The organism is Rhodococcus sp. no. 34 (assembly GCF_054589475.1).
In genome coordinates this window covers 642,349-699,660 of sequence record NZ_BAAILK010000046.1, presented here as the reverse complement: position 1 = coordinate 699,660, position 57,312 = coordinate 642,349, and the positions used below count along the sequence as shown (strand labels likewise).

Annotated in this window: 58 protein-coding genes (1 of these 58 only partly in view); 42 read left to right on the top strand and 16 right to left on the bottom strand. The window is 63.4% G+C overall.

Translation table 11 applies throughout. From position 1 onward, the window contains the following. The 4 genes from ACYP01_RS24480 to ACYP01_RS24465 all read right to left on the bottom strand — a co-directional run. Positions 1 to 590, bottom strand: the 5' portion of a protein-coding gene (locus ACYP01_RS24480) for an iron-siderophore ABC transporter substrate-binding protein (protein ID WP_223304443.1). Its footprint begins 487 nt before the window's first position; 590 of the gene's 1,077 nt are visible here — the first part of the coding sequence; it begins with the start codon at positions 588 to 590; its stop codon lies beyond the left edge, outside the window. A gap of 142 nt (positions 591 to 732) precedes the next feature. Further along, a complete protein-coding gene (locus ACYP01_RS24475; protein WP_007734963.1) occupies positions 733 to 1,569 on the bottom strand; it encodes a helix-turn-helix transcriptional regulator in 837 nt (278 codons plus the stop codon). Between the two features lie 55 nt (positions 1,570 to 1,624). Then, complete coding sequence (locus ACYP01_RS24470; RefSeq protein WP_003942819.1) at positions 1,625 to 1,951, bottom strand: DMT family transporter; 327 nt, start codon at positions 1,949 to 1,951, stop codon at positions 1,625 to 1,627. Beyond that, positions 1,948 to 2,298, bottom strand: a complete 351-nt coding sequence (locus ACYP01_RS24465) for a DMT family transporter (RefSeq protein ID WP_003942817.1) — start codon at positions 2,296 to 2,298, stop codon at positions 1,948 to 1,950. The genes ACYP01_RS24470 and ACYP01_RS24465 overlap by 4 nt, the downstream gene beginning before the upstream one ends. 53 nt (positions 2,299 to 2,351) lie before the next feature. Here ACYP01_RS24465 and ACYP01_RS24460 point away from each other — a divergent pair, with 53 nt between their 5' ends. The 5 genes from ACYP01_RS24460 (at position 2,352) to ACYP01_RS24440 (ending at position 7,042) form a co-directional block, all read left to right on the top strand. Next, a complete protein-coding gene (locus ACYP01_RS24460; protein ID WP_459682879.1) occupies positions 2,352 to 3,071 on the top strand; it encodes a transglutaminase domain-containing protein in 720 nt (239 codons plus the stop codon). Positions 3,072 to 3,100: 29 nt separating this feature from the next. Beyond that, entirely contained in the window at positions 3,101 to 3,958 is an 858-nt protein-coding gene (gene map / locus ACYP01_RS24455; protein WP_007734970.1) for a type I methionyl aminopeptidase, read from the top strand. An 8-nt stretch (positions 3,959 to 3,966) separates the two neighbouring features. Further along, positions 3,967 to 5,478, top strand: a complete 1,512-nt coding sequence (locus ACYP01_RS24450) for a cobyric acid synthase (RefSeq protein WP_064688757.1) — start codon at positions 3,967 to 3,969, stop codon at positions 5,476 to 5,478. An 84-nt stretch (positions 5,479 to 5,562) separates the two neighbouring features. Further along, positions 5,563 to 6,132, top strand: a complete 570-nt coding sequence (locus ACYP01_RS24445; RefSeq protein ID WP_064688758.1) for an RNA polymerase sigma factor — start codon at positions 5,563 to 5,565, stop codon at positions 6,130 to 6,132. A 76-nt stretch (positions 6,133 to 6,208) separates the two neighbouring features. Continuing rightward, on the top strand, positions 6,209 to 7,042 hold the full coding sequence (locus ACYP01_RS24440; RefSeq protein WP_311094735.1) for a GAF and ANTAR domain-containing protein: 834 nt from the start codon (positions 6,209 to 6,211) through the stop codon (positions 7,040 to 7,042). On the opposite strand, the gene ACYP01_RS24435 is transcribed toward ACYP01_RS24440, so the two are convergent. Continuing rightward, positions 7,039 to 7,464, bottom strand: a complete 426-nt coding sequence (locus ACYP01_RS24435; RefSeq protein ID WP_459682875.1) for a DUF6069 family protein — start codon at positions 7,462 to 7,464, stop codon at positions 7,039 to 7,041. The genes ACYP01_RS24440 and ACYP01_RS24435 overlap by 4 nt on opposite strands. 85 nt (positions 7,465 to 7,549) lie before the next feature. Further along, complete coding sequence (locus tag ACYP01_RS24430; RefSeq protein WP_235808388.1) at positions 7,550 to 8,419, bottom strand: PhzF family phenazine biosynthesis protein; 870 nt, start codon at positions 8,417 to 8,419, stop codon at positions 7,550 to 7,552. A 121-nt stretch (positions 8,420 to 8,540) separates the two neighbouring features. On the opposite strand from ACYP01_RS24430, the gene ACYP01_RS24425 reads away from it, so the two are divergent. Together ACYP01_RS24425 and ACYP01_RS24420 are read left to right on the top strand one after the other, a co-directional pair. Next, positions 8,541 to 9,002 carry a PPOX class F420-dependent oxidoreductase gene (locus ACYP01_RS24425; RefSeq protein ID WP_042925813.1) on the top strand — a complete coding sequence of 154 codons (462 nt, stop codon included), beginning with the start codon at positions 8,541 to 8,543 and terminating at the stop codon, positions 9,000 to 9,002. Positions 9,003 to 9,209: 207 nt separating this feature from the next. After that, positions 9,210 to 9,755 (top strand): alpha/beta fold hydrolase, encoded by a 546-nt coding sequence (locus ACYP01_RS24420; RefSeq protein WP_003942671.1) that lies wholly within the window; start codon positions 9,210 to 9,212, stop codon positions 9,753 to 9,755. Positions 9,756 to 9,832: 77 nt separating this feature from the next. Here the strand turns inward: ACYP01_RS24420 and mtr are convergent, their stop codons facing one another. Then, on the bottom strand, positions 9,833 to 11,209 hold the full coding sequence (gene mtr / locus ACYP01_RS24415) for a mycothione reductase (protein WP_459682872.1): 1,377 nt from the start codon (positions 11,207 to 11,209) through the stop codon (positions 9,833 to 9,835). Continuing rightward, positions 11,206 to 12,255, bottom strand: coding sequence for an alpha/beta hydrolase (locus ACYP01_RS24410; protein ID WP_404649512.1), 1,050 nt, complete (start codon positions 12,253 to 12,255; stop codon positions 11,206 to 11,208). Before ACYP01_RS24410 ends, mtr begins: the two co-directional genes overlap by 4 nt. Positions 12,256 to 12,401: 146 nt before the next feature. On the opposite strand from ACYP01_RS24410, the gene mqo reads away from it, so the two are divergent. The 10 genes from mqo to ACYP01_RS24360 all read left to right on the top strand — a co-directional run bounded on the left by mqo (position 12,402) and on the right by ACYP01_RS24360 (position 23,801). After that, the gene (mqo, locus tag ACYP01_RS24405; protein ID WP_003942820.1) at positions 12,402 to 13,940 is read left to right on the top strand and encodes a malate dehydrogenase (quinone); all 1,539 of its coding nucleotides are present in this window, start codon (positions 12,402 to 12,404) and stop codon (positions 13,938 to 13,940) included. 11 nt (positions 13,941 to 13,951) lie between these two features. Next, positions 13,952 to 14,428 carry a GNAT family N-acetyltransferase gene (locus tag ACYP01_RS24400; protein ID WP_003942808.1) on the top strand — a complete coding sequence of 159 codons (477 nt, stop codon included), beginning with the start codon at positions 13,952 to 13,954 and terminating at the stop codon, positions 14,426 to 14,428. 224 nt (positions 14,429 to 14,652) lie between these two features. Continuing rightward, positions 14,653 to 16,614, top strand: a complete 1,962-nt coding sequence (locus ACYP01_RS24395) for a magnesium chelatase subunit D family protein (RefSeq protein ID WP_256520624.1) — start codon at positions 14,653 to 14,655, stop codon at positions 16,612 to 16,614. Between the two features lie 21 nt (positions 16,615 to 16,635). Then, entirely contained in the window at positions 16,636 to 17,250 is a 615-nt protein-coding gene (gene cobO, locus ACYP01_RS24390) for a cob(I)yrinic acid a,c-diamide adenosyltransferase (protein ID WP_003942784.1), read from the top strand. Further along, positions 17,244 to 18,620, top strand: coding sequence for a cobyrinate a,c-diamide synthase (locus ACYP01_RS24385; protein ID WP_064444481.1), 1,377 nt, complete (start codon positions 17,244 to 17,246; stop codon positions 18,618 to 18,620). Before cobO ends, ACYP01_RS24385 begins: the two co-directional genes overlap by 7 nt. 13 nt (positions 18,621 to 18,633) lie before the next feature. Further along, positions 18,634 to 19,017 (top strand): cobalamin biosynthesis protein, encoded by a 384-nt coding sequence (locus ACYP01_RS24380; RefSeq protein WP_285181674.1) that lies wholly within the window; start codon positions 18,634 to 18,636, stop codon positions 19,015 to 19,017. Beyond that, a complete protein-coding gene (gene cobA, locus ACYP01_RS24375; RefSeq protein ID WP_007735001.1) occupies positions 19,014 to 20,240 on the top strand; it encodes a uroporphyrinogen-III C-methyltransferase in 1,227 nt (408 codons plus the stop codon). Before ACYP01_RS24380 ends, cobA begins: the two co-directional genes overlap by 4 nt. Before the next feature lie 11 nt (positions 20,241 to 20,251). Then, positions 20,252 to 21,748 carry an MFS transporter gene (locus ACYP01_RS24370; protein WP_020907421.1) on the top strand — a complete coding sequence of 499 codons (1,497 nt, stop codon included), beginning with the start codon at positions 20,252 to 20,254 and terminating at the stop codon, positions 21,746 to 21,748. A gap of 80 nt (positions 21,749 to 21,828) precedes the next feature. After that, entirely contained in the window at positions 21,829 to 22,257 is a 429-nt protein-coding gene (locus ACYP01_RS24365; RefSeq protein ID WP_003942785.1) for a CBS domain-containing protein, read from the top strand. 35 nt (positions 22,258 to 22,292) lie between these two features. Continuing rightward, the gene (locus ACYP01_RS24360; protein WP_378503864.1) at positions 22,293 to 23,801 is read left to right on the top strand and encodes a protein adenylyltransferase SelO; all 1,509 of its coding nucleotides are present in this window, start codon (positions 22,293 to 22,295) and stop codon (positions 23,799 to 23,801) included. Positions 23,802 to 23,813: 12 nt separating this feature from the next. On the opposite strand, the gene yaaA is transcribed toward ACYP01_RS24360, so the two are convergent. Beyond that, positions 23,814 to 24,557 carry a peroxide stress protein YaaA gene (gene yaaA, locus ACYP01_RS24355; protein ID WP_007735009.1) on the bottom strand — a complete coding sequence of 248 codons (744 nt, stop codon included), beginning with the start codon at positions 24,555 to 24,557 and terminating at the stop codon, positions 23,814 to 23,816. Between the two features lie 55 nt (positions 24,558 to 24,612). Here yaaA and ACYP01_RS24350 point away from each other — a divergent pair, with 55 nt between their 5' ends. From ACYP01_RS24350 to ACYP01_RS24330, 5 genes are all read left to right on the top strand, one after another. After that, entirely contained in the window at positions 24,613 to 26,358 is a 1,746-nt protein-coding gene (locus ACYP01_RS24350) for a proline--tRNA ligase (protein WP_054188575.1), read from the top strand. Positions 26,359 to 26,437: 79 nt separating this feature from the next. Next, complete coding sequence (locus ACYP01_RS24345) at positions 26,438 to 27,109, top strand: O-methyltransferase (RefSeq protein ID WP_003942706.1); 672 nt, start codon at positions 26,438 to 26,440, stop codon at positions 27,107 to 27,109. 22 nt (positions 27,110 to 27,131) lie between these two features. Then, positions 27,132 to 27,791 carry a rhomboid-like protein gene (locus tag ACYP01_RS24340; RefSeq protein WP_116056838.1) on the top strand — a complete coding sequence of 220 codons (660 nt, stop codon included), beginning with the start codon at positions 27,132 to 27,134 and terminating at the stop codon, positions 27,789 to 27,791. A 58-nt stretch (positions 27,792 to 27,849) separates the two neighbouring features. Continuing rightward, positions 27,850 to 29,580 (top strand): acyl-CoA dehydrogenase family protein, encoded by a 1,731-nt coding sequence (locus ACYP01_RS24335; RefSeq protein ID WP_054826340.1) that lies wholly within the window; start codon positions 27,850 to 27,852, stop codon positions 29,578 to 29,580. Further along, on the top strand, positions 29,577 to 30,356 hold the full coding sequence (locus ACYP01_RS24330; RefSeq protein ID WP_459682864.1) for a nuclear transport factor 2 family protein: 780 nt from the start codon (positions 29,577 to 29,579) through the stop codon (positions 30,354 to 30,356). The genes ACYP01_RS24335 and ACYP01_RS24330 overlap by 4 nt, the downstream gene beginning before the upstream one ends. Positions 30,357 to 30,431: 75 nt before the next feature. Here the strand turns inward: ACYP01_RS24330 and ACYP01_RS24325 are convergent, their stop codons facing one another. Beyond that, positions 30,432 to 30,857: a pyridoxamine 5'-phosphate oxidase family protein gene (locus ACYP01_RS24325; RefSeq protein ID WP_003942732.1), complete on the bottom strand. Its 426-nt coding sequence runs from the start codon at positions 30,855 to 30,857 to the stop codon at positions 30,432 to 30,434. Between the two features lie 159 nt (positions 30,858 to 31,016). Between ACYP01_RS24325 and ACYP01_RS24320 the strand changes: the two genes are divergently transcribed. Both ACYP01_RS24320 and ACYP01_RS24315 read left to right on the top strand, forming a co-directional pair. Then, complete coding sequence (locus ACYP01_RS24320) at positions 31,017 to 32,312, top strand: MFS transporter (protein WP_054826339.1); 1,296 nt, start codon at positions 31,017 to 31,019, stop codon at positions 32,310 to 32,312. Positions 32,313 to 32,403: 91 nt separating this feature from the next. Further along, the gene (locus tag ACYP01_RS24315) at positions 32,404 to 33,360 is read left to right on the top strand and encodes a DMT family transporter (protein ID WP_030535619.1); all 957 of its coding nucleotides are present in this window, start codon (positions 32,404 to 32,406) and stop codon (positions 33,358 to 33,360) included. Here the strand turns inward: ACYP01_RS24315 and ACYP01_RS24310 are convergent. The 3 genes from ACYP01_RS24310 to ACYP01_RS24300 all read right to left on the bottom strand — a co-directional run bounded on the left by ACYP01_RS24310 (position 33,322) and on the right by ACYP01_RS24300 (position 35,378). Continuing rightward, positions 33,322 to 34,155 (bottom strand): SDR family NAD(P)-dependent oxidoreductase, encoded by an 834-nt coding sequence (locus tag ACYP01_RS24310; protein WP_003942723.1) that lies wholly within the window; start codon positions 34,153 to 34,155, stop codon positions 33,322 to 33,324. The two genes, ACYP01_RS24315 and ACYP01_RS24310, sit on opposite strands and share 39 nt — an antisense overlap. After that, on the bottom strand, positions 34,152 to 34,649 hold the full coding sequence (locus tag ACYP01_RS24305) for a nuclear transport factor 2 family protein (RefSeq protein WP_019748058.1): 498 nt from the start codon (positions 34,647 to 34,649) through the stop codon (positions 34,152 to 34,154). The genes ACYP01_RS24310 and ACYP01_RS24305 overlap by 4 nt, the downstream gene beginning before the upstream one ends. Before the next feature lie 93 nt (positions 34,650 to 34,742). Then, positions 34,743 to 35,378 carry a TetR/AcrR family transcriptional regulator gene (locus ACYP01_RS24300; RefSeq protein WP_003942694.1) on the bottom strand — a complete coding sequence of 212 codons (636 nt, stop codon included), beginning with the start codon at positions 35,376 to 35,378 and terminating at the stop codon, positions 34,743 to 34,745. Positions 35,379 to 35,461: 83 nt separating this feature from the next. On the opposite strand from ACYP01_RS24300, the gene ACYP01_RS24295 reads away from it, so the two are divergent. Further along, complete coding sequence (locus ACYP01_RS24295) at positions 35,462 to 36,886, top strand: MFS transporter (RefSeq protein WP_459682859.1); 1,425 nt, start codon at positions 35,462 to 35,464, stop codon at positions 36,884 to 36,886. 53 nt (positions 36,887 to 36,939) lie between these two features. On the opposite strand, the gene ACYP01_RS24290 is transcribed toward ACYP01_RS24295, so the two are convergent. Then, positions 36,940 to 37,395 carry a ferritin-like domain-containing protein gene (locus ACYP01_RS24290; RefSeq protein ID WP_333836228.1) on the bottom strand — a complete coding sequence of 152 codons (456 nt, stop codon included), beginning with the start codon at positions 37,393 to 37,395 and terminating at the stop codon, positions 36,940 to 36,942. Further along, positions 37,392 to 37,844 (bottom strand): hypothetical protein, encoded by a 453-nt coding sequence (locus ACYP01_RS24285; RefSeq protein ID WP_007735037.1) that lies wholly within the window; start codon positions 37,842 to 37,844, stop codon positions 37,392 to 37,394. Before ACYP01_RS24285 ends, ACYP01_RS24290 begins: the two co-directional genes overlap by 4 nt. A 271-nt stretch (positions 37,845 to 38,115) precedes the next feature. Here ACYP01_RS24285 and rimP point away from each other — a divergent pair, with 271 nt between their 5' ends. From rimP to ACYP01_RS24225, 12 genes are all read left to right on the top strand, one after another. Beyond that, on the top strand, positions 38,116 to 38,736 hold the full coding sequence (gene rimP / locus ACYP01_RS24280) for a ribosome maturation factor RimP (RefSeq protein WP_054188571.1): 621 nt from the start codon (positions 38,116 to 38,118) through the stop codon (positions 38,734 to 38,736). Further along, positions 38,733 to 39,764, top strand: coding sequence for a transcription termination factor NusA (nusA, locus tag ACYP01_RS24275; protein WP_404649506.1), 1,032 nt, complete (start codon positions 38,733 to 38,735; stop codon positions 39,762 to 39,764). Before rimP ends, nusA begins: the two co-directional genes overlap by 4 nt. 44 nt (positions 39,765 to 39,808) lie before the next feature. Next, on the top strand, positions 39,809 to 40,159 hold the full coding sequence (locus ACYP01_RS24270) for a YlxR family protein (RefSeq protein WP_019748063.1): 351 nt from the start codon (positions 39,809 to 39,811) through the stop codon (positions 40,157 to 40,159). 108 nt (positions 40,160 to 40,267) lie between these two features. Further along, the gene (gene infB, locus ACYP01_RS24265) at positions 40,268 to 43,213 is read left to right on the top strand and encodes a translation initiation factor IF-2 (RefSeq protein WP_030535614.1); all 2,946 of its coding nucleotides are present in this window, start codon (positions 40,268 to 40,270) and stop codon (positions 43,211 to 43,213) included. Between the two features lie 113 nt (positions 43,214 to 43,326). Continuing rightward, the gene (locus ACYP01_RS24260) at positions 43,327 to 43,617 is read left to right on the top strand and encodes a DUF503 domain-containing protein (RefSeq protein WP_003942205.1); all 291 of its coding nucleotides are present in this window, start codon (positions 43,327 to 43,329) and stop codon (positions 43,615 to 43,617) included. 310 nt (positions 43,618 to 43,927) lie between these two features. Continuing rightward, complete coding sequence (gene rbfA, locus ACYP01_RS24255) at positions 43,928 to 44,407, top strand: 30S ribosome-binding factor RbfA (protein ID WP_003942248.1); 480 nt, start codon at positions 43,928 to 43,930, stop codon at positions 44,405 to 44,407. A 12-nt stretch (positions 44,408 to 44,419) separates the two neighbouring features. Continuing rightward, on the top strand, positions 44,420 to 45,412 hold the full coding sequence (locus tag ACYP01_RS24250) for a DHH family phosphoesterase (RefSeq protein WP_459682854.1): 993 nt from the start codon (positions 44,420 to 44,422) through the stop codon (positions 45,410 to 45,412). A gap of 10 nt (positions 45,413 to 45,422) precedes the next feature. Beyond that, positions 45,423 to 46,826: an MATE family efflux transporter gene (locus ACYP01_RS24245; protein WP_459682852.1), complete on the top strand. Its 1,404-nt coding sequence runs from the start codon at positions 45,423 to 45,425 to the stop codon at positions 46,824 to 46,826. Then, complete coding sequence (locus ACYP01_RS24240) at positions 46,811 to 47,734, top strand: metallophosphoesterase family protein (RefSeq protein WP_459682850.1); 924 nt, start codon at positions 46,811 to 46,813, stop codon at positions 47,732 to 47,734. Before ACYP01_RS24245 ends, ACYP01_RS24240 begins: the two co-directional genes overlap by 16 nt. 13 nt (positions 47,735 to 47,747) lie before the next feature. Next, positions 47,748 to 48,407, top strand: coding sequence for a 4'-phosphopantetheinyl transferase family protein (locus ACYP01_RS24235; RefSeq protein ID WP_003942126.1), 660 nt, complete (start codon positions 47,748 to 47,750; stop codon positions 48,405 to 48,407). A 24-nt stretch (positions 48,408 to 48,431) separates the two neighbouring features. Next, positions 48,432 to 49,352: a tRNA pseudouridine(55) synthase TruB gene (gene truB / locus ACYP01_RS24230; RefSeq protein ID WP_459682847.1), complete on the top strand. Its 921-nt coding sequence runs from the start codon at positions 48,432 to 48,434 to the stop codon at positions 49,350 to 49,352. Then, positions 49,349 to 49,825, top strand: a complete 477-nt coding sequence (locus ACYP01_RS24225) for a GNAT family N-acetyltransferase (RefSeq protein WP_311094742.1) — start codon at positions 49,349 to 49,351, stop codon at positions 49,823 to 49,825. The genes truB and ACYP01_RS24225 overlap by 4 nt, the downstream gene beginning before the upstream one ends. 9 nt (positions 49,826 to 49,834) lie before the next feature. On the opposite strand, the gene ACYP01_RS24220 is transcribed toward ACYP01_RS24225, so the two are convergent. After that, positions 49,835 to 50,581, bottom strand: a complete 747-nt coding sequence (locus ACYP01_RS24220; protein ID WP_283303847.1) for a metal-dependent transcriptional regulator — start codon at positions 50,579 to 50,581, stop codon at positions 49,835 to 49,837. Between the two features lie 117 nt (positions 50,582 to 50,698). Between ACYP01_RS24220 and ACYP01_RS24215 the strand changes: the two genes are divergently transcribed. The 5 genes from ACYP01_RS24215 to ACYP01_RS24195 all read left to right on the top strand — a co-directional run. Next, complete coding sequence (locus ACYP01_RS24215) at positions 50,699 to 51,679, top strand: bifunctional riboflavin kinase/FAD synthetase (RefSeq protein ID WP_003942148.1); 981 nt, start codon at positions 50,699 to 50,701, stop codon at positions 51,677 to 51,679. A gap of 158 nt (positions 51,680 to 51,837) precedes the next feature. Then, positions 51,838 to 52,107, top strand: a complete 270-nt coding sequence (gene rpsO / locus ACYP01_RS24210) for a 30S ribosomal protein S15 (RefSeq protein WP_007735061.1) — start codon at positions 51,838 to 51,840, stop codon at positions 52,105 to 52,107. Between the two features lie 452 nt (positions 52,108 to 52,559). Next, positions 52,560 to 54,830, top strand: a complete 2,271-nt coding sequence (locus ACYP01_RS24205) for a polyribonucleotide nucleotidyltransferase (protein ID WP_003942275.1) — start codon at positions 52,560 to 52,562, stop codon at positions 54,828 to 54,830. Between the two features lie 127 nt (positions 54,831 to 54,957). Beyond that, positions 54,958 to 56,316, top strand: coding sequence for a M16 family metallopeptidase (locus tag ACYP01_RS24200; RefSeq protein ID WP_003942169.1), 1,359 nt, complete (start codon positions 54,958 to 54,960; stop codon positions 56,314 to 56,316). Positions 56,317 to 56,344: 28 nt separating this feature from the next. Then, on the top strand, positions 56,345 to 57,312 hold a 968-nt coding region (locus ACYP01_RS24195), incomplete at its 3' end, for an alcohol dehydrogenase catalytic domain-containing protein (RefSeq protein ID WP_459682842.1).

The window sequence follows — 57,312 nt, the reverse complement described above, 5'->3', positions numbered from 1 at the left end:
GCGGGACGCCCGAGTGCCTTGCCGACATCGGTGGCGAGGTTTTGCCACGAGCTGGGCTGATACGGCTTGGTGTCGTACGGGAGGGTCGGGGCGATCGAGCTCAGGCGCTGGTAATCCTGCTCGGAGAAGCCCGAGTACGGGGCAAGAATCAAATCAGGCGCGGCATTGAGAATCTGCTCGAACAGTAGCTCGCCGCTGTCGGAGTAGTACGGCGCAGGCGTGGGCAGCGTCTGGCCCGACTTTTCGAGTTCGGCGCGGGTCCACGGCAGGAACCCGTCGGCGTCGCCGGCCCAAGAGTCCTTCTGCATCGCGATCGGAGTGACACCCAGGGCGATGACCGTGTCTGCCGCTGCGGAATCGAGGGTGAGGATCCGTGTCGGCTCCTTGTCGATGGTGGTCCCGCCGAAAGCGTGCTTGATCGTCACGGGATAGGCGCCGTCCTCGACGGCGGATGCCGATGAATTGTTTTCCTGGGCGTCCGATGACGACTGTGTGCAGGCGGTCAGAGGCAGTGCCGCCGCCAGCATGAGCGCAACAACGATTCGTCGCCTCCGCTGGGGACGAATTCTCTGACGGGCAGATCTGAACACGCGAAACTCCTCGGGATTGATCAGGGAAGTGCTTGCACGACTCAGCGCAGTACGCGCATGAGAGCAGGCTTACCTAAGTGAATGTAGGGCGCGTGCGTGTAGCGAAGGGGCCAGCCGATGTCGACAACAGGTCAGGCTCGAGTCAGTTGACAGCGGCGAGCGCATTGCCGGGGGTGTAGCCGACCGTCTTGCGAAAAGCGGCGATGAAGGAACTCGACGTCCCGTAACCGACACGGCGGCTGACGGCGTTCACACTCATTCCGGTCCCGAGCATGCCGAGGGCCGTGCTCATACGAACCAGAGTGCGCCACTGCGCAAAGCTCAAGGCGAGTTCCGCGGCAAAAATCCGGGTGACCGTACGTCGGCTGAGATTGAGAACGTGAGCCCACTGATCGAGTGATCGATCGTCGGCGGGATCCGACAGCACTTTGTCGACGAGCATCCGTAGCCGCGGATCTCGGGGGATCGGTACGTCGAAGTGAGGTGCTGATGCCGGCGTGAGGAGATCGACACAAACCTGCTGTGCCCGAAGGCGTTGTTCTGCAGGCATTCCGGTGTGGGCGAGGTGTATCAGCAGTGCCCGGGCTGCCTCACTCAGTGTCACGATGCACGGTTCGTTCCAGGCGGGGGTCCACAGCTCGGGGGTGAAGAGCGTGGCGCGGAATGCGACGTGGGGATTTGCCTGACCTTCGTGGAGGACCCCGCGGGGGATCCACAGGCCGACGCCGGGCGTGACGGTCCAGAGTTGATTGTCGATGATCATGTTGACGACACCGCGGTCGGACCAGATCAGTTCGTGCTCGATGTGAGCGTGCTCTGGCCACCGGGTGATGTGGTCGGTCTCGACGATGTACGTCGTGAGTTGGAACGGCGCCGGGACGGCGCGCGCCATCGGAGTGTGGCGGTCGGATTCCCGTAAGTGGGAATCGTCGTCCAGCTGTGGACCGTCGTCGATTTCACGAAGGGCAGGGATCAGCACCGTGGACTACCTCCAGAGCAAAGTTAGGTAAACCTTACACTGATGTGGGCAGCGATCAGTGACTCGCACCGAGTTCGATGAGAAGCACGCCTGCCGCGATGAGGCCGATCCCGACCATCATGAGCCTGGTCAGCGGTTCGCGAAAGAGAATACGGGATGCGATTGCCGTCAACGCCACTCCGCATGCGGTCCAGATTCCGTATGCGACGCCGATGGTGAGGCCCGCGTCGAGCGCGAGGGTCAGGAAGGCGAAAGCGGCGAGATACCCCACGGTGACAACCGCGAGCCATCGTTTGTCGCTGCCGTCCTGCGACGCCATCCGTAGTGACAATGTCGCGGTGACCTCGGAAATAATTGCAGCGATCAGAAATACGAAGGTCATGCCGGGTCCGCCGGCCCGCTGTCGGCGGCAGCCTGAGAGCCGAGTTCGACGCACAGCACTCCGCCGATGACCAGTGCAATCCCGACGCCCATGGTGGCCGTCAGAGGATCTCCGAAAAGGGCCGTTGCGAATACTGCGGTCAGGACAACTCCGGTTGCGCCCCAGATTCCGTATGCAACACCGAGTCCCATGCCCTCCCGCAGGACGAACGACAAGGCGGTGAATGCTGCGAGATATCCGCCGACGACCACGATGTACCAAGCCGGGTGATCGAGGGCGGCGCGCAACGACAGCGTCGCAGACACCTCGGTAAGGATCGCGGTGATCAACAACAGCCATTTCTTCACGGTTGGGATTCTGTCAGGCTCCACGGATTCCGGTCGCGCACTACGGTTGAGACATGACGTGCGTACTGCTCGGTGGAATCCGCAAAGGTGACATCCGCCACGACGCGTCGGTTGGCGATGTGGCCGCAACTCCGATCCTCGACTGGGGCCACGACGACGTGGCCCGCCTCTACGAGGACATTGCAGAAGGTGCGATCCAGTCGGCGCAGGAGTTCCTGGTGTCGGCGCATCGCAGCGTCGCTGCAAATATTCGGCCGGTGTACGGCCTCGACGACCGGCAACCCGTCTCGGTGACATTGAGTCGAGGGCGCGGATCCTGCAGTCAGAGACTGGCTGTCGTCGAAGCGTTGGCTCGCCGCCGAGGAATCGCCACCCGAGTACGCGGTCTCGTACTACGCGGGGAATTCTGGTACCCGAGATTTCGGCGTCTACATGCGGTGATTCCGAAGTCAGTGCTGCTGGCGTGGCCGGAATTTCTGGTCGACGGACGCTGGCAGGACATCTCCGAGATCGTTTCACCTGCGGTGGTCTCAGCGCTCGAACCGTTCACGAACACCGGCGAGGAGACACTGTTCGACGCGATCGGACGCGCTCCGATCAGTTGGGGCAAGTCTGTTTCGTGTGATTGCTTGGACTTCTCCGAATTCGTCGACCGCGATCTGGGCACCTTCGAATCTCGCGACGTGCTCTTCGAGGAATTCGGACAGACGATGTCGACCCCCGTCAGAATTCTCGTCGACCCGGTTTTCCGGAACTGGAGTGCATCCGGCTGACGCGCGACGCGAGGTCTAGGCTGTTCTGCATGTCTGTGCGTACCCCATTGGTCCCTGGAACCGTCTCTCCCGTCCTCGCTGTGCCCTCGAAGATCGAGCGGCCCGAGTACGCGTGGAAGCCGACCGCCAAAGAGGGCAACGAGCCCTGGGTTCAGACGCCGGAAACGATCGAGGCGATGCGCATCGCCAGCAAGATCGCTGCAGGCGCGCTGCAGGAAGCCGGCAAGGCTGTCGCTCCCGGTGTCACGACCGACGAACTCGACCGCATCGCACACGAGTTCATGCTCGACCACGGTGCATACCCGTCGACGTTGGGCTACAAGAGCTTTCCCAAGTCGTGCTGCACGTCTCTCAACGAGGTGATCTGCCACGGAATCCCCGACTCGACTGTGATCCAGGACGGCGACATCGTCAATATCGACGTCACCGCGTACATCAACGGGGTACACGGCGACACCAATGCGACATTCCTCGCCGGTGACGTGTCCGAAGAGAACCGCTTGCTCGTCGAGCGCACACACGAGGCAACGATGCGGGCCATCAAAGCCGTCAAGCCCGGCCGCGCGCTCAACGTGATCGGACGTGTCATCGAGTCCTACGCCCATCGGTTCGGGTACGGCGTCGTCCGGGACTTCACCGGACACGGAATCGGCGAGACCTTCCACAACGGCCTCGTGATCCTGCACTACGACGAGCCCGCGGTCGAGACGATCATCGAACCGGGCATGGTCTTCACGATCGAACCGATGATCAACCTCGGTGGTATCGACTACGAGATCTGGGAGGACGGTTGGACCGTCGTCACCAAGGACCGTAAGTGGACGGCGCAGTTCGAGCACACCTTGGTGGTCACCGAGACCGGTGCAGAGATTCTCACCCTGCCTTGAGTTCGGAGATGCGCGGCGCTCTGCTGGTAGCAGGCACTACTTCCGACGCAGGCAAGAGCGTTCTGGTGGCCGGATTGTGTCGCATGTTGGCGCGTCGAGGCGTCCGAGTGGCGCCGTTCAAGGCGCAGAACATGTCGAACAACTCCGTGGTCACGCTGGACGGCGGAGAGATCGGCCGTGCGCAGGCACTTCAGGCGCGTGCATGCGGTCTGGAGCCGAGTGTTCGATTCAATCCGGTGCTGCTCAAGCCTGGAAGTGACCGCACGTCGCAATTGGTCGTTCGGGGCAAGGCGATGACCACAGTGGGTGCTCGCGACTACATGCAGCATCGGCAGTGGCTTCGTGCCGTCGTGGCCGAAGATCTCGAATCGCTTCGATCCGAGTTCGACGTCGTGATCTGTGAAGGCGCCGGTTCACCGGCCGAAATCAACTTGCGCGCAACGGATCTTGCCAACATGGGATTGGCTGAGGCTGCGCGGATTCCGGTCGTCGTCGTCGGTGACATCGATCGCGGCGGCGTCCTGGCCCATCTGTTCGGGACCGTTGCTGTGCTCTCGCCGAGCGACCAGGCATTGATCGCGGGATTTGTGATCAACAAATTCCGCGGTGACGTTGCACTGTTGGAACCCGGACTGGAACAACTGCGCAGCCTCACCGGTCGACCCACTCTCGGAGTGATCCCGTTTGCCGACGATCTTTGGCTCGACGCCGAGGATTCGCTTGGCGTCACCGGCAATGCCCCGGTAGGGCGCCCGGGCCCACCCGTCGGTTCGGCCTGGCTCACCGTTGCTGCGGTTCGGCTCCCGCGCATCTCCAACTCCACGGACGTCGAGGCACTGGCATGTGAACCGGGCGTGGCAGTTTCGTGGGTGACCGATCCGTCGCGGATTCGCGACGCGGACCTCGTGGTGATCCCCGGTAGTAAGTCCACCGTGAGTGACCTCGAGTGGTTGCGAAGTACCGGCCTGGCCGACGAGATCGTCGCGCGAGCAGGTCGCGGGCAAGCAGTCCTGGGAATCTGCGGCGGTTACCAGATGCTGGGTAATTCCATCGTCGACGACGTCGAATCAGGATCAGGGACCACCGCGGGACTGGGTCTGCTGGACCTCGATGTCGAGTTCGCTCCGGACAAGGTGCTGGCGCAGATGACCGGTACGGCAGACGGTATCTCGGTGTCCGGGTACGAGATTCATCACGGACGCGTCGTGCGCAACGGGGACCTCCCATTGCTGGCGGACTCGAGCGGTATGCCGGAAGGCAGTGTGCGAGGGCCTGTTCGAGGGACACACTGGCACGGTCTCCTGGAAAGTGACGACTTTCGGCGCAGCCTGCTGCGTGAGCTCGCGGTTCCCGGTTTTGTTGCTGCACCCGACACCGCGGTTGCCGCGGTGCGAGAACAACAACTCGACCTTCTCGCTGATCTCGTCGAGCAGCACCTCGATCAGGATCTACTCGAGAAACTGATCAACGGTGGGGCGCCTATCGGGCTTCCCGTCATTGCCTCCGCACTCGAAGCCTGAGAGCGCTCCCGCGGGCGTCGACGTGGACGCGGTAGAATAGCCAGGCCTCACTCCCGCGACGGCTCCCTAGTAGGAGTGTGCGCGGTGACAGATCAATTCGACGGCTTGCTGACCGACTTCAGTGACGAGGTGCTGGTCGACTCGGCAATGCTCGGCGATCACGCGGCCTTCGACGTCATCGTCCGCCGATACGGCCCGCACTTGTATCGATTTGCCCGTCGACTGCTCGCGAGCGAGAGTGACGTCGACGACATCGTCCAGGAAACCTGCGTCGCTGCGTGGCGCCAACTTCCGGGGTTTCAGCGGCGCTCGAGCACCAAGACCTGGTTGTTCGCGATCTGTTCTCGCAAGATCTCGGATTTCTATCGAAAAGTCGGCTCCTGCGCCGCCGATCTGGACGAACTCCGGGAAGAAGCTGATCCCCGTTTGCGTGATCCGAGCGAAGAAGTCTGCGGCACAGCATTTCTCGACGCTCTTGAAGCCGAACTCGATCGTCTACCGCTGCGTCAGCGCGCCGCCTGGGTCTTGCGGGAAGTGGAGGGCATGACGTATCCACAGATCGCAGTTGTCCTGGAACTGAGTCCGGACGCGGTTCGTGGCCAACACACTCGGGCGAGGCGGAATCTGGGTCTCGCGCTCGACCGATGGCGATGACGACTCGGCGGTTTGCCGGGTTCTGTCACCGAACTCACTCTCCTGACGGCCCGGGTAGCTGGAAGAATGCTTCGTCGTGGATACCGCTTTCGACCCCAGAGGCTTCGACCCGAGAACCGAGGATTCGGTGCCGTCGGTAATGCCGGACGATGCGACGGCAACGGGTGCTGACGTCGCCGTCGAGGCTGCGGAAACTCGGCTGACTGCAAGCGCGGTCCGGGAGTTGCTGGCAGCGCTCGGAGGAAGTATCGGCGACGAGGACGAACTCGTGGTTTTGCTCCAGCGCGCCGTCGAAATCGCGAACGACGCCATCGACGGCGCCGACAGCATCGGCGTCACCATCGATCTTGCCGGGCAGACCTACACCGCCGTTCACACCGATTCGCGGACCCTGCGCGTCGACATCGAGCAATACGACGCCGGCGACGGACCATGTCTGCATGCGGCTCGAACCGGTGAAACCGTAGTCGTTGATTCCGAGACCAGCGCAGAACGCTGGCCGCGGTTCGCGGCGGCCGCGAAGGACGAAGGGATCAAGTCCTTTCTCGCGGCGCCGCTCTTCACGCCGGATCAGCGACTCGGTTCGTTCAACCTGTACGGACGTGCCCCAGCGGCCTTCGACAGCGTCGACGCGGAAGTCATGGAGATTCTCACGACCACAGTCTCACGCGCGATCGGAGACTTCTCCCGTTTCAAATCTGCCAAGGCCGTAGCTGACGCCCTGCAACGCGCGCTCGAGACTCGGGCGCCGATCGAACAGGCCAAAGGCATGCTGATGGCCATCCATCGGATCGACGCCGACACCGCATTTCACATGCTGCGCAGGCAGTCTCAGACCACGAACACCAAGTTGCGTGACGTGGCAGCCGAGATCGTCGAGACGTATTCCGCGCCGCCTACCGCGGTCTAGTTCGACGGAGACCGACGTACGGCCTCTAGCGCGACGACCACGCTCGCGGCGACAACCACGTGCATCAGCGCGAGCGTGACCGTGCTGGCGGCGTCGAAGTCCGCGGCGATCGTCAGGGCGATGGTGCCGAGCGCAAACACTGCACCCAAGACTTGAGCGATGCGGATGATCGGCTCCCACTTCAGTGAGATCAACATTGCGAGCGACAAACCGACCAGCAACGGCACTACCGTAAGTGTGATGACCCCGCCGGGAGCTACGCTCGCCACCTTTCCCTGATCTGTCATCTCGAACGATCCGCCCGATGCCAGGCCGATCAACCACAGGATCAGGTTGGCGACGAGGGCCATGACCGTGGCCCCGAGTACGGCGCGCGGCTTGGTGAGGTGGAGGTTGTGTGCGGTTGAAGCGATTGCAGACATGATGTTCTCCCGGCTCGATGCGATGGTCTTGTGACGTCGCTCTGGTGAATAGACCCGCCGGCCGGGAGAAACTCATCGCTGGTGGTTACCGGGGGTCGTCTGTCGGCACGGCGGTGCCGGTGACCGCGATACCGCCGTCGACCGGGATCTCGACCGCGAGAACGCTGGGTCGCCCGACGTGTCGGCCCTGGTGGATGGTGATCCGCCGCGGAGTGGCCGCGGGTTCGAGTTTGCGCAGGTAACCGCCGGTCGACGCCGCTGCGGACCCGGTCGCGGGATCCTCGACGATGTTTCCCACCGGAAACAGATTTCGAGCTTCGAAGGTGTTGTCGTCGAGGGGATGCAGGATCGTCACCGTGCCCGCCCACCCCTGCGCGTCCATCAGAGTTCGCATTGCGGATGGATCGAAGGTGAACTCGTCGAAGGCTGCCTGATCACGAAGTACGACAATCGGGTGCGTGTTGCCGGCGTACGAGAGCATTGCGGGATACCGCGCGTCGAGCGCAGACGAATCGACGCCGATGAGCCCGAGCAGTGCTGTCAGTACAGCATGATCGATCGGCGAGACCGATGGTTCGACGCTGGTGAAGGTCGCGGTGGACGTTCCGTCCTCGTCGGTCGCCGTGTCGATGGATACCGGTCCGATCGGTGTTTCGAATGTGAAGGTTCCGTCACCGTCTCGCTCGGTGAGAGCGATGGCCGTCGCAATAGTGGCATGACCGCAGAACGGTACTTCGGCGATAGGGGAGAAGTACCGGATCCGGCTGTGGCGCGGGTTGCCTCCGAGTACCGGTTCGATGAGGAACGCCGTCTCGGCATACCCGACTTCGGCTGCAACAGATTGTAATTCGGAGTCGTCGAGTCCACGCGCGTCGAGCACTACGCCGGCCGGATTACCGCCGGCCGGATCCGAACTGAACGCAGTCAGCCGGAGGATGTCGCGAGAAGTTGCCATGTCGACCATCTTTGTCCGCTGTCGTCCATCGGGGGAAGAGACATCGCGCGATTGCGGTCCGCGATCTTCGAACTGGACTGCCTCCGGAACAAACCGGCCGCACGGCGTCGTTGGTGCAGACATGAGCAATGACACAGACACCGACGACGCGTTGTTCGCACTCGTGGCCGAGGGAAAACAAGGTGTGCTGGCAACCGTAAAGCGTGACGGCCGCCCACAGTTGTCCAACATCATTTACCGCTGGGATGACGAGTCGAAGACGGCTTCCGTGTCCGTCACGGCCGATCGCGCCAAGAGTAAAAATGCGATCCGCGATCCGCGGGTTTCCCTTCACGTCAGCGCGCCCGACTTCTGGAGCTACGCCGTGATCGAAGGACTTGCCGTGGTGACACCCGTCGCGGCCGATCCTCACGATGAAGTGTCGGACGCCCTGGTCGAGCTGTACCGGGACATCAGCGGTCAGGAGCATCCCGATTGGGAGGAGTACCGCGAAGCGATGGTTGCGGAGCGTCGACAGATCCTCACGGTGCGCGCTGATCACGTCTACGGAATGACGAGGCTCCCCAAGCCGTCCGGTACCTAGAGCCGCGCCCCACTGGAGTTCGGCCCACCCCCACTCGAGCGAACGGTACATCGGTCGCCTCAGATGCGCCGAAAGCCACTTTCGCTCGGGGGAGAGGCGGTGCAGAGCGAACAATTCGGGCCCGTAGCGGCGCGTGAATGTATGAGTGGTCATACTTCTGTCGACTCCAGGGTCCTCCACAGTGTGGATCGCGTACCGTTTCCAGACATGGAATTGACTCGAGTAGCGGTGGGCAGTGGTTCGTGCACCGTTCGGATCGACGGGCCGGTCAGCAAGCATGCGGTACTCCTGCTCCCCGGCAAGGGCGACCCCGTCGACTTGTACGACGATGTGTGTGAGCGACTGCACCATTCGGATCTGCGGACCGTCGCGGTGGAATCGATCGAGAATCTCGACGAGACCTCGGCAGTGGTACTTCTGGACGAGTTGAACATCGCCTGGGTGAATCTGGTCGGTCACCGGGAGGGCGCCGATCTCGCGTGGCTGTTGGCTGCACGTCAGTTCGGCCGCTTCGCGAGTTTGATCGCGGTGGACCGTGGACATCCGTCGGCGAGCGATATTGCCGGCGTACCGCCGGTCGAGGTTCCGACCACCGTAGTCGTGGGCAGTGGAGGTCGGGCCATCGCCGACGCCAGCGGTCGTTTCGTGTACTCCGACTTCCGCGTGACGGAACTTCCGGGTGTCGACGACGTCGTCAAGTCGGCACCGGCCGAACTCGCAACCGAGATCGTGCTGCGTACCAGCCCCTGGTGAAACTCTGACCGACGAAAAGGCGGGCATTCCCATTGCGAGGAGTGCCCGCCTTTTCGGCGTCATTAGGGCTGCGGGGCTCAGATGTCCAGGCCGAGCAGCGCGTTCTCGACCACTTCGGCCAAGGCCGGGTGGATCCAGTACTGGCCGCGCGCCATGTCCTGCGCTGACAAACCGAAGCTCATCGCCTGGATGAGCGGCTGGATCACCGTCGGAGCCTGCGTACCCATGACGTGGGCGCCGAGGATGCGTCCGGTGCCGCGCTCGGCGATCACCTTGCAGATGCCCTCCTGATCCTCCATCGCCCAGCCGTACGCGACGTCGCCGTAAGCCTGCACCTTGACGGTGATGTCGAGTCCGGCGTCGCGAGCCTGCTTCTCCGTCATTCCGACGTCGGCGATCTGCGGGTCGGTGAACACGGCTGCCGGTACGAAGCGGTGATCGGTGCTGCGAAGCCCGGACGTGTCCTTCCACGCGTCCTGGAGCAGGTTGTGCTGAACAACGCGCGCTTCCTGGTTGGCGACGTGCTTGAGCTGGTACGGCGAGGAGACGTCACCGAGTGCGAAGACGCCCTCGGCGGTGGTGCGTTGGTATTCGTCGACCACGATCGAGCCCTTGTCGTCGAGTTCGACGCCGGCCTTGTCGAGACCGAGTAGGTCACCGTTCGGCTGACGACCGACCGCGACGAGGAGAACGTCACCGGAAACGACTGTGCCGTTTGCCAGTTCGACGGCGATGTTGTCGCCGTCGCCGCGTACCGACGTGAGGGGGGCGCCCAGATGGACGTCCCACTTCTGTTCGGCCAACTCGGTGAAGCGCTCGGAGATCTCGTCGTCGAGGTGCCGCAGCAGTCGCTGGCTGCGACCGATGATCGACACGCGAGAACCCAACGCGGAGAACACGTGTGCGAACTCGGTGGCGATGAATCCGGAGCCGACGATCACGAGGTGCTCGGGAAGTTCGGGCAGTCGCATGATGTCTTCGTTGGTGTAGTACTTCACACCACTCGACGCGATCTCGTCCGGGATGATCGGACGCGAACCGGCTGCGATGACCACCTGGTCAGCGGTGATCGTCTCGCCGGTTCCGGTGTCGATCGTCTTGTCGCCGGTGAACGTGGCGTGGCCGCGGTAGACGGTGGTGTTGGGACTGTCTTCGCTGCGGTACCGCTCACCACCTGCAGAAATGGGGTCGATGCGGCCGAAGACGCGCTTGACGATGTCGGACCAACGAACGCCGTCGAGCGTGGCGTCGACGCCGTACTTCTCGGCAGTGGTGACGGTGCGTGCCACCTCGGCGGCGTAGACGAACATCTTGGTCGGGATGCACCCGACATTGAGGCACGTTCCGCCGAAGGTGCCCTCTTCGAGGATTGCGATCTTCTTGCCGTCGAACCGCTCGTCGGGCAGCGAGTTTCCGGATCCGCTGCCGATGATTGCAAGGTCGTAGTGCGTCACTGCGCGATCTCCTGTGTGTTGCTTGCTGTGCTTGCCGAATTTTCTGCGGCCGGGGTGAGGTGGCCGTCGAGCCACTCCAACCACAGGTCGAGTTCGGAAAAGGCTGTGGCCAAGGGCTTCTCGGTCGAAAGGAACACGTCGTGACGGGCGCCGTCGATCGGGACGATGGTGGTGCGATCGCCGAGGCAACCGGCCCAACGTGCGATCTGCTTGACGTCGAGCACGGAATCGGCGAGGTCGACGCTCGGGTTGTACGCCTTCGCGAACTGCGACTTCTTCGAGCGCAGAATCAGCGCGGGCACTCCGATGTCGAGGCCGCGGTGAAGTTTTGCGTGACCCGCTCGGACGGCCCGCATCCAGCCGAAGGTAACGGGGCAGCCGGCCAGTGGCTTCCAGTCGAGGTTGTAATCCCAGACGCCGTTGGCCGAAACATGAAGACTGGAACCGTAAGTCGGTAGCCCAGTTCCCGGGATCACCGTCTTCGCCGATACCCGTCCGAGCGCATCGATCGCCGTAGTACCGACGTTGCGCACCACTGAGGGACCCTGAAGGTCGAACCAGGGGCTGTTGAGGACCAGCCCGCAGATTCCGGCGCCGTCGCTGCCACCGGGCTTGCGCTGCAAACGGTTCAGCCAGAGCGGAACGATCAGACCGCCGGTGGAGTGCGCCATGAGCAGCACCTCGCTGCCCTCGGTCTCGCTGCGGACGATGCGCAGCGCTTCGTTCAGTTCGGCGTCGTAGAGCGCAAGGTCGGAGACGTAATGAGCTGTGTGCCCCGGTTTGAGGGAGCGGCCGCACTTACGCAGGTCGAGTGCGAAGAAGGCGTAACCCTGCTCGGCAAAGTGCTCGGCGAGGTGCTTCTGGAAGAAGTAATCGGTGAAGCCGTGCACGTACAAAACGGCACGGCGTGTCTTCACCGCCTCCTTCTGCGGTTGGTAGCGGACCAGTGTTGCGTCCACCTCGCCTTCGCCGTCCGGATCCGTTCCGAGCGGGATCGTCAGCTGCTGATATCCGTCACCGAGGACGTCTGGAACCCAAGTAGTCACAAATCACAATCTAATCGTCGTTTCGAGTGCGCGTTGTAGAGCACAATTGGGGGTGGTGAACCGCGCGTGTACGCACGGGTAACCTATTCGGCGTAACACAGCAGGCGGATGCGCGCACGGCTAATGACAAGGAAGTCGATTCTCCAGTGTCGAATCAGAACGCGGTAGAGACGAAGACGGATGTAGTGCTCGTGGGCGCAGGCATCATGAGCGCCACGCTGGGTGCATTGCTGCGCCAGCTGCAGCCCGATTGGTCGATCTCGACCTTCGAGCGGCTCGATGCCGTCGCAGCCGAGAGCAGCGACCCCTGGAACAACGCGGGAACCGGTCACTCAGCCCTGTGTGAGCTCAATTACACACCTGAGAACTCGGACGGCACGGTCGACATCAAGAAGGCCGTCAACGTCAACGAACAGTTCCAGGTGTCACGCCAGTTCTGGGCACACGCGGTAGAGCAGGGCGTCCTGACGCAGCCCAAGGAATTCATCAACCCCATCGCGCACGTGAGCTTCGTTCACGGTGAGGCCAACGCCAAGTACCTCCGTGCTCGTTACGACGCACTTGCCGGCCACACGCTCTTCCGCGGTATGGAGTACATCGACGATCCGGCCGAGTTCAGCAAGCGTTTGCCGCTCATGGCCAAGGGACGCGACTTCTCCGATCCCATCGCCCTGAACTGGAGCCAAGACGGCACCGACGTCGATTTCGGAGCGCTCACCAAGCAGCTCATCGGCTACATCGGCAAGACCGGCGGCAAGATGTACTTCGGCCACGAGGTCACCAACCTGACCCAGAACTCGGACAAGTCCTGGACCGTCAAGGTCACCAACCGTCGTACCGGTGAAAAGCGCACCGTTCGCTCGCGCTTCGTGTTCGTCGGCGCGGGTGGCGGCGCCCTGCACCTGCTGCAGAAGTCGGGCATCAAGGAAGCCAAGGGCTTCGGTGGCTTCCCGGTCAGCGGTGCCTTCCTGCGATGCACCAACCCCGAACTCATCGACCAGCACAGCGCCAAGGTCTACGGCAAGGCTGCCGTCGGCGCCCCGCCCATGTCGGTGCCTCACCTGGACACCCGTGTCATCGGCAACAAGCCGGGTCTGCTGTTCGGTCCCTACGCTGGTTGGTCGCCGAAGTTCCTCAAGCAGGGTCGCGTCACCGACCTGCCCGGCTCGGTCAAGCCGAACAACATCCTCTCGATGCTCGGTGTCGGTGTCAGCGAGCTCGGCCTGGTCAAGTACCTGGTCAGCGAGCTTGCCAAGAACGAAGCCGGTCGCATCTGGGATCTGCGTGAGTTCGCGCCCAAGGCGCAGGCCCAGGACTGGGAACTCATCACCGCGGGCCAGCGCGTCCAGGTGATCCGCCGTGCCAAGGGCAAGGGTGGTGTCCTCGAATTCGGTACCGCTGTGGTCGCCGCTGAGGACGGTTCCATCGCCGGTCTGCTCGGTGCTTCGCCCGGTGCGTCCACGGCCGTCCCGGCGATGCTGGACGTACTCGAGCGCTGCTTCCCGACCGAGTTCCAGGGTTGGAAGGGCAAGCTCCGCGAGATGGTTCCGTCCATCGGCGTCAAGCTCACCGACAACGAAGGCCTGTTCAACCAGGTCTGGGATTGGTCCTCGAAGGTTCTCGAGCTCGATTCCGCCGGTGCTTCCGAATCGGCTCCGGTCGCGGATACCGCCGCGACTGTGTGATAGTCCAACCCATGACGGCAACAGCAGCTTTGAAGCGTTCATGGGCACTCGATCTCGACAACAAGACGTTCTACGAGTTGTTGAAGCTTCGAGTGGAGGTCTTTGTCGTCGAGCAGGCTTGCCCGTATCCCGAGTTGGACGGGCGGGACCTGCTGACGGAAACACGCCACTTCTGGCTCGAGCAGGACGGCCAGGTGGTGTGCACGCTCCGGCTGCTCGAAGAGCACGACGACGGAAACAAGAGCTTCCGAATCGGACGCCTCTGCACGTCGCGTCAGGCTCGCGGCCAGGGCCACACGACCCGCCTCCTGCAGGCCGCACTTGCCGAGGTCGGCGAAGCGCCGTGTCGGATCAACGCCCAGACCTACTTGGTCGAGATGTACGCCAAGCACGGATTCAAGGCTGACGGCGAAGAGTTCATCGAAGACGGCATCCCGCACACCCCGATGCGTCGTGGTGGGGGAGAGCCTTTCGTGGCCGTCAGCTAGTTTGTCGGAGAATTGACCCTGGTCGGCTCGTGGGAAAGCGAGCCGACTAGGGTTTTTTCGATACCGAATGTTCGCGGGGAAGTCCTGTTCGATCCAGGCGCGGTCCCGCCACTGTGAAAGATCTCTCCTCTACCGATAGACCGGGAGATCTCAGCCAGGTTGCCGCGACATTCGAGTGCAGCCAAATTCTCGGCGAGGAAACCGAGAGGTGGAGGGATATCGACGTGCGAAGTGAAGAAGATCGACCAGTGGCGGGCTTCCCGTTCAGTGCTGTGGTCGGCCAGGATCAATTGCGATTGGCGCTGATCCTGTGTGCGGTGCATCCAGGGATCGGCGGGGTCCTGGTCCGCGGTGAGAAGGGAACTGCCAAGTCGACGGTCGTGCGCGCGCTGACTGCGCTGCTGCCCGCGGTCGACGACGCCGGAACGAGACGACCGGCCCGCTTGGTCGAACTGCCCGTGGGCGCCACCGAAGACCGGGTGATCGGTTCGATCGACTTGGAGAAGGTTCTGCGTGACGGTGAGCGCGCATTCCAACCCGGACTGCTCGCCGCCGCTCACCAGGGTGTTCTGTACGTCGACGAGGTGAATCTGCTTCACGACCACCTGGTCGACGTGCTTCTCGACGCCGCGGCGATGGGCCGGGTTCACATCGAGCGTGACGGCATCTCCCATTCGCATCCGGCCAAGTTCGTACTCGTCGGCACGATGAATCCCGAAGAGGGAGAACTGCGTCCGCAACTTCTGGACCGTTTCGGTCTGGCTGTCGACGTCGCCGCTTCCCGCGACGTCGACATTCGCATGGAAGTGGTGCGTCGCCGACTCGACTACGAGCGTGACCCCGAGGCATTTGTCGCTCGGTACGTATCCGCCGATGAGGAGTTGGCGGCCGAAATCCTCACGGCGCGTGAGAAATTGGACTCGGTCGAGCTGAGCAACCGCGAGCTGCGTCGTATCGCCTCGCTTTGTGCGTCGTTCGACGTCGACGGTATGCGCGCGGACTTGGTGCTGGCGCGCACCGCGACGGCCCACGCTGCCTGGCGTGGCGACAGTGAAGTCACTGCGGAGGACGTACGAGTAGCGGCGGAACTGACGCTGCCGCATCGCCGCCGCCGCGATCCGTTCGACGAGCCCGGCTTGGATCAGCAGCAGTTGGACGATGCGCTCGAGCAGGCCGATCAGGATGCTCAGTCGCAGGTAGAGGACGACGCGCGCGACGGAGAGCCCGAACCTCCCGAGAATCCCGAAGACCGTGGCCCGGAAGATGGCGGCTCCGATGACGGCGGTCCCGGAGACGAAGGGCCGGACGACGACGGGCCTGATGACGACGGCCCGGACGACCCAGACGGACCTGGTGGGGGAGTACGCGCCACCGATCGTCCCTCGGCTCCACCGGCGGGCGAATTCAAGGCCAAGCTCCTCGAAGTTCCGGGAGTCGGTGAAGGTGCACCGGGACGACGCTCGCGGTCCATGTCGTCCCGTGGACGAGTTGTGCGGTCCACGCGGGAGCGTGGGCACGGATTGCATCTGACGAGCACGGTCTTTGCCGCAGCCGAGTCTCAAGTTGCCCGTGGTCGCACTGCTGGACGGTTGCGGCTGGCACCGGCTGACCTCCGCGGCGCGATACGTGAAGGGCGAGAAGGCAATCTGATCGTCTTCGTTGTCGACGCGTCGGGGTCGATGGCAGCACGCGACCGCCTCTCCGCGGTCACCGGTGCGGTTGTCTCGTTGCTCCGCGACGCCTATCAGCGCCGCGACAAGGTCGCCGTCATCACTGTCCGTGGTCGTGAAGCGGAGCTCGTACTGCCGCCGACATCTTCGGTGGACATCGCTGTCCGTCGCTTGCAGTCGATGCGTACCGGCGGCAAATCCCCACTCGCAGAGGGATTCCTGCGTGCTCGCGAAGTGGTTCTGCGTGAACGACTTCGTGACCCGCAGCGTCGCGCCCTCGTCGTCACACTCACCGACGGCCGGGCAACCGGCGGCAAGGACGCGCTGCACCGCGCCCGCGTCGCCGCGCATCTTCTCGCCGACGCGTCCGTCGCGTCCATCGTCGTCGACTGCGAGACCGGCCTCGTGCGTCTGGGGCTGGCGGCCGAGTTGGCGCGAGAACTACGTGGCGGATACGTCCGCCTTGCCGAATTGTCAGCGCAGCAGGTCGCGGGTGTCGTCCGCGCCGCAGCCTAGATCCCAGCTCAGGAGTTCACGATGCCCAAGGGTGTTCCCGAGACAGTTCCCGACGACGGTCTGACCACGCGTCAGCGTCGTAACGCGCCGGTACTTGCCGTGCACACCGGCCCGGGAAAGGGTAAGTCCACCGCCGCTTTCGGCATGGCGCTGCGTGCCTGGAATCAGGGGTTCGACATCGGCGTGTTCCAGTTCGTGAAGAGTGCCAAGTGGAAGGTCGGAGAGGAAGCCGCGTTCCGCGCGCTCGGAAACCTGCACGACGAAACCGGCGTCGGTGGGCCGGTGCAGTGGCACAAGATGGGCGAAGGTTGGTCATGGACACGCAAGGCCGGTAGCGAGGAAGATCATGCTGCTGCCGCTGCGGAGGGTTGGCAGGAGATCGCGAGAAGGCTTGCGAGCGAGGAACATCGATTCTATGTCCTCGACGAGTTCACCTATCCGCTCAAGTGGGGCTGGGTCGACGTCGACGAGGTCGTGCAGACACTGCGCGATCGTCCGGGCAACCAGCACGTTGTCATCACGGGACGCGACGCCCCGCAGGCGTTGATCGATGCCGCCGACCTCGTGACCGAGATGACCAAGATCAAGCACCCGATGGATGCCGGCCGAAAGGGCCAACGGGGCATCGAATGGTAAGTCCTTCCACTCCGGCCGTGGTGATCGCCGCTCCTGCCTCGGGTAGCGGAAAGACCACGGTGGCAACGGGATTGATCGGCGCGCTGCGACGGTCCGGTAGCAGCGTTGCACCCTTCAAGGTGGGGCCGGACTACATCGACCCGGGTTATCACGGACTCGCGGCAGGGCGGCCCGGACGCAACCTCGACACTGTTCTGGTGGGCCCGGATCGCATCGGACCGCTCTACCGGCATGGAACCGCTGGTTGCGACATCGCCGTGGTCGAAGGCGTCATGGGTCTGTTCGACGGGAAGATCGACGAGGCAAACTCGCAGCCGTCGGCGGAGGGATCGACGGCGCAGGTCGCGTCGATCCTCGGTTCGCCGGTAGTGCTCGTGATCGACGCCCGTGGGCACAGTCAGAGTCTGGCCGCCGTACTCCACGGCTTCGCGACCTACGACGCAGGTGTGCGCATCGGCGGCGTCATTCTCAATCGCGTCGGGAGCGCTCGTCACGAGCAGGTGTTGCGTCATGCGTGCGACAAGGTCGGCGTCGCAGTGCTCGGAGTTGTGCCACGGTTGACGGAACTCGAAGTTCCCTCCCGGCACCTCGGCCTGATTCCGGCGGCCGAGCACGGCGCCGCCGCTGTGGCCGCAGTGGACGCGATGTCCGACTTGATTGCCTCGCACGTCGATCTGGGTGCTGTTCGCGCACTGGCCGCCTCGAACGTGAGTGCAGCTGCATGGGATCCGGTTGCCGAGGTCGGCGCACACGCAGAGTCTCGGCCTGTGGTTGCCATGGCGGGTGGCCCGGCCTTCACCTTCGGCTATGCCGAGCACCGGGAGCTGTTGACTGCCGCCGGCGCGGACGTGCAGGTGTTCGACCCGTTGCGGGACGAGCTTCCTGCGGGAACTGCCGCTCTGGTCCTTCCCGGTGGCTTCCCGGAAGAACACGCGGTAGACCTTGCGGCCAATACCGTTCTGCTGCAGCAGGTTCGCGATCTGGCGGACGGCGGTGCACCGATTCATGCAGAGTGTGCGGGCCTGCTCTACCTCGCTCGCAGCTTGGACGGTCACAGCATGGCCGGTGTGGTCGGAGTGGATGCGACGTTCGGGAAACGCCTGACCCTCGGGTATCGCGAAGCAGTCGCGATCAGCGACTCCAGCCTCTTCGACGCAGGCTCCCGCGTCACCGGTCACGAGTTCCACCGAACGTCTCTCGTCTCGGCAGACGCGGACGGTTGCGGAAGTGCGTGGGGGTGGCGGCCCTGGGACGGCGGCAGTGTCCGCGAAGGGTTTGTTCGCGGTGGCGTCCACGCGTCGTATCTGCACACTCATCCGGTGGGGCAGCCCGAATCGATCGCGAAGTTCGTCGATGCCGCACGGCGATGACCTCTGTATAGGCGTGGGATTCACGACGAGTGTCACCGCGAAGGACATCGTCGCTGCGGTGAAGGCTGTGCCCGCGGCGCAAGGGAAGATCGTGGTACTCGCCACTGTGGCGGCAAAAGCTGAGTCTTCGGCTCTTCTGACAGCGGCCCATGAACTGGACGTCCCGATTGTGAGTTTCGCCTCGGACGTACTTGCGCGAGTTCAAGTTCCGTCACCATCGCCTCGCGTCGAGAACGCCGTCGGAACGGCAAGCGTCGCGGAAGCGGCTGCGATCCTCGCGTCCGGGGGCGGCCGACTTGTGCTGGCCAAGACTGCCAGGGATGGAGTGACCGTGGCCGCGGCCCGTAAAGTTCCCTCCAGCTTGACCAATTCTGACAACGAAACGGAGTGCGAGTGAGCGAGTCCACCGCAGACGAGACCAACTACCTGGTCGGCCTCAACCTGACCGATCGACGCGTGGTCGTGTTCGGTGGCGGCACTGTGGCTCAGCGCCGACTCGGACTGCTGGTCGCCTCTGGTGCCCGCGTTCACGTCATCAGCCGCGCGTTCACTCCGGCCGTCGAAGGTATGGCCACGGCCGGGCAGATCACGGTCGAAGAGCGTCCGTACGCCGACGGCGACCTCGAAGGTGCGTGGTACGCCATCGCCTCGACCGACGAGCCGGAAACCAATGCGGCGATCGTCGCCGAAGCGGAGCGTCGCCACATCTTCTGCGTGCGCGCCGACAACGCGAAGCACGGCACCGCCGTCACTCCCGCGAGCGCCGAGTACGACGGTATGAGCATCGGAATTCTGGCGGGCGGCGATCACCGTCGTTCGGCAGCAGTCCGCACCGCCGTCGTCGAAGGTCTTCAGTCGGGCGTGCTCGCCGATACGGCCGAGCCTGCCGCTGCGGGTGTTGCTCTCGTCGGTGGTGGCCCCGGTGATCCCGATCTGATCACCGTGCGCGGACGCCGTTTGCTCGCCCGCGCCGACGTCGTCGTGGCCGACCGATTGGCTCCGCCGGAGTTGCTCGCCGAACTGGGTCCGGACGTAGAGGTGATCGACGCCGCGAAGATCCCGTACGGCCGTGCCATGGCTCAGGAGGCCATCAACGCCGCGCTGATCGACAACGCGAAGGCAGGTAAGTTCGTGGTCCGCCTCAAGGGCGGGGACCCGTACGTCTTCGGACGGGGATACGAAGAACTCGAAGCGTGTGCCGCTGCCGGCGTTCCGGTGACCGTAGTGCCCGGAATCACGAGCGCGATCTCGGTCCCGTCGGCCGCAGGCATCCCGGTCACCCACCGCGGCGTCACCCACGAGTTCGTCGTCGTCAGTGGGCACGTGGCTCCGGATCATCCGGATTCGCTGGTCGACTGGTCGGCGCTGGCCAAGTTGCGCGGCACGATCGTGCTGCTCATGGCGGTCGAGCGCATCGATCAGTTCGCGAAGGCACTCGTCGACGGTGGACGCCCGGCAACCACGCCGGTCACCGTCATCCAAGAGGGCACGCTGCGCACTCAGCGTGAACTTCGGGCCGATCTGGCGACCGTTGCTCAGCGCGTCAAGGACGAGGAGATCAAGCCTCCGGCGATCATCGTGATCGGGCCGGTCGCGGGCTTTTCCGTCGACGCTGGGTAACGTGAAGTCTTGTGTCTGATTCCCCAACATCTGAAACCGCTTCGGCGAATGCCCCGGTAGCGACTCGAGTCATCGGGCTCGCCATCATCGTCCTGAGTGGTTTGCAGATGATGGTGGTGCTCGACGGCACCGTCGCGAACCTCGCGCTGGCGCCATTGCAGGCAGACCTCGGGCTGAGCGACAGTGGTCGCAATTGGGTGTTGACTTCGTACGCGCTTGCGTTCGGTGGGCTCATGCTCCTCGGTGGTCGCCTCGGTGACGCGTATGGGCGCAAGAAGATGTTCATCGCGGGAGTCTCGCTGTTCACGGTGGCGTCGTTGCTCTGTGGTCTCGCCCTGAACGAGGGCATGTTGATCGCAGCGCGGGCGCTTCAAGGTGTCGGCGCAGCCGTGGCGTCGCCCACCGCCTTCGCCCTTGTTGCCACGACTTTCGCCGCGGGTCCGGCTCGTAATCAGGCCATCGCGATTTTTGCCGCCATGACGGGCGTCGGATCGATCGCCGGTCTGATCATCGGCGGCGCATTGACCGAGGTGTCATGGCGACTGATCTTCCTCATCAACGTCCCGATCGGGATCGCGCTCGTCGGCATGGCGTTCCGCGCCCTTCGCGAGACGAATCAGACGCGTCTGGCTTTGGATGTCCCCGGCGCGATCCTCGCGACTCTCGGGTGCACCGGTGTTGTTTTTGCTCTCACCGAAGGCCCGGAAATGGGATGGGGGAGTATCGCCGTCATCGGGGCATTGGCGGCCGGATTGGTCGCCCTCGCCGCCTTCCTCTTCGTCGAGCGAACTGCGGACAACCCGCTCTTGCCCTTCTCGTTGTTCGCCGATCGCAACCGTGTCGCGACGTTCCTCGCCATCTTCTTCGTTGGTGGCGCGATGTTCAGCATGACGGCCTTCGTCGCGCTGTTCGTGCAGGACATCATGCAGTATTCGCCGTTGCGTGCCGGTATCGCGTTCATTCCGTTCGCGTTCGGATTGGGCGCCGCCGCGTCGGTTGCTTCCAAGCTCGCCGTGAAGGTTCAACCCCGTTGGCTGGTCCTCACCGGCGTCGTGATCATGATCGTCGGACTCCTCTACGGATCTACTCTCGATTCCGATTCCACCTACCTGGCCAACTTGTTCGTGCCCGTGATCGGGATCGGATTCGGTATCGGCCTCGCGATGGTGCCCTTGCCACTGTGCGCGATCGCCGGTGTCCCGGAGACCGAGATCGGCCCGCTGACGGCCATCGCTCAGGTTGCCCAGACGCTCGGTGGGCCACTGGCGCTGTCGGTGATCGGTGCAATGGCGACGTCCAAGACGCTCTCGCTCGGCGGCACTTCGGGCAAGGCAGCGGACATGAATCCGGCGCAATTGATCGCACTCGGAGAGGGATACACCTTCGCACTTGTGGGCTGCGCGGTCTGCGCCGTGTTCGCCGGTATCGCGGCGCTGTGCATCAGGTTCACACCTTCTCAGGTAGCCCAGGCACAGGCTGCGGAGAAGGCAGCTCAGGGAATCGCCTGATCAGTCCTGTTTTTCCGCTTCGCTAGCCGATACGATCGTTGCAGGACGTGCCGAGAGTCTCGACGGATCGGGGTGCCGTGATGCGGATCGCGGACATATTGCGAAACAAGGGCAACAGCATCGTCACGATCGACGCCCACACGACGGTCAACGGGTTGCTGTGCGATCTTGCCCGCCACAACATCGGAGCCATGGTGGTGGTCGACGACGACGCGGTGGTCGGCATCATCTCTGAACGCGATGTCGTTCGACGCCTGCACGAGCGTGGCCCGGACCTTCTCGGGATCCAGGTTTGCGAGGTCATGACCGCTCTGATGTACACGTGCGTTCCGGCAGACGCGGTGGACAGCATTGCCGCGATCATGACCGAGCGTCGAATCCGGCATCTGCCGGTGATCGAGGACGGCAACCTCCTCGGCATCGTCAGTATCGGTGACGTGGTGAAGAGCCGCATCGACGAGCTCAAGAGCGAACGCGATCAGCTCGAGTCGTACATCGATCAGGGCTGATCGATAGTCCATCGCACGGTGACTACTCTCGTGTGATGGCTGCAATCGAGGAATCCACAGCAGACACGGTCACCATCGTGGCCGGCCTGGAGAGTACTTTCGCGGACGAACTCGGCGCTCTGACGGTGCCGTGGCAAGGTGCTGCCGCCCCTGACCCGCAGTTGCTCGTGGTGAACGAGCAGCTGGCTGCGTCGTTGAGATTGGACGTAGCAGCGCTGCGAAGTGTGGACGGGATCGGCGTCCTGTCCGGCTCGACGGTGCCGGTCGGGGCCACACCGGTGGCGATGGCGTATGCGGGTCATCAGTTCGGTGGGTACGCACCAATTCTCGGGGACGGTCGGGCTTTGTTACTCGGCGAACTCGTCAGCAGTGACGGGCAGCGAGTGGACTTGCATCTGAAGGGCTCCGGGCGCACGCCGTTCTCTCGGGGCGGCGACGGGTATGCGGTCGTAGGGCCGATGCTGCGCGAATATCTCGTCAGCGAGGCGATGAATGCCCTCGGTGTCCCCACTACGCGCGCGCTGTCGGTGGTGGCGACGGGCCGAGACGTTCGCCGCAACGGCGCAGAACCCGGTGCCGTGCTTGCACGGATCGCGTCGAGTCACCTACGCGTTGGGACCTTCGAGTTCGCGGCCCGGCAGGGCGAGGTATTGCACCCGCTCACCGATTACGCGATTGCCCGGCACTACCCGGAGCTGACCGAACTTCCGTCGACGGGTACACACAATCGCTACCTGAGGTTCCTCGAGGCGGTCGTCGAGGCGCAGGCGTCATTGGTGGCGAGGTGGATGCTCATCGGTTTCGTGCACGGGGTCATGAACACCGACAACACGACAATTTCGGGGGAGACCATCGATTACGGTCCGTGCGCCTTCCTCGACGCGTTCGATCCGGCGGCAGTGTTCAGCTCGATCGACCACGGGGGCCGCTATGCGTTCGGCAATCAGCCCGCTGTACTGAAGTGGAACCTGGCGCGCTTGGCAGAAACACTGTTGCCACTGATCGATTCCACACCCGACGAAGCAATTTCCGCGGCGTCAGCAGTTCTCGAGACCTTCGACGAGCGCTACGAGGGTCACTACGCGGCCGGTCTCGCGGCAAAGCTGGGTCTGGCCCAGCCGTTTGTCGATCGGGCGCTCGTCGACGATCTGCTGACGTTGTTGGCGGAACACGGTGCTGATTGGACGGGCAGTTTCCGCGCTCTCGCCGACGAATTGCGCGGAAATTCGGTGCCTCTCGACAACCTCGTGCCACGGGAGCACATCGCGCCCTGGTTGCAGCGGTGGCAGGGAGCCCTGACCGAAAACGGACACGGGGCCGCGGAGACCGCGAGCGCGATGGATCGCGTCAACCCGCTGTACATTCCGCGTAATCATCGGCTCGACGCTGCCCTGCGCGCCGCGACCGACGGCGACCTCGCTCCATTCGAGAAGCTGCTGGAGGTTGTCACGCATCCATTCGACCGACGCGACGAGTGGGCTGACTACACCGAGGCGGCTCCGCAGTCTTTCAGCGAAACATTCCAAACCTTCTGTGGCACTTGACAGACGAAGCCATCAATCCGTCAGGATGATCAATTCACGCTCCGACGCGATTTCGACGCGCAAGCCCGCCTTCGACGCCACCCGCGCAACACCCTTGATATCGGTCGGTTCGGCACGCGAGACCACCAGCGCACGGGCGAGCAGACCTTTGTGGTGCTTGTTGAAGTGACTGACGACAGTGCGGGTGCCGTCCGGCTTCTCGGTGAGGACCGTTGCGATCAGTGCGTCCGGAACCGGTCCGAGGTCTTGGTAGGTGCCGGACCGTAGATCGATGACAAGGCCGTCGGCTTCGGCCGCCAAGGCCTTCGGCAACTCCGGCTTCCACAGTGAGCGGAGCGTGCCCATCCCGGGCAGCTTGGACCCGCCGGAAAGGCGGTAGGCGGGGATCAGATCTCCCGCACGGACTGCACCGAACAGAGCGGAGCCGATCGCGATCCGATCGAGAGCCTTGGCCTTCTGGGCACGGGTGAACGACTTGGCGTCGAGGGCGTCGAAGAGCACCCCGGTGTAGCGCTGCAGCGCGGGCCGCGTCGCGGACACCCACAGCTTGGCGTTGCGTTCCACTTCGTCTGCTTGCGTCGGACCGAGCCCGAGCGCTTCGCACGACGCCTCGACGTCAGCGGCCAGATCGACCAGCGTCTGAACCAGCAATTCGCGCGTTTCGGTCAACTGTGGCATCGACAGTTCGGCCAGATCGAGGGGCGCATCCTTGCCGCCGTCGGACTTGGTTTCTGAGGGAGGCAGCAGTACAAGCACGCTGTAACCGTACCGAGGCCCGCTCGGCCGACTGCGGCGACTATCCTTACACCTCGTGATTACCCGTCTGTCCCACCTGTTCCTGCGTACCCTGCGTGACGATCCCTCGGACGCCGAAGTTGCCAGCCACAAACTGCTGGTTCGTGCCGGCTACGTGCGTCGTATCGCTCCAGGCGTCTACTCGTGGTTGCCGCTGGGATTGCGGGTGCTGCGCGAGGTTGAGCGTGTTGTCCGCGAAGAAATGAATGCCATTGGCGGACAGGAAATCCTGCTGCCTGCGCTGCTCCCGCGCGATCCCTACGAAGCGTCGAACCGCTGGACCGAGTACGGCCCCAACCTGTTCCGCCTCAAGGACCGCAAGGGCAACGACTACATGCTCGGCCCGACCCACGAGGAGCTCTTTGCTCTGACGGTCAAGGGTGAGTACAACTCCTACAAGGACTTCCCGGTCACCCTGTACCAGGTGCAGACCAAGTACCGCGACGAAGAGCGTCCGCGTGCCGGCATTCTGCGTGGCCGCGAGTTCTTGATGAAGGATTCCTACTCCTTCGACCTGACCGACGAAGGCCTGACGGAGTCGTACCAGGCGCATCGCGGCGCCTACGAGAAGATCTTCACGCGTCTGGGCGTCAAGTACGTCATCGTCTCGGCCACCTCCGGTGCGATGGGCGGCAGCGCGTCCGAGGAGTTCCTTGCCGAGAGCGAGATCGGCGAAGACACCTACGTCCGCTGCCTCGAATCCGGCTACGCCGCCAACGTCGAGGCCGTCAAGACTGTTGTTCCCGATTCGATTCCGTTCGACGGGCTGCCCGAAGCCAAGGTTTACGACACCGCGAACACACCCACCATCGACACCCTGGTGGACTGGGCGAACGGCGCTGATCTCGGCCGTACCGTCACCGCCGCCGACACACTCAAGAACATCATGGTCAAGACCCGCCTGCCCGGCGGCGAGTGGGAACTGCTCGGTATCGGCATCCCCGGCGACCGTGAGGTCGACGAAAAGCGCCTCGAAGCTTCGCTCGAGCCGGCCGAGTTCGTGATGATCACCGAGACCGACTTCAAGAACAACCCGTTCCTGGCCAAGGGTTACATCGGCCCGAAGGCTCTGCAGGCCAACGGCGTTCGCTACCTTGTCGACCCGCGCGTCGTCGACGGCACCAGCTGGATCACCGGCGCCGACGAAGACGGCAAGCACGTGGTCGGCCTCGTTGCCGGTCGCGACTTCACCCCCGACGGAACCATCGAAGCCGCCGAGGTTCGTGACGGCGACGCCTCTCCCGATGGAGCCGGCACGCTGGTCTCGGCTCGCGGTATCGAGATCGGGCACGTCTTCCAGCTCGGCCGCAAGTACACCGACGTCTTCACCGTCGACGTCCTCGCCGAGAACGGCAAGCCCGTCCGCCCGACCATGGGTTCGTACGGCGTCGGCGTCTCGCGTCTGGTGGCCGTCATTGCCGAGCAGCATCACGACGAAAAGGGCCTGCGCTGGCCTGCCGAGGTTTCACCGGCCGACGTCTACCTCGTCATTGCCAACAAGGACGAGACCGCGCGCGAAGGCGCCGAAGGCCTCGCCGCGCAACTCGACCGTGCCGGACTCGAAGTAATCCTCGACGACCGCAAGGCATCGCCGGGCGTGAAGTTCAAGGACTCCGAGCTGATCGGCGTTCCGCTGATCGTTGTCGTCGGACGCGGTTGGGCCGACGGCAAGGTCGAAATTCGCGACCGCTTCACTGGCGAGAGCCGTGAGATCGACGCCGACTCGGCGATCGAGGAGATCATCAGCGCAGTTCGCGGCTGATTCGACTAGTCGTCTGGGCCGCCGCAGCCACCTTCAGAGGTGTCTGCGGCGGCCCTTCTTTTCTGCCACAATCGTGGCTATGGAACGCGAACCGGATTGGGCAGAAGTCGACGGTTACCTTGTCTCCACGTTGGTAGGTGAAGATCCGGTTCTCGACGCGGCACTCGCCGCCAACTCCGAGGCCGGTCTCCCGCCCATCGACGTGGCGCCGAACCAGGGCAAGCTCCTCAATCTTCTGGCGCGAATGTGCTTGGCGCGCAATGTTCTCGAGATCGGAACGCTCGGCGGATACAGCACGATCTGGCTCGCTCGCGCGGTCGGCCCCTCGGGCCAGGTCATCACGCTGGAATTCGATCCCACCCACGCGGATGTCGCTCGGGCGAATATCGAGCGCGCCGAACTGGCTGACCGTGTCGACATCCGCGTCGGGGCCGCGCTCGACAGCCTCCCGTCGATCGCGAAGGAAGAGTTGGGACCTTTCGACTTGGTCTTCATCGACGCCGACAAGGAGAACAACACCGAGTACGTGCGGTGGGCGTTGGCCCTTTCGCATCCCGGAACCGTCATCATCGTGGACAACGTGGTGCGTGGGGGACATGTGTCCAACCCGGATATCGACGACGAGCGCGTCAAAGCGAGTCGAGCGGTGTTGGAGATGATCGCGGCCGAGCCGAAACTCGACGGCACCGCCATTCAAACCGTGGGTTCGAAGGGATGGGACGGGTTTGCCGTTGCAGTAGTGAACGAGTGAGCGCAGACTCGAAGCGGTGAGGATGCTGGGGGCAGCAAAGGCGGCATGGCGATGGGTGCGCAGTGCTCCCGGTACCTACGTCTGGTTGCTGGCCCTGCTGTTCACCACACTGTTCCTGCGGCATCTGCCTGACAACGTCGAGGAGCGTTTTCTCGGCAAGCGCTCGACCAATCTGCATCACCTGGCCGAAGACCCGCTACGAGTCCTGTTCTCGAGTGCCTTCTGGCTCGAAGGTGGCGGTTGGTTGGGATACCTGGTTCTCTTCACCATCTTTCATGCGACGGCTGAGCGTTGGCTCGGGACGTGGCGGTGGCTGTGTGTTGTCGTCGTCGCCCACGTCGGAGCCACGTACATCAGCGAAGGTGTTCTGTACGAAGGTATTCGGCACGGATACGTGGCGGAGTCGGCGGTCAACACTCTCGACGTGGGTGTGAGTTACGGTCTGGCCGGCATCATGGGGATTCTGGTATACCGAATCGTCGACCCGTGGCGATACGTCTATCTCGCGGGCTTGCTGCTCTTCTACGGTGTACCTCTGATTTTCGCCACCAATTTCACCGCCATCGGCCACATGTCTGCGTTGTTGCTCGGGTTGGCGTGCTACCCGATCACGCGCGCTCGGGCCGGCACGTGGAATCCGATGGACCTGTGGCATTCGCGAAGAATCGCAGGTCTTCCATGAATCGCACCGCGGAAAGTTACCCGCTGGTAGTTTAGCGTCATCGACGAAAGGTAATGACGTGTCTGGCACCGATGGATTGCTCTTCAACCCCCATACTTACGACCCCGCTCAGTTCGATCCGGAGACCCGCCGTTTGCTGCGAGCCACCATCGAATGGTTCGAGAGCCGCGGCAAGAAGCAACTGCTTCAGGACGACCTCGACGCCGTGTGGGTCTCCGACTTTCTCGAGTTCGTCGGCAAGGAGAAGTTGTTCGCGACGTTCCAGACTCCGGCGGCATTCGCCGACGGTGACGAGAATCGTCGTTGGGACGGTGCCCGCAACGCAGCTCTGAGCGAGATCTTCGGTTTCTACGGGCTGGCGTACTGGTACGCATGGCAGGTCACGATCCTCGGACTCGGACCGATCTGGATGAGTGACAACGACGCTGCGAAGAAGCGTGCAGCGCAGGAACTTGCCGACGGTGGTGTCATGGCGTTCGGGCTGTCCGAGCGCGACCACGGCGCCGACGTGTACTCCACCGACATGCTCCTCACTCCCACCGACGGCGACGTCGCCTTCCGCGCGAGCGGCGAGAAGTACTACATCGGAAACGGCAACGTGGCCGGAATGGTGTCTGTGTTCGGGCGTCGTACCGACGTCGAGGGCCCCGAAGGCTACGTGTTCTTCGTCGCCGACAGTGCACATCCGAACTATCAGCTCGTGGACAACGTCCTGCGCGGGCAGATGTATGTCAGCAATTTCCGCCTCGACGATTACCCGGTGCGCGAGGAAGACATTCTGCACACCGGCGTCGCCGCATTCGAGGCCGCGCTCAACACGGTCAACGTCGGAAAGTTCAACCTCTGCACCGGCTCCATCGGCATCACCGAGCATGCGTTCTTCGAGGCAATCACCCACGCGCAGAATCGAATTCTGTACGGCAATCCCGTCACGGACTTCGCCCACGTTCGCGCCGCCTTCGTCGACGCGTACTCACGTCTGATCGCGATGAAGCAGTTCAGTGCGCGGGCGGTCGACTACTTCCGCAGCGCCAGCCTCGAGGACCGTCGCTACCTGCTGTTCAATCCCATGACCAAGGCCAAGGTCACCTCCGAAGGTGAGAAGGTGGTCGGGTTGCTGCACGATGTGATCGCAGCCAAGGGATACGAGAAGTCCACGTACTTCCGCGAGGCAGCGCAGATGATCGGCACGCTGCCCAAGCTCGAGGGCACCGTCCACGTCAACGTCGGCCTGATTCTCAAGTTCTTGCCGAACTATCTGTTCAACTCGGCGCAGTTCCCGGAGATCGTCACGCGCGACGACGCCGCCGACGACGAGTTCTTCTGGAACCAGGGGCCTACCCGCGGCGCTGCGAAGATTCAGTTCCACGAGTGGAAGCCCGTCTACGAGAAGCACTCTTCGATTCCGAACGTCGCTCGTTTTTACGAGCAGGCGATCGCGCTCACCGAATTGCTCACTGCTGCAGCGCCGGACGCGCAGCAGCAGAAGGATCTCGATTTCATGCTCAACGTCGGGCACCTGTTCTCTCTCGTCGTCTACGGTCATCTGATTCTCGAACAGGCCGAGATCAGCGGGCTCGACGCCGACGTTGTCGATCAGATCTTCGACTTCCAGATTCGTGACTTCTCGGGATACGCGATCGCACTGTACGGAAAGCCGTCGTCGACACCCGAGCAGCAGAAGTGGGCCCTGGCCGCGGTGCGGAAGCCTGTTGTCGACAGTGAACGCTTCGACCGGGTGTGGCAGCAGGTCAAGGCGTACGACGGTGCATACGAGATGCGCGCATGACCGCGCCGGTGACGCGCGAGCAGTTGATGGCCGTCGTGGAGGGATCCCCGAAAGCCGTCGGCGCGCATGACCGCTCGACCTGGGTGGCCCTGTTTGCCGGCGACGGACAGGTCAATGACCCTGTAGGTTCACGTCCGCACAACGGTCAGGCGGCGATCGAGAGTTTCTACGATACGTTCATCGCCCCCAATTCGATCACCTTCCATGTCGAGCGCGACATCGTGTGCGGCCGGACGGTGTGGCGCGATCTGAGCCTCGCTACCGAGATGTCGACCGGAGTCGTTCTCGACGTTCCGATGCACTTGCGCTACGACTTGGTGGGAGAGCCCGATTCCTTGCGGATCGGAACCCTCTATGCGCATTGGGAATTGGCGACGATGTTGAGCCAGCTCGCTACTGCTGGTGTGGCGGGGGTGAAGGCGGCCGCGAAGTTGACGCCGCAGTTGATCTCGAACCAGGGGATCGGCGGGGCGCTCGGGTTCTCGCGCGGCATCTTCGGCGTCGGAGACAAAGGCAAGAAGGCAGCGTCGCGGTTCCTCGATGCGGCCGCTGTCGGCCGAACGCCGCCGGTACCCGTCGAGCTTCCGGCGGGGACGCAGGTGTCCAACGCTGATGTCAACGCTCTGCTCACCGGCGTGACGAAGAGCAAGATGCTGGTTGCCGGTCGCACCGTGACGGCGAGCGTAATCGTGTGCGGGGAACCGGCCATCGCATTGTTCGGCTTCGAGGCGAGCGGTCATCGACTCAATCGGGTGCGTTTCTTCACCGAGAGCTGACATAGAGCCCTCCACATGCAGGTCAGGCTCGGCGCGCCACTCCGGCGCGCCGAGCCTTCGCTTTTCTGAGAATTGTCAGATCGCCCCGAGATCGGCAGACAACCAGTGCTGCGGATTCATGTAGATCGCTACCTGTTCGCCCAACTGCGATCGCGCGAATTCGAGATACCCGTCGACCTTGTCCGGGGCCAGGTAACGCCGCGAGACTTCGACCAGCATCTCGTCGGTGCCCGGAACGATCTTGTCGACGGATCCGCTGACGCTGACGTAACGGATTGTCGGATCAAGCCTTTCGGCCATCAACGAGAAATGCCCGGCCGACTCGATGAGTCGTGCCTTTCGCGAATCCTTGCCCGTGAGGATCCATGGTTTGCCACCGGGTGAGTACAGGTACCAGATCGGGACGGTCAACGGACCGCGCTCGGTGCCGTCCGCCACGGACAGCGCCCCGATGTGGGGTTCGGCCAGGAACTGTTCACGCTCATTTTCGGAGAGTGCCATTCCTCGAGATTACCGCGACGTTTGACATGGCGTTGTGACTCCGTACACAATCGATGTGCTCATTATGAACAGGCGTTCGCAATGCGAACACGTTTCGATCCGAACTACTGGATCCCAACCGGTCGCGAACGCCCACAAGCAGTGAATGTCGAGGATCCGATGACCGCACCGCATACGCAGTCGAGTTCAATCACCGGTTCGCCTGGGGCGCGTGCCGCAATGTGGGTAGCACCGTTGTGTTGGATCGCTGTGCTTCTGGACGGATTCGACCTGGTCGTACTCGGCGCGGTCATTCCTTCGCTTCTCGACTACGACGCGTGGGGTTTGAGTACCGGCATGATCACGATGATCTCGACCTTCGGGCTCATCGGCATGACCATCGGCGCCCTCGTCATCGGCACTCTCACCGACGTCATCGGTCGACGCCGCGCGCTGCTGTACGCCGTTGCCGCATTCTCGATTCTGACTCTGTTGTGCGCAATTGCGCCCAATCCGTTCATCTTCGGGCTGCTGCGCTTCCTTGCCGGTGTGGGGCTGGGTGGCGCCCTACCGACGGCATTGGCTCTGGTCAACGAATTCTCGAAGAAACAAGGCGGTGGATCTGCGTCGACCATGCTGATGACCGGCTACCACGTCGGCGCCGTTGCCACCGCAGCGCTGGCGCTCGTCGTGATCGAACCTTTCGGTTGGCGAGCGATGTTCGTTGTCGGCGCACTTCCTGCCGTCGCCCTGATTCCACTCATGTTGCGGTATCTGCCGGAATCCCCGTCGTACCTTCTCGCTCACGGAAAGCGTGCCGAAGCCGAGGAAATCGCTGCCCGTTACGGAGTCGAACTCGAGATTGCGCCCACGTCCGAAGTTGAGCGCGCCGAAGCCGCCAATCCCGTTCGCGCACTGTTCTCTTCGAAGTTCCTGCGCAACAGCATCGCCATCTGGATCACCAGTTTCATGGGCTTGCTGCTCGTCTACGGATTGAACACGTGGCTTCCGACGATCATGCGTGAGGCCGGTTACAACCTCGGGGCGTCGTTGACGTTCCTTCTGATCCTCAATGCCGGCGCCGTCGTCGGGCTGTTGATCGCCGGGGGCGTCGCGAACAAGATCGGCCCGCGGACTGCAGCCATCGTGTGGTTCGCCGGAGCTGCACTGTTCCTGGCGCTTCTGAGTGTGAAGGTGTCGTTCGGAATCTACGTGATGGTCTTCCTCGCCGGATGCTTCGTATTCAGTGCGCAGGTATTGGTCTACGCCTTCACCAGTGCCAATCACCCGCCTCAGATTCGCGCGACCGCGCTCGGATGGTCGGCAGGTGTCGGCCGGGTCGGTGCGATCTGTGGCCCGATCCTGGGCGGAGTCCTCCTGGGTGCGGGTTACGCCGTGCCGTGGGGCTTCTACGCTTTCGCGCTCGTCGGACTGCTCGGTGCAATTTCGATCTCCTGCACACGGGTGCGCATCTGAAATACCAGTTTCGCTGGTTGGCGTGCTACTGCTATCGTAAAACATGAGTATAAAGAGTAGCGCTATCGTCGCGCCGCAGGAACCGCTACCGATGCCATCGTCTCGATCCGGTTTGTGGTGGGGCTTGCTCGGTGTGCTGGCGTTCTCGTTCACCGTTCCGCTCACGAGGGTCGCCGTCGCGGATCTCGACCCCCTGTTCGTCGGTGCGGGCCGCGCTGTCGTTGCCGGGGCCCTTGCGATTGTGATGCTGTCGGTTACTCGCGCGACGCTTCCGACGCTTCGGCAGTGGTTTCGCATCGCACTCGTGACTGTTGGTGCGGTACTGGGGTTTTCACTGTTCACCACGTTTGCGTTGCAGACATCGCCGGCGAGTCACGCGGCAGTCGTGATCGGGCTACTTCCCGCTGCGACCGCGGTATTTGCGGTCGTCCGAGGAAAAGAGCGTCCCAGTAAGGGATTCTGGTGGGCAAGCGCCGCCGGCGCGGTATCGGTCGTAGGGTTCGTGGCGATTGCAAACGGCGGACTCGGCTCGTTTCATCTCGCTGATCTTCTTCTGTTCGCCGCGGTTGTGTGTGCAGCGCTGGCATATTCGGAAGGTGCGTTGCTGGCCCGCGAGATCGGGTCGTGGCAGACGATTGCCTGGGCATTGATTCTCGGACTGCCGGTCACGATTGCGTTGACGGTGGCGTCCATGGCCCAGGCTCCGGTCTCTGCCGATGTGAATTCGTGGCTTTCGTTTGCCTACCTGGGATGCGTGAGTATGTTTCTCGGGTTCTTTCCTTGGTACCGGGGTCTGGCGATCGGTCCCATTTCCACTGTGAGCCAAACACAGTTGGTTCAACCGGTGCTCAGCATTGCCTGGTCGGCGCTGATACTCGGTGAGACGTTGTCACCCTCGATCGTGGCCGGCGGTGTCGTCGTCATCGGGTGTGCCTGGCTTGCCCTGAAGGCTCGAGTGGCAGCGCCGCGTGCTGTGCCGGCACGCGACGCGACCACTGCTACTGATGAATCAGAAAAGCGGGCCGCCACCGAAGGCACTGCGGTGTGACGCCGGTTGTTTCCCGTTGGCGTCGGTGATTCCGTACTCGACGGCCGTCTCGGCGGTGATCAGTGTGTGACCGCTGCGCGCGTTCACTTCTGGATCGTTGGCCAATGCAGTGATGACTTGGCCGACGAATTCCGGGGTTTCGGCCTCGGCCAGTGAGAAGCCTTCGAAGCTCTCGATCCCACTCGCCTCCATGCGTTCGTTGCGGATCAACCCGAGCCAGAAGGAAAGTGCGGTGACGCCGGTCCCCTTCAATTCGACAGCCATGTCCGCGGCCATCTTGTCCAAACCTGCCTTCGACATCCCGTACAGGACAGAGTGCAGGTACCCGCGGGTGCCGAACGACGAGATGTTGCCGATCACTCCACTGCCCCGGGGAACCATCAACTTCGCCGCTTCCACTGAAGCAACGTAGTGGGCGCGCAGTCCGATTCCGATCAGCGAATCCCAATCGTCGATCGGCCTCTTCCAGAACGGATCGGCGAAGCCGGCATAGCCCGCCGGGTTGGCCCAGACGTTGTTGACCAGAAGATCGAGGCGGCCTGACTGTTCCTCGGCGATGCGTGCAAACAGGTCGACGATCTGTTGATCGTCGGCGTGATCGCACTGCACGGCAATGCCGTGACCACCGCGCTCGGTGATCTCGGCTGCGGTGCGATCGAGTGGGCCGTCGTCGCCGACGGTTCCTCGGGCCGTCACGTACACCGTCCACCCGTCGCTTCCCAGAGCGAGGGCAATGCCCTTGCCGACGCTCCGGCTGGCACCGGTTACGAGCGCAACTTTTCCGTTCGTCGTCATCGCGGCCCACCCAACGAACCCTCGGCGATGTCAGCGTCCGGGGACAGGGGAGTGGTGATCGACCACGTCTCCGTGAAATGGCATTGACTCATTTTCCACACACCGTCCTCGATTACGTACTTGTCGTCGTATTCCCCGGTCATCAACTTCTCGGTGCGTCCGACGGTGTCGACCTGGCGGAACTGCAGGGTCCATCGACCTACCGCGGAAGTCTCCGAGGTCAGTGCAATATCGGGATGCAATCCGTGATGCATGTCGAGGACCGCGTACCGGCCGTCGACCTTGCGAAGAGCGATCTTCTCGAAGATGTCCGCCATAGGCCCCGCGTCGTCGAAGGCGCCGAGGCGGCCGTAGTCGATCGACGCTCCGGAACGGATGAAGCTGTTGCGGAACTGAACTGGATCCTTGGCGTCACATGCTCGCCAGTAGCCGTGCTTGAGCTTCTTGATTTCCTCGATCTGTTCGAGCGCGTCGAGGCGTTGTGCGAGATCCAACGTCGGTCCTTTTCGTCTGGGTTTCCCGGAGACATGTCGGATCGACTGTAGGGTGTCCTCAGTCACATGTGTGTAGTTTTTCCCAGTGACCGGTCAGGAATCGGTGTCGGTTTCGCTCGAGGATTCGTCGCCGGTGAGCGTGATCGCAGTCGAGTCGCTGAAGACGCTGCCCCAGAGCTCGCCGAGGGCTGGATCTTCTTCGGCGTGTTCGGGCGCCATCATTGCGAGCAGATTGTTGATCAGCATCCCGTTCGCGATGAACAAACGCGCTTGCTCGGGTGTGCAACCGGTGCGCTCGCGCAGCAAGGTGTAGATGCCGGACATGGCGTTCCGGGAGACGGCGGCGACATCATCGGTGCTGGTGGCGAAGCCGTGCAACATGACAAGCAGTAGATCTCGGTCTAGAACCAGCTCGCCGTAGGCGGATCCGAGTTCGGCCCAGAACTGCGGATTGCTCGGATCGATCGTGACCGTATCCAATTTGTCGTTGAAGGTGCGGACGATTTCGTCGAGCGCGCGCGTGAACACTGCGTGGAACAAATCTGCCTTGGTTCCGAACATGCGCACGACGTAGGGCTGCGAGACACCGGCTTCCTTGGCGACGGCGTCCGTACTGGTCCCCGAGTATCCACCCTTTGCGAATGCTCGCGTTGCCGCGGCAAGGACCAACGCGCGACGTTCCGGTGCGCTCATCCTGCGGGTACGTGGTTCAGCTGCACCGATCGACATGTTGACACGTTATCACCGGATAGCTTAGTTTCGACTTAAGTAATCATTCGATGCCTTAAGGCACCTTCACTCGAGGAATCACGATGACCGTTTTGACGAAGTCCGGATCGGACGCCGCATCCGGGTCGGAAAGCAGTGGAGGACGTAAGGTTCCGATCGCGATAGCGATGGTTGCTGCCTCTCTGCCCATGTTCATGGCCACCCTCGACAACCTCGTGATGACGAGCGCGCTGCCGGTGATCGAGAAAGAGTTGAATGCGTCCGTCGGGCAACTTCAGTGGTTCATGAATGCGTACACGCTCTGCTTTGCGACGCTGATGCTTTCGGCGACGACGCTCGGCGATCGGTGGGGGCGCCGCAAGATGTTCGTATTCGGGATCGGGCTGTTCACGGCGGCGTCGATTGCTTCGGCGTTGTCGACGACACCAAGCCTGCTCATCGCGGCCCGAGCCTTTCAGGGCGCCGGCGCTGCCGCGATCATGCCGCTCTCACTCACTCTCCTCGTGGCAGCGGTACCGGAAGCCAAGCGTGCCATGGCAATCGGCGTGTGGGGTGGCGTCTCCGGCCTGGGGATCGCGATGGGGCCCGTGGTCGGTGGAGCGGTAGTCGACGGGTTCTCGTGGCAGGGCATTTTCTGGATCAACGTGCCGGTCGCGATCGTCGCTGTTCCTCTCGCGATGTACGCGCTGCGTGAATCGACCGGTCGCACACAACCTCTCGACCTTCCCGGTGTCGCACTCGCCGGACTCGGTGTGTTCCTGGCGGTGTGGGGGATCGTTCACGGCAACGACGACGGCTGGGGATCGCTTGGAGTAGTTGCGTCGTTGGTCGGTTCCGCAGTCGCGTTGGCACTGTTCGTTTTTCGCGAGATGAAGACCTCGCATCCGGTCATGCCCCTACGTCTGTTCCGCTCACGCAGCTTCTCGATGGCGAACGTCATCGGCTTGACCTTCTCGATCGGAATCTTCGGGGCGGTGTTCCTGCTCTCGCAGTACCTCCAGATCGTGATGGGCTACAGCCCGTTCCAAGCAGGCCTGCGGACGCTTCCGTGGACGGCAGCGCCGATGATCTTCGCGCCTCTCGCCGGTTTTCTGGCGCCGAAGGTCGGGCTCCGTTCGCTTCTGCTGACCGGTCTGTTGCTCCAGGCCGGAGCATTGTTCTGGTTGGCAGCGTTGATCGGTCCCGACGTGACGTACGGGTCGCTGGTTCCGGCTCTACTGATGGCGGGCATCGGCATGGGCCTGACCTTCGCGCCGAGCTCGACGGCGGTACTCGTCGACATGGACGAGCCTGATCACGGAACGGCCAGTTCGACCAACTCGACGCTTCGTGAGATCGGTGTTGCACTGGGAATCGCGGTTCTCACTGCAGTCTTCCTTGCCGCCGGCGGTGCCCTCACGCCACTCGGGTACGGAGATGCGCTGACACCTGCACTGCGCGTCGGCGGTTGCTTCGTGTTGGTGGCCGTGGTCGCGGCGTGGTTCGTGCCCTCGCATCGCAAAAGCTGAGCACTGCTGTGCGCCTTTATTAACCGCCGGCGGTTAATAAAGGCGCACAGCAGTTACGAAGTCGGGTCCCCCGGGAACGCTGAGGTGGCCGGAGCGGTTCCCAGCGCGGACCGCCATCCGGCGCCGCGGATTGCCGCATCGGTCAGGCCGTCGATTCCGAACGTGCGGAGTTGGTCGGTATCGACCTGTTCGACGAATGCCCGGTAGGTCACGGCGGTGTCGGATTCGATCTGTGCTGCCAGCTGTGCCGCGGAAACGGCGTCCGTCACCGGAAACGGGACTTCGTAGGCTGCCGCGGCTGTCGGCGGGGTCACGCCCGCGTCGGTCGACAGGGCAACCAGCGCATCACGTCGTGCGCGGTGCGCTGCTGTGTGCGTGGCAACCTCGTTGACACGGGCAGGATTCGAAAACGCGGCAACCACTCCGTAAGCGAAGATCGCGGCATTCTCTGATTCGATTGCGGTCAGCAAGGCAGAACTCTCGGATCGACGGGTGTGCGAAGTGATCACGGAAGCAACACCGCAACCTGAGTCGAGCACGACGCGCTGATCGAACCGAGCAGGCCCGCGCGATAGCCGGACATCGTCCGAGCGAGATCCGCGGCACTGCGCGCCGAATCGGCCAGCGAGGTACTCAAGGTTTCGACGCCCGTAGGAGCGTTTGCGACCGAGGTCGACGGGGGCGCTGTGGTCGCAGAGGCGCCGCTGCCCGCTGCTCGCGCAATCTCGGCGTCGAGTTCGAGTGCATGCGCTGTGCGTTCGGCGCTGATCGTGGTCAGTGATGCCGACTTGTCCGGCGCGAGAGCGATGGCGGCGGTTGCGGCTGCCGCGTCGGAGCGGGCTCGATCGGCTTGGGCCGTCAGCTGGTCGACTTCTGCAGCCGCCTCCGCTGTGCCGTTGTCGGTGCAGGCGGACAACGAGAAGGCCGCAGCGCCCAACGCTGCTGCGGTTCCCGTCATCTTGAGCGCACTCCGCCGGGAGAGTGGGGTAGTAGTCATGGGCGTCAGCACCAGTCCATCGTGCCAGGTGGTCGGCCGATCGTTCGAATCCGCGTGACGTGTTCAAGTGTGACGTGCGTCGGGCACTCTGGTCACGGAGACGCGCAATGAGCGGTACTCTTGGATGCTTGCAGCATGTGGCACCTGGTGTCTTTTCATGCTCGCAGCCGCCCACGTCGACAGTCGACACAAGTCGGACAATCGACGACAACTGAAATGAGGAGTTCGCGAGATGCCGGTGCCATCCAGGGAGAGGGTGATCGAGCTGATCTCCGAACTCGTGCACGCCCAGGGTTACGACGTCGAAGACGTTGTCGTGACCAGTGCGGGCAAGCACAGCGCGGTGCGCATCATGGTCGACAGCGATGCCGGGATCGAGCTCGATGCCGCCGCGGAGATCAGCAGACTCGTTTCGGAACTTTTCGACACCCTCGAGGAAATCGGTGAAACGCCGTACACCCTCGAGGTGACCTCTCCGGGAATCGATCGCCCACTGACGCTCGATCGTCACTGGCGTCGGGCTCGCGGACGTAAAGCGCGAATCGATCTGGCCGGCGAGACCGTGGTGGGCCGTATCGGAACGTTGAACGGCGATTCCGTGGCAGTTGTCATCGGTGGCCGTGGCGGACTGACCGTGCGCGAGATTGCACTGGGCGACGTTCAGAAGGCTGTAGTTCAGGTGGAGTTCTCGAAGCCCAGTGAGGCGGAGTTGGAACTCGCGGGCGGCATCCCGGAGGGGCGCGCAGTTCCCTCCGATGCGGTTGACCTCACCGAGGACTCGGGCGTGGACAGTGTCGAAGACGACGAAGCAGAATTAGAAGACGTAGGAAACGAAGAAGGGTTCGACAAGTGAATATCGACATTGCAGCGTTGCGAGCGATCGAAGCCGAAAAAGGTGTCTCGATCGAAACTGTGATCGCCACGATCCAGACCGCGCTGCTGACGGCGTACCGCCACACCGAGGGGCACAAGCAGAACGCTCGGATCGATGTCAACATCAAGACCGGTTCGGTGCGAGTGATGGCGCACGACACCGATGCCGACGGCAACATGATCGGTGAGGAGTGGGACGACACTCCCGAGGGATTCGGACGCATCGCGGCCACCACCGCACGCCAGGTCATCCTGCAGCGTCTGCGCGACGCCGAGCACGAGCGCAGTTTCGGTGAGTTCTCGACCCACGAGGGTGAAATCGTCGGCGGTGTCATTCAGCGTGACACGCGTGCGAATTCCCGCGGAATGGTCGTCGTCCGAATCGGCAGCGAATCCAATGGCGCCGAAGGATTGTTGCCGCCTGCAGAACAGGTTCCCGGCGAGAACTACGAGCACGGTGAGCGCATCAAGTGCTACGTCGTCGGGGTTGCTCGCGGAGCCCGCGGCCCACAGATCACCCTCTCGCGGACCCACCCGAACCTGGTTCGCAAGTTGTTCGCACTCGAGGTTCCAGAGATTGCGGACGGCAGCGTCGAGATCATCAACGTCGCGCGCGAAGCGGGGCATCGTTCCAAGATCGCCGTTGCCTCACGTGTGCAGGGGCTCAACGCAAAGGGTGCATGCATCGGCCCGATGGGTCAGCGCGTCCGCAACGTCATGAGCGAACTCGCGGGGGAGAAGATCGACATCATCGACTTCGACGAAGATCCCGCGACGTTTGTGGGCAACGCACTTTCCCCGTCGAAAGTGGTCTCCGTCACTGTCGTCGATCGCGAGGCTCGTGCGGCCCGTGTCATCGTGCCCGATTTCCAGCTTTCGTTGGCCATCGGAAAAGAGGGTCAAAATGCCCGCCTGGCTGCGCGGTTGACGGGTTGGCGTATCGACATTCGTAGCGATGCGGCACCCGTTGGCGACGCGTCCGACCGGCCCGCCACGTCCAACGGATAACGGTGGAATGCAGTGATCGAGACGGTTCGGCGGTAGAGTGGACAATGGTTCGACGTGAGTCCTCGGATTCTGCGCGCGTGAAACCCGGTTCGCCGGTCAGAACGTGTGTGGGATGCAGGGAACAAGGGTCGGCTGTCGATCTGTTGAGGGTCGTGGTTGGTGAGCAGGGGCCGGAGGGTTCCCCGCTCGTCCCCGACGTATCGCGAAGACTCCCCGGTCGAGGTGCATGGCTGCACCTGGATCCGAGTTGTCTGAGCCTGGCAGAGCGGCGCCGAGCATTCAGCAGAGCACTGCGAGTGTCCGGAAATCTGGACACGTCCGCTGTCGACCAGCTGGTCGACGCAGTTCACACAAAAGCAGTACCTCTCGAGAAGAACAGGCACAAGCACTCATGAGCACACCGTGAAGCACCAACGATGAACGTCCATCGGCGATAACCCGAGGTCGTGCGGGACCCACATCTGTGGGATGCCTCCTGCTCGACCTCATCAGTGAGGAGAGCAGTGGCAGGCAAGGCCCGCGTGCACGAGTTGGCTAAAGAACTCGGTGTCACCAGCAAGGAACTACTCGCAACGCTCAAGGAGCAAGGCGAGTTCGTGAAGTCTGCGTCATCCACAGTGGAGGCGCCCGTCGCCCGTCGTCTGCGGGAGTCATTCCCGTCGGCAGGCGGAGCAGAAACCAAGTCCGAGACCGGCGCAGCCGCTCCGGCGGCTCGCCCCGCGGCAAAGCCCGGCGCACCGTCGCCGTCGGCTGCAAAGCCTGGCGCACCGCGTCCCGGCCCCAAGCCGGCCGCACCCGCACCGGCTGCTCCCGCAGCTCCGGCCCCGGCAGCCCCCGCGGCTCCCGCAGCCGCTGCTCCGGCAGCACCGTCAGCGCCGGTCCCCACCCCGACGTTCAACGCTCCGAAACCAGCACAGCCGGCACGTCCGGCTCCGGCTGCTCCCGCAGCGTCGGCACCGGCAGCCCCCGCGGCTCCGGCCGCACCGTCCACCGGCGCAAAGCCCGGCGGACCGCGTCCGGGACCGAAGGCACCTCGCGTCGGTAACAACCCGTACTCCTCGGCACCCGCCGAGCGTCCGGCACCTCGTCCGGCTCCCGGCGCACCGCGTCCGGGCGCAGGTCAGGGCGGTTCTCGTCCGGCTCCGGGTCAGGGCGGTCCCCGTCCGGCTCCCGGTCAGGGTGGACCTCGTCCGGCTCCCGGTCAGGGCGGTCCCCGTCCGGCTCCCGGCCAGGGTGGACCCCGTCCGCCTGCAGGTCAGGGCGGACCCCGTCCCAGCCCCGGCTCCATGCCTCCTCGCCCGAACCCGGGTGCAATGCCTGCTCGTTCCGCTCGTCCCGCGCCCGGTGGCGGCGGACGTCCGGGTCGTCCCGGTGGCGCTCCCGGTGGTCGCCCGGGTGGCGGCGGCGGTGGATACCGCGGTGGCGGCGCTCCCGGCGCCGGTGCCGGTGCAGGTGCTCCCGGTGGAGCAGCTCCGGCCGGTGGATTCCGCGGTCGTCCCGGCGGCGGTGGCCGTCCCGGTCAGCGCGGCGCAGCGGCAGGTGCATTCGGTCGTCCCGGCGGAGCAGTTCGCCGTGGACGTAAGTCGAAGCGGGCGAAGCGCGCCGAGTACGAAAGCATGCAGGCTCCCGCAGTCGGCGGCGTCAGGCTGCCACGCGGCAACGGCGAGACCATCCGTCTTGCTCGCGGCGCATCTCTGTCGGACTTCGCGGACAAGATCGACGCGAACCCCGCAGCACTCGTGCAGGCGTTGTTCAACCTCGGTGAGATGGTCACGGCAACTCAGTCGGTCAACGACGAGACGCTGGAGCTGCTCGGCGGCGAAATGAACTACGTCGTGCAGGTCGTCAGCCCGGAGGACGAGGATCGCGAGCTGCTCGACAGCTTCGACCTCACCTACGGCGAGGACGCCGGCGGAGAAGAGGACCTCGAGTCCCGTCCGCCTGTGGTCACCGTCATGGGCCACGTCGACCACGGTAAGACCCGTCTGCTCGACGTGATCCGTAAGGCGAATGTCCGTGAGGGCGAAGCCGGCGGCATCACGCAGCACATCGGTGCCTACCAGGTGCTGACCGAGCTCGAGGGCAACGAGCGTCTCGTGACGTTCATCGACACCCCGGGTCACGAGGCCTTCACGGCCATGCGTGCTCGTGGTGCCAAGGCCACCGACCTCGCGATCCTTGTTGTCGCAGCCGACGACGGCGTCATGCCGCAGACGGTGGAAGCGATCAACCACGCCCAGGCGGCCGACGTGCCGATCGTGGTCGCGGTGAACAAGATCGACAAGGAAGGCGCGAACCCGGACAAGATCCGGCAGCAGCTCACCGAGTACGGACTGGTGGCCGAGGAATACGGCGGAGACACCATGTTCGTCGACATCTCGGCGAAGCAGGGTCTCAACATCGACGCACTGCTCGAAGCAGTGCTGTTGACGGCCGACGCTTCCCTGGATCTGCGCGCCAACCCGGACATGGACGCTCAGGGTGTTGCCATCGAGGCGCACCTCGACCGTGGCCGCGGCCCCGTCGCTACCGTGCTCATTCAGCGCGGAACGCTGCGGGTCGGCGACTCGATCGTTGCCGGTGATGCTTACGGCCGCGTCCGCCGCATGGTGGACGAGCACGGTCAGGACGTCCACGAGGCACTGCCTTCACGTCCGGTCCAGGTCATCGGCTTCACGTCGGTCCCCGGTGCAGGCGACAACCTGCTCGTGGTCGACGAGGACCGTATCGCTCGTCAGATCGCGGACCGTCGCAACGCACGTAAGCGCAACGCGCTTGCAGCGAAGAGTCGTAAGCGCATCAGCCTCGACGATCTCGATGCAGCTCTGAAGGAACATTCACAGCTGAACTTGATCCTCAAGGGTGACAACTCGGGAACCGTGGAGGCCCTCGAAGAGGCTCTCCTCGGAATTCCGATCGACGACGAGGTGCAGTTGCGCGTCATCGACCGCGGTGTCGGTGGCATCACGGAGACCAACGTCAACCTGGCTGCTGCGTCCAATGCGATCATCATCGGCTTCAACGTCCGCGCCGAAGGCAAGGCAACGGAGCTGGCGAACCGCGAGGGCGTCGACATTCGCTACTACTCGGTGATCTACCAGGCCATCGACGAGGTCGAGAAGGCACTCAAGGGTCTGCTCAAGCCGGTGTACGAAGAGGTCGAGCTGGGCAAGGCAGAGATCCGCGCCATGTTCCGTTCGTCCAAGATCGGCAACATTGCCGGTTGCTTGGTCACGTCGGGCAGCATCCGTCGCAACGCCAAGGCACGTCTCATCCGCGACAGCAAGGTCATCGCCGAGACGGTTACCATCTCCTCGCTCAAGCGGGAGAAGGAAGACGCTACCGAGGTTCGCGAAGGCTATGAATGTGGTTTGACCGTCACCTATTCCGATATCAAGATCGGTGACGTTCTCGAGTGCTACGAGCTTCGCGAGAAGCCGCGCGACTGATTATGTCGACACGGGCGTTGGGGCGGACGCACGTGAGTACTAGCTGACATGGACTCTCTCGGACTTGAACATACAAGTCCGAGAGAGTCCATTCGGCTCTGTCTAGGGGGAAAATGTTTGTAGGGGCACTGGAGTTCGACATCCTTTTCGGCGATGTCCACTCACTCAAGGAAAAGCGTTCGATGCTGTCGCCGATCCTGACGGAACTCCGTCGATTCGGTGTGAGTGCAGCGGAGGCGGGGGAGCAGGGACGCCTGCGTCGTGCGCTCGTGGGCGTCGGTGTGGTCAGTTCGTCCGTCGATCACCTGCACGACGTTCTCGATCATTGTGAGCGGGCGGTCGCCGAGCGTCCGGAGATTCAGTTGCTGGCTGTGCGAAGGCGAATCTTCGGCCCGGAAGACTGAGCGTCATCGGGCGGTGTCGCTGAGCCACTCTTCCAGACGGCGTACCGAATCGAGTTCGTCGGCAAGGGATTCGGTGGCTTCGGGACCAACTGTGGCGGTGTCTGTGCTCACGCTCGACACATGCGACAACTGGGGAGATCGACGACGGCCCTGGCGGCGGTGGCTCGTGGTCGAAGACCTCTACCGATGGTGATTTGGTTGCCGGGTAGCCGATGGACGAGACTGTTGTCGGTAATAATTCTTGTTAACCAGAACTTTGATCGATCGAGTCACCTCGATTCGAGTGGCCAGGTAGAGGAGACTGACAGTCATGGTAGATCCAGCCCGGGCACGCAAGTTGGCAAAGCGTATCGGAACCATCGTCGCGACGGCGATCGATCACGAGATCAAGGATCCGCGACTCGCATTCGTGACCATCACGGACACCAAGGTCACCAACGATCTGCACGACGCGACGGTGTACTACACAGTCATGGGCGAGAAGGTCGATTCCGCACCCGATGTGGAAGCCGCCGCCGCAGGTCTCGAGAAGGCCAAGGGTGTTCTGCGCTCGAAGGTCGGTGCCGGAACCGGAGTTCGCTTCACACCGACTCTGACGTTTGTCGCCGATACCGTTCCCGACACCGCGCGTCATATGGAAGAACTGCTGGCCCGTGCCAAAGCCGCCGACGACGAGGTCGCCAAGGCGCGTGAGAATGCACAGCCGGCCGGAGATGCAGATCCGTACAAGGAGCCGCGAGTGGCTTCGGACGAAGACGAAGCGTCGCCAGATGTTCGTGAAGCCGACTGACGCGCACCGAGAATGACGATCACCGCACTTTCGGACGTCGACCCCTGCGAGGCGAAGTTCGCTCAGGTGGCCGAGGTTCTCGAAGCAGCACATTCGGTGACAATCCTCTGCCATGTGCAACCGGATGCAGACACGATCGGCAGCGGACTTGCACTCGGTCTCGTTCTCGAGCGTCGGGGAGTTTCGGTGCAGGTCGCGTTCAGTCGGCCGTCGGCGCTGCCCGAGTCGATGCGCGATTTCCCCGGTCTCCACTTGCTCGTGGCGCCCACTGATGTTCGGGAAAGTGTCGATGTACTGGTGACGGTGGATGTCGGCAGCGAGGGCCGCCTCGGTGAGTTGGCGAGTCGCCTCGCCGGCGCGAATCGCACGATCGTCCTTGATCACCATCGCTCCAATTCCGAGTTCGGAAGCATCAACGTCGTCGACGAAACCGCGGCCTCGACTACGGCACTCATCGCACGATTCTTCGATGCGTGGGGAGTCTCGATCGATCGCGATATCGCGCACTGTCTCTATGCCGGACTGGTCACCGACACCGGCTCCTTCCGGTGGGGCGGTCCGCTTCCGCACGTGCTCGCGGCGCGTTTGCTGGCGACCGGCATCGACGGCGACGCGATTGCGCGAAAGCTGCTCGACACCCATCCGTTCGGGTGGTTGCCGATGCTGGGCGCGGTACTCGGGTCCGCGGTGCTGGTTCCGGAAGCCGCGGACGGCCGTGGGCTGGTGTACGCGGTGATCCGACGCAGTGACATCGGCGATCTTCGCTCCGAGGAGATCGAGAGCGTCGTCGATATCGTGCGAACCACTTCGGAAGCCGAAGTTGCCGCGGTACTCAAGGAGTCGGTTTCCGGAAGTTGGTCGATCTCGTTGCGTGCAAAGTCGGCGATCGACGTGTCGGCGGTCGCTGAAAGTCTTGGTGGCGGCGGACATCGGCTGTCGGCCGGATACACGTCGACCAGTTCCAGCGACGAGATTGTTGCCGCGCTCGTCGCGGCACTCGGCTGAATCCGCGGCATTGAGCGAATCTGACGCCACCACGGCGGGATCTTCGGCAGCTGAATTCGAAGTCACTGGGCGACGAATCTTTTCCCTGGCGTTTCCGGCACTCGGGGTGCTGGCAGCCGAACCCCTCTATCTGTTGTTCGACATCGCCGTGGTCGGCCGACTCGGGGCACTCCCGCTGGCCGGGTTGGCAGTCGGTGGTCTGATCCTGTCGTTGGTGAGTACGCAGCTGACCTTCTTGTCGTACGGCACCACGGCGCGGGCCGCACGGCTTCACGGGGCGGGCCGCGAGCGCGACGCGGTGGGTGAGGGTGTTCAGGCGACCTGGCTGGCGGCCGCGATCGGCTTGGCCTTGGTCGTGATCGTGCAGGTGATCGCCGGCCCGCTGACTTCGGCGGTGGCCGGGACTCCCGACATCGCCGCGGCTGCGGAAAGTTGGCTCCGGATAGCGGTGTTGGGTGTTCCACTCATCCTGGTGGCCCTGGCCGGCAACGGCTGGATGCGCGGGGTTCAGAACACGGTGCGACCGCTGCGGTTCGTCCTTGTCGGCCTGGGTATTTCGGCGGTGTTGTGTCCGATTCTGGTGCATGGCTTGCTCGGTGCTCCGCGTCTGGAACTCGAAGGATCAGCTGTTGCGAATCTGGTGGGCCAGAGTGTTTCGGGTGTGCTGTTCGCCTGGGCGCTCTTTCGTGAACCGGTTTCGGCTCGACCACATTTTGCGATCATGCGGGCGCAGATGCTGATGGGCCGTGACCTGATTCTGCGCAGCCTCGCATTCCAAGCGTGTTTCGTTTCCGCGGCTGCTGTGGCGTCGAGGTTCGGTGCGGCTGTAGTCGGTGCACACCAAGTCGTCCTCCAACTGTGGAACCTGGTTTCGCTCCTTCTCGATTCCTTGGCGATCGCAGCTCAGACGCTGATCGGAGCGGCGCTCGGCGGTGGATTCGCAGCCGCGGCGAAAAGGATGACCTGGCGGATCACCGCATGGTCGACGGTATTTGCCGTGGTGCTCGCGATCTTCTTCGCAGCCGGCCACTCCGTGATCCCCGGACTCTTCACGTCCGACGCCGAGGTGCTCGGTCAGATGTCGATCGCATGGTGGTTCTTCGTCGCGATCATGCCGGTGGCGGGAATCGTCTTCGCACTCGACGGTGTTCTACTCGGCGCCGGGGACGTGGTGTTTCTGCGCAACGCGACCATGCTGTGCGCAGTTCTCGGGTTTCTGCCCGCGATCTGGCTCTCTCTCGCCTACGACTGGGGGCTCGCCGGAATTTGGGCAGGGCTTACCGTGTTCGTAGTACTTCGGATGGTCGCGGTGTCGTGGCGAGCGTTTTCCGGCAAGTGGGCAGTGACAGGTCCGGCGACGGCGAAGCGCGGAAGTTCAACTGAGGAAGCAGAGGGATCGTGGCAGCAAAGCTGATGGCGGTGAGCGACATTCATGTCGGTCACAACGGCAACAAGCCGATGACGGAGGAACTGTTCCCGGATTCGCCTGACGACTGGCTCATTCTCGCCGGAGATGTTTCCGAGAAAACTGACGACATTCGGTGGGCGTTGAAGCTCCTTCGCAGCCGATTCGCAAAGGTCATCTGGATTCCGGGCAACCACGAACTGTGGACGACCGCCAAGGATCCGGTTCAGATTCACGGAGCGCCGCGCTACGAGTACCTGGTCAACGTGTGCCGCGAACTCGACGTCATCACACCTGAGGACCCGTTCCCGGTGTGGGAGGGAGACGAGGGACCGGTCACGGTCGTCCCGATGTTTCTTCTCTACGACTACTCCTTCCTGCCGGAAGGTGCGCGAGACAAGGAACACGGGCTCGAGATCGCGCGTGACAAGAACGTCGTCGCCACCGACGAGTTCCTACTCTCACCGCAGCCGTATGCGACGCGCGACGCATGGTGCCGGGCGAGGATCGAGTACACCCAGGCGCGGTTGGATGCGCTTCCCGAAGGCACAAGAACCGTTCTCGTGAACCATTTCCCGATGGTCCGGCAGCCGACGGACGTACTCATGTATCCGGAGTTCGCACTGTGGTGCGGAACCACCGCTACCGCCGACTGGCACGTGAAGTACAACGCGGTGTGCTCGGTGTACGGGCACCTGCACATCCCTCGAACCACGTACTACGACGGCGTCCGCTTCGAGGAAGTCTCACTCGGATACCCGCGCGAGTGGCGTCGGCGTGGACTGCCGGAGAAGTTGTTGCGTCAGATTCTTCCCGTTCCGGAGTACCCGCCGGGAACGCTCAACAAGTGGGGTGGCCACTTCAAGGTCACGCCGGAGCAGGAAGCCGAAGTCGAGCGCATGCGCGCCGGACGCTGAGAGGTATCGCTACGTGATCGAACAGATTCTTCCCGGTGGAGTTGCGACGGCCGAGGCCTTCGTGGATCCGCCCGGTCTGGTTCCGCACCCCAGTGAGGAGGCGTTGATCGGCCGCGCGGTCGAGAAGCGTCGTCGCGAGTTCGTGACTACCCGGCACCTTGCGCGTCAGGCGATGGGCAAGCTCGGTGTTCCGTCTGCCGCTGTCATGCGCGGCGAGCGTGGTGCCCCACTCTGGCCGCAGGGAGTGGTCGGGAGCCTCGCCCATTGCGACGGCTACCGCGGCGCTGTCCTGGCGTACTCCATGCAGGTCCGCTCACTCGGTATCGACGCCGAGCCGCACGGCCCGCTGCCGGACGGGGTATTGCCCGCGGTCAGCATCGAGGCGGAACGAACGTGGTTGGACACTCAGGAAACCGGCGGTCCGGTGCACTGGGATCGAGTGCTCTTCTGCGCGAAGGAAGCCACGTACAAGGCGTGGTTTCCGCTCACCGGGCGCTGGTTGGGTTTCGAGGACGCCCACATCACGTTTGAGGCGGAGTCGGAAACGTCCGGCACTTTCAACTCGCGTCTGCTGGTCCCCGGTGAGGCGACGTCCGGTCCGCCGCTCACCTCTTTCGACGGCAGGTGGTTGGTGTCGGACGGACTCATCCTGACGGCAATTTCGGTGCAGTGAGCGCGACTGGCAGAATCGGCACACGTGTCAGCTCGTGAAAAGCCTTCCTCCGGTCTTGTCGGCGCCGGAATTCTGATTGTCGACAAAGAGGCGGGTATCACCAGCCACGACGTGGTCGCTCGGTGCCGCAAGTTGTTGAACACCCGCAAAGTGGGACATGCCGGGACGCTGGATCCCATGGCGACCGGCGTCCTTGTTCTCGGTGTGGAGCGTGCGACCAAGTTGCTCGGACTCCTGGCGCTGACCACCAAGGCGTATTCGGCGACCATTCGCCTCGGTGCAGCGACGGACACGGACGACGCCGAGGGTGGGGTCCTGACTTCCACAGACGCATCGCAAGTGACGGACGCGGAGATCGCGGCGATCGTGGCCACGCTGACCGGAGACATCAAGCAGATCCCGGCGAGCGTGAGTGCTATCAAGGTCGACGGTCAGCGCGCACACGCGCTGGTGCGAGCCGGAGAAACCGTCGAACTCGCGCCTCGCCCGGTAACGGTGTCGACTTTCGAGGTTCTGGCGCGGCGAGATGTCCCGGGAGGATTCGTCGATCTGGACGTCGACGTGGAGTGCTCGTCCGGTACGTACATCCGCTCGCTCGCCCGCGACCTCGGTCGTGAATTGGGCGTCGGCGGTCATTTGACGGCACTGCGCCGCACCCGCGTCGGGCCGTTCACTCTCGAACATGCGCGCACGCTCGAAGATCTGGCGCATCAGCCGGGTGTGAGCCTCGACATCGATCAGGCCGCGCAGACGGCTTTTCCGCATCGGCAGATCACGGCGGAGGAAGCCGAGGCGATCAGCCAGGGGCGCTGGCTCGAGCCGATCGGGATGAAGGGGATCTGTGCGGCGATCGATCCCACCGGTCACACGATTGCGCTCCTGCAGGAGAAGGGTCGACGCGCCAGTTCGGTGATGGTCGTGCGACCGGCGACGCTTCGCGGGTGATCGTCCGCGAGCGTGTCGACGGCGACCTCGACGGTTGCGTCGATGCGCTGGCACAGGTCCACGAGTGCGACGGATATCCGAACACGTGGCCGGAACACCCGCGCCGCTGGCTCAGTTCGCCCACGGTGGTGAAGGCGTGGGTCGGTGAGAGTGACGGTCGTGTTGTCGGTCATGTGGCCGTCGACAGCGAGGTCGCAGGTGCGCCCACAACCGCGGGATCGATAGCCGTGTCGCGATTGTTCGTTCATCCTGGCTCACGTGGAAACGGCCTCAGCGATGCGCTACTCGATGCCGTGACGGATTTCGCAGCCGAGAGTCGGTTGGAACTGGTGCTCGCCGTCGTCGACGACGCTCTGCCGGCGATCGCACTGTACGAGCGTCGAGGGTGGGTGTACGTCGACGAGAGGCTCGCCGACTGGACCCGGACCGACGGCGTCCGGCCCGTGGAACGCCGATACCGACTGCCGCTTTGACTACCTCGGCTAGACGAGCCAAATTGCTTGAGCGACTGGACTTCCCAAGTCGATGGTGTTGGGGCTGTCGCCGAGTCGAACGGACACTGTCCCGGCGAAATCGCGGCGCTCCTCGACGGTGATCTCGACATCGAGACTGACGCCGACGGAATCGAAGTACCGGAGCATTTCGGGATCGGAATCGGAGATCCGGGCAACGCGGCCCCGCTCACCGTTGGCGAAGTCGCTGAGCTGGCGGGCCGGGGGAGTCGGCACCGAACCGTCGGTGGCGGGAATGGGATCACCGTGCGGGTCACGTTCGGGGAAGCCCAGTTTGGCGTCCATCCGCGAGATCATCAGATCGGAAACGGCGTGTTCGAGGACTTCGGCCTCGTCGTGGACTTCGTCCCAGCCGTATCCGAGTTCCTGAACCAGATAGGTCTCGATCAACCGGTGGCGCCGGACCATGGAGACGGCGGCGGCGCGGCCGCTGTCGGTCAGGGCGATGGATCCGTAGCGGGCGTGATCGACCAGGCCCTGGTCCGAGAGTTTGCGGATCGCCTCGGACACCGTCGAGGCCGAGACGCTCATTTTCTCGGACAGGAGCTTGGTGGAAACCCGTTCGTGGGACCACTCCTGAATCGTCCAGATGACCTTGAGGTAGTCCTGAGCCACCGACGAGAGCGCGAGCGTGTCGATTGCCGCGTCGTGCGCCGAAGTGTTGTCGCTGTCCGACGCCGATGATGCTTCCGAGGTTCCGGTCTTGTGAGCTGCCACAACGCTTAGCTTAGGCTACGAAATCCGGAACTTCCGTACGTGAGCGGCAGCACAGCGGTGATTCGCTGGGCGGGTCCGAACGTGACCCGCCGCTAGTGGACCCGTAGGCTGCCAATCGTGCTGAGATGGCGTGGTCTCGACGAAGTTCCGGCCGATTGGGGTCGTTGTGTGCTCACTATCGGTGTGTTCGACGGTGTGCATCGTGGGCATGCCCAATTGATAGCGAGAGCGGTTACCGCTGCCCGCAAACGTGGTGTTCCGAGCGTGTTGATGACGTTCGACCCGCATCCCATGGAGGTTGTGCGGCCGGGTAGTCATCCAGCCCAGTTGACGACGCTGCAACGGCGTGCGGAATTGGCTCAGGATCTGGGCATCGACGTGTTCTGCGTGATGCCGTTCACCGCTGATTTCATGAAGCTGACGCCGGAGCGCTACGTCCACGAGATTCTCGTCGAACGTCTACATGTCGCCGAGGTCGTGGTGGGGGACAACTTCACCTTCGGCAAGAAGGCGCTCGGCAATGTCGATCTTCTTCGTGAAATGGGCGCTCGCTTCGGCTTTGCCGTCGACGGCGTCCAGCTGCTCGCCGAGCATGCCGTGACGTTCTCGTCGACCTACATCCGCTCGTGCGTCGACGCAGGCGACATGGAAGCGGCTACCGAAGCTCTGGGCCGTCCACATCGTGTCGAAGGTGTGGTCGTCCACGGTGACAAGCGTGGACGCGAGTTGGGGTTCCCGACGGCCAACGTTGCACCGCCGATGTTTTCGGCGATTCCGGCCGACGGCGTGTACGCGGCGTGGTTCACGGTGCTCGGTGCCGGCGAGGAACTCGGAACCGTCGTTCCCGGTCGCCGATACCAAGCCGCGGTGTCTGTGGGTACCAATCCGACCTTCTCCGGCCGGACCCGAACCGTCGAGGCATACGTTCTCGACACCGAAGCAGACCTGTACGGACAACACGTCGCGGTCGACCTGGTTTCGCGGATTCGCGGTATGGAGAAGTTCGACTCGATCGAGTCGCTCATCACGGCAATGAACCGAGATGTCGAACGCGCACGCCGGATTCTGAGTGAGGATGCAGAACGCAGCGTCGGTTGAGTTCCTCCTGTGTCAGTGGCGGCCGCCACATTCGCTCCAGGTGGGCGAGAGCGCCTCATTGCTGCTGGTAGGATCTTCTCTCGGTGCGTGCTGCGGTTTGCGGTGGCCGCGCCCGATCTAGTTCCTTTCACGCAAACGTCATCACAGGAGTGAATCAAGTGGCATTGACCACGGAAGAAAAGAAGGCCGTTCTCGGCGAGTACGGCTTGCACGAGACCGACACGGGATCGCCTGAAGCTCAGGTGGCAATGCTCACCAAGCGCATCACCGATCTCACCGAGCACCTCAAGACCCACAAGCATGACCACCACTCGCGTCGTGGACTGCTCTTGATGGTCGGTCGCCGTCGTCGTCTGCTGAAGTACGTGGCAAAGACCGACGTCGCTCGCTACCGCACGCTCATCGAGCGTCTCGGCCTGCGTCGCTAGATCTTTCTCACGACGCTGATCGAAAGCAACACGGCATGCTTCGGTTTGCCGAACACTCCGTCAGCCGGCGAAGCCACGCATATACTGGGCTTCGCTGGCTTTCGGCGTTAGCTGCCGCAAGGCAGTTTCCGCTGTCGGCGCTATGCACAGTTGTCCAGGCGCAGTTGTCTAGGCGCAGTTGTGCAGTGCGCAGCCAGCACACCGTATGCACCAGAGAACGTGGTGTCGGTTGTCGGTAGTGGTTCTCCGGACCGGGCAAGTGCCCGAAAGCTCCGGCGGACTTCGATCGACGGCCGCCCGAACGTCGTGACGTCCCGAAGCAGAAATCGCTCGCATCGCAAGGAGCGTCTGCAATTCAAGAGGGGGACGTCCCTCGGTGCGCAGTTTCCACCAGGAGGGTGGAAACGCCCGCGCGGGTACGGCGAAGACGAGAGGGAAGTGAAGAGAAAAGAATGACAGAGAATTCCGTAGTAGAGGTCGACGAAGGCGTGTTCGAATCCACCGCCGTGATCGACAACGGGTCCTTCGGTACCCGCACCATCCGTTTCGAGACCGGACGCCTTGCTCAGCAGGCCGCCGGCGCCGTCGTTGCTTACCTGGACGACGAGACCATGCTGCTGTCCGCCACGAGCGCCAGCAAGCACCCCAAGGAGCACTTCGACTTCTTCCCCCTGACGGTGGACGTCGAAGAGCGTATGTACGCAGCGGGCCGCATCCCCGGTTCGTTCTTCCGTCGTGAGGGACGCCCCTCCACCGACGCGATCCTGACCTGCCGCCTCATCGACCGGCCGCTGCGCCCGTCCTTCGTCGACGGTCTCCGTAACGAGATCCAGGTCGTCGTCACGGTCATGAGCCTCAACCCCCAGGATCTGTACGACGTCGTGGCCATCAACGCCGCTTCCGCGTCGACGCAGATCGCCGGCCTGCCGTTCTCCGGACCCGTCGGTGGCGTGCGCGTTGCACTCATCGTCTCGGACGAGAACAAGACCGGCCAGTGGGTTGCATTCCCGACGGTCGATCAGCTCGAGAACGCCGTCTTCGACATGGTCGTCGCCGGCCGCGTCGTTTCCGGTAGCGGTGACAACGCCGACGTCGCGATCATGATGGTCGAGGCCGAGGCCACCGACAACGTCATCGCGAAGATCGCCGACGGCGCTCAGGCACCGACCGAGGCCATTGTCGCCGAGGGCCTCGAGGCCGCCAAGCCGTTCATCGCACGCCTGTGCGCTGCACAGGCAGCACTTGCATCCAAGGCTGCAAAGCCCACGGGTGACTACCCGGTCTTCCCGGCGTACCAGGACGACGTTTTTGCTGCCGTCGAGGCTGCTGCGTCCGAAAAGCTCAATGCCGCACTGACAATCGCCGGCAAGCAGGAACGCGACGACAAGACCGACGAGGTCAAGGTCGAGGTTCTCGAGCAGGTTGCACCCAACTTCGAAGGCCGCGAGAAGGAACTGGGAGCAGCGTTCCGCTCGCTCACCAAGAAGCTGGTTCGCCAGCGCATCCTGCGCGATCAGTTCCGCATCGACGGCCGCGGCGTCACGGACATCCGTTCGCTGTCCGCCGAGGTCGCGATCATCCCGCGCGCACACGGCTCCGCACTGTTCGAGCGTGGCGAGACCCAGATCCTGGGTGTCACCACTCTCGACATGGTGAAGATGGCTCAGCAGGTCGACTCGCTCGGTCCCGAGACCACCAAGCGCTACATGCATCATTACAACTTCCCGCCGTACTCCACCGGTGAGACGGGCCGCGTCGGTTCGCCGAAGCGTCGCGAAATCGGTCACGGTGCACTCGCCGAGCGCGCTCTCATGCCGGTTCTGCCCAGCGTCGAAGAGTTCCCTTACGCGATTCGCCAGGTCTCCGAGGCGCTGAGCTCCAACGGTTCCACCTCGATGGGCTCGGTGTGCGCGTCCACGCTCGCACTGCTCAACGCCGGTGTGCCGCTTCGCGCTCCGGTTGCCGGTATCGCCATGGGTCTGGTTTCCGACCAGGTCGACGGCGAAACCCGCTACGTCGCGCTGACCGACATCCTCGGCGCCGAGGACGCCTTCGGCGACATGGACTTCAAGGTCGCAGGTACCAAGGACTTCGTCACGGCCCTGCAGCTGGACACGAAGCTCGACGGCATCCCGTCGCAGGTCCTCGCCGGTGCACTCTCGCAGGCGAAGGACGCACGGACCACGATCCTCGAGGTCATGGCGGAAGCCATCGACACCCCGGACGAGATGAGCCCGTTCGCTCCCCGCGTGACGGCCATCAAGGTCCCCGTCGACAAGATCGGTGAGGTCATCGGCCCCAAGGGCAAGATGATCAACTCCATCACCGAGCAGACCGGTGCCAACATCTCCATCGAAGACGACGGCACCGTGTTCGTCGGCGCCACCGATGGACCGTCTGCACAGGCCGCGATCGACATGATCAACGCCATTGCCAACCCGCAGCTCCCCAAGGTCGGCGAGCGGTTCCTGGGCACGGTCGTCAAGACCACCGCCTTCGGTGCCTTCGTTTCGCTCCTGCCGGGACGCGACGGACTGGTGCACATCTCGAAGCTGGGCAGCGGTAAGCGCATTGCCAAGGTCGAAGACGTGGTCAACGTCGGATCCAAGATCCGCGTCGAGATCGCCGACATCGATGCACGTGGCAAGATCTCGCTGATCCCGGTCGAAGAGGGCAACGACGAGGCTGCCGCTCCGGCCGCCGACGAGGCTGCTTCCGAGTAGATCTCACTTCGTACTCTGATGCGGCCCCGCGCGGATTTCCGTGCGGGGCCGCATCTGTACTGTCTGTAGACACAGAGCCTGTAGATACCTGATTGACCACTTGCACCGAGGACTGCTGAACCTTTTCATGGCAAAGACCACTCCCAACACCACGCGCAGCCGCAGCGCTGTGCTGAAATCGCCGATCGATGCGACTCCCGAATCCGGAGTACAGCGCACGGTCCTTCCCGGCGGCCTGCGCGTCGTCACCGAGTTCATTCCCGGTGTGCGTTCCGCCTCCGTCGGTGTGTGGGTCGGAGTCGGCTCGCGCGACGAGCAGCCGAGTGTGGCCGGTGCCGCGCATTTTCTCGAGCACCTGCTGTTCAAGTCGACGCCGTCACGGACGGCGTTGGACATCGCGCAGGTCATGGATGGTGTGGGCGGCGAACTCAATGCATTCACGTCGAAGGAACACACCTGTTTCTACGCGCACGTGATCGACGACGACCTTCCGATGGCGGTTGACCTTGTCGCCGACGTCGTGCTGCGAGGGCGTTGCAGAACCGCGGACGTCGACGTCGAGCGGCAAGTAGTGCTCGAAGAGATCGCGATGCGTGACGACGATCCGGAAGACTTGCTCGGCGACGCGTTCCTGACCGCGTTGTTCGGCGATCATCCTGTCGGCCGTCCGATCATCGGTAGCGTCGAATCGATCGAGTCGATGTCGCGCAATCAGTTGCATTCCTTCCATGTTCGGCGTTACACACCGCAGCGGATGGTGCTGGCCGTAGCGGGAAACGTCGACCACAAGCAGGTTGTGACGCTCGCTCGCCGTGCATTTGCCGGACATCTCGAGCGCGGGGTCAAGCCGGCGCCGCGGCGCGAAGGCACTCTGCGGTTGCGAACGATGCCTGAACTGAGCTTGACCCACCGCGACAGCGAGCAGGTCCACCTTGCGCTCGGGGTACGCGCGTTCGGCCGGCACGAGGGCCATCGCTGGGCGCTGTCGGTGCTCAACGCCGCAGTGGGCGGTGGGCTGAGTTCTCGTCTGTTCCAAGAGATTCGGGAGAAGCGCGGGCTTGCGTACTCCGTCTATTCGGGCGTCGACACCTTCGCGGACACCGGAGCGTTCTCCGTGTATGCAGGTTGCCAGCCGGAGAACCTCGGGGAGGTTGCCACGGTGATCCGCGAGGTACTCGCGAACGTGGCGACGGACGGAATCACCGATGCCGAGATCGCCCGCGCCAAGGGATCGCTGCGCGGCGGATTGGTTCTGGCACTGGAAGATTCAGGCTCACGCATGAACCGTATCGGTCGCAGTGAACTGAACTACGGCAACCATCGCAGTGTTGCGCAGACGCTCGCGACCATCGACGCAGTCACCTCCGAAGAGGTGCTCGAGGTGGCGCAGGTGCTCTTGACGAGGCCGTTTGCAGCCGCCGTCGTGGGTCCGTACAAGCGGGTTCGTGACCTCCCCGCGTCGGTACGCGGGATCGTGGGCAAGTAGTTCGAACTATCGAAATCGGGGTGTGCAGTTGAAGATCCGTGGTGCAGTGCTCGAAGAGATCGGCCGGAAGCGTCCCTTCGCAGAGTCGACTCCGATTTCGATTTCGGAACTCGACCTCGAATCCCCGGGCCCGGGTGAGATCCTGGTCAAGATCGAAGCTGCCGGGCTTTGTCACTCCGACCTCTCCGTGGTCGACGGGAATCGGGTACGACCCGTGCCGATGTTGTTGGGCCATGAGGCGGCAGGTCGAATCATCGAACTCGGCGACGGAGTTGATTCGTTGTCGGTGGGCACCCGCGTCGTGATGACTTTTCTTCCACGGTGCGGTGAATGTGCGGGATGCGCCACTGACGGCCGGATGCCTTGCACGGTGGGTAGCGCTGCCAACAACGACGGCAGTTTGCTCGGTGGCGCGCAACGACTGCGGCGCTCCGGCGAGAACGTCAAACATCATCTCGGTGTTTCGGGTTTCGCGACGCATGCTGTGGTCAACGCCAAGTCGGTTGTTCCCGTCGACGACGACATCCCGGCCGAAATTGCAGCCGTACTCGGTTGCGCGGTGTTGACCGGTGGGGGAGCGCTCCTCAACGCGGCGAAGCCTCGCCCGGCAGACACCGTGATGGTGGTCGGCTTGGGTGGCGTCGGGATGGCCGCAATCCTGACGGCGAGGGCACTCGGGGTCGAGAACGTCATCGGCGTCGACGCACTGGAGTCCAAGCTGGCTCAGGCACTGGAACTGGGCGCGACCGAGGTCTTCACACCGTCCGGCCTGTCCGAGAGTGGCGTTCGCGCAGACATCGTCGTCGAAGCTGCGGGAAATGCTCGGGCGTTCGAGACAGCCGTGGCTGCGACGGCAGCTGGCGGCACGACCGTCACGGTCGGGTTGCCTGCGCCTGACGCGCGCTCGTCGATCTCGCCGCTCGGGCTGGTGGCCGAAGCGCGGACCATCATCGGCAGCTACCTCGGATCCGCCGTCCCCGCCCGCGACATCCCGAT

Bases quoted from the DNA above. Each gene is read 5' to 3' on its own strand.
- ACYP01_RS24425 (WP_042925813.1), top strand. From the start codon at position 8,541: ATGAGCAATGACACAGACACCGACGACGCGTTGTTCGCACTCGTGGCC.
- ACYP01_RS24365 (WP_003942785.1), top strand. From the start codon at position 21,829: ATGCGGATCGCGGACATATTGCGAAACAAGGGCAACAGCATCGTCACG.
- rbfA (WP_003942248.1), top strand. From the start codon at position 43,928: ATGGTAGATCCAGCCCGGGCACGCAAGTTGGCAAAGCGTATCGGAACC.
- ACYP01_RS24285 (WP_007735037.1), bottom strand. From the start codon at position 37,844: ATGACGGGAACCGCAGCAGCGTTGGGCGCTGCGGCCTTCTCGTTGTCC.
- rimP (WP_054188571.1), top strand. From the start codon at position 38,116: ATGCCGGTGCCATCCAGGGAGAGGGTGATCGAGCTGATCTCCGAACTC.
- ACYP01_RS24385 (WP_064444481.1), top strand. From the start codon at position 17,244: ATGGTAAGTCCTTCCACTCCGGCCGTGGTGATCGCCGCTCCTGCCTCG.
- ACYP01_RS24330 (WP_459682864.1), top strand. From the start codon at position 29,577: ATGACCGCGCCGGTGACGCGCGAGCAGTTGATGGCCGTCGTGGAGGGA.
- ACYP01_RS24435 (WP_459682875.1), bottom strand. From the start codon at position 7,464: ATGTCTGCAATCGCTTCAACCGCACACAACCTCCACCTCACCAAGCCG.
- ACYP01_RS24460 (WP_459682879.1), top strand. From the start codon at position 2,352: ATGACGTGCGTACTGCTCGGTGGAATCCGCAAAGGTGACATCCGCCAC.
- ACYP01_RS24200 (WP_003942169.1), top strand. From the start codon at position 54,958: ATGGCAAAGACCACTCCCAACACCACGCGCAGCCGCAGCGCTGTGCTG.
- ACYP01_RS24420 (WP_003942671.1), top strand. From the start codon at position 9,210: ATGGAATTGACTCGAGTAGCGGTGGGCAGTGGTTCGTGCACCGTTCGG.
- ACYP01_RS24315 (WP_030535619.1), top strand. From the start codon at position 32,404: ATGCCATCGTCTCGATCCGGTTTGTGGTGGGGCTTGCTCGGTGTGCTG.
- ACYP01_RS24260 (WP_003942205.1), top strand. From the start codon at position 43,327: ATGTTTGTAGGGGCACTGGAGTTCGACATCCTTTTCGGCGATGTCCAC.
- cobO (WP_003942784.1), top strand. From the start codon at position 16,636: ATGCCCAAGGGTGTTCCCGAGACAGTTCCCGACGACGGTCTGACCACG.
- ACYP01_RS24345 (WP_003942706.1), top strand. From the start codon at position 26,438: ATGGAACGCGAACCGGATTGGGCAGAAGTCGACGGTTACCTTGTCTCC.
- map (WP_007734970.1), top strand. From the start codon at position 3,101: ATGTCTGTGCGTACCCCATTGGTCCCTGGAACCGTCTCTCCCGTCCTC.
- ACYP01_RS24300 (WP_003942694.1), bottom strand. From the start codon at position 35,378: ATGTCGATCGGTGCAGCTGAACCACGTACCCGCAGGATGAGCGCACCG.
- ACYP01_RS24320 (WP_054826339.1), top strand. From the start codon at position 31,017: ATGACCGCACCGCATACGCAGTCGAGTTCAATCACCGGTTCGCCTGGG.
- ACYP01_RS24295 (WP_459682859.1), top strand. From the start codon at position 35,462: ATGACCGTTTTGACGAAGTCCGGATCGGACGCCGCATCCGGGTCGGAA.
- ACYP01_RS24450 (WP_064688757.1), top strand. From the start codon at position 3,967: ATGCGCGGCGCTCTGCTGGTAGCAGGCACTACTTCCGACGCAGGCAAG.
- ACYP01_RS24430 (WP_235808388.1), bottom strand. From the start codon at position 8,419: ATGGCAACTTCTCGCGACATCCTCCGGCTGACTGCGTTCAGTTCGGAT.
- ACYP01_RS24250 (WP_459682854.1), top strand. From the start codon at position 44,420: ATGACGATCACCGCACTTTCGGACGTCGACCCCTGCGAGGCGAAGTTC.
- ACYP01_RS24400 (WP_003942808.1), top strand. From the start codon at position 13,952: ATGACGGCAACAGCAGCTTTGAAGCGTTCATGGGCACTCGATCTCGAC.
- ACYP01_RS24270 (WP_019748063.1), top strand. From the start codon at position 39,809: ATGGTTCGACGTGAGTCCTCGGATTCTGCGCGCGTGAAACCCGGTTCG.
- ACYP01_RS24340 (WP_116056838.1), top strand. From the start codon at position 27,132: ATGCTGGGGGCAGCAAAGGCGGCATGGCGATGGGTGCGCAGTGCTCCC.
- ACYP01_RS24205 (WP_003942275.1), top strand. From the start codon at position 52,560: ATGACAGAGAATTCCGTAGTAGAGGTCGACGAAGGCGTGTTCGAATCC.
- ACYP01_RS24310 (WP_003942723.1), bottom strand. From the start codon at position 34,155: ATGACGACGAACGGAAAAGTTGCGCTCGTAACCGGTGCCAGCCGGAGC.
- ACYP01_RS24325 (WP_003942732.1), bottom strand. From the start codon at position 30,857: ATGGCACTCTCCGAAAATGAGCGTGAACAGTTCCTGGCCGAACCCCAC.
- ACYP01_RS24470 (WP_003942819.1), bottom strand. From the start codon at position 1,951: ATGACCTTCGTATTTCTGATCGCTGCAATTATTTCCGAGGTCACCGCG.
- ACYP01_RS24360 (WP_378503864.1), top strand. From the start codon at position 22,293: ATGGCTGCAATCGAGGAATCCACAGCAGACACGGTCACCATCGTGGCC.